Below are 56,362 nucleotides of genomic sequence, written 5' to 3'. Positions count from 1 at the left end.
GCTCAAGATCAGCAAGTTGATCAACAAGGACCCTGTCATCTCCGCCAAGCTGCTGCGTCTGGCCAACTCGGCCAAATTCGGCAGCAGTCGTCAGATCGGCACCGTCAATGAGGCCGCGGTGCGGCTGGGGTTGGCGATGGTGCGCAACATGGTGCTGGCCTGCGGGCTCACCGAATCGGTCACTGCGGTGCCCGGCATTGACCTCAAACATTTCTGGGGCTGCGTTTTCAACGTGGCGGAGCTGGCGCGTCGTCTGGCGGTGAAGAAGGGGATGAAGGGGGATGAGGTCTTTACCTGCGCCCTGCTCTACGATCTCGGCCGCTTGGTGATGCATGTGGGCCTGCCGGAAAACACTGTCCACCACATTCACGATCTGGAGCTGCACAAGGGGCGGGCCAAGGCGGAAGAGCTGGTGGTCGGCTTCAACTATGCCCAGGTCGGGGCGGCTATGGCACGCTACTGGAAGTTCCCCGAGACCATCAGCAATGCGGTGGAGTATCACTACAACCCCATGCTGGCCAAGGAGTTCTCCGCCGAGGCCGGGTTGATCCATCTGGCGATCGTGCTGGCTGCGCAATCCGATGTGGGGGAAGAGGCGCCGCCCGAGTGGCCTCACAAGGTGGCAGATGCGCTGGGGTTGAGCTGGGCCGATTGCGCTGCCCAGTTCACTGCACTGCGTGAGCAGGGTAATGGCTATGCCGGGTTGCTGGCTGCCTGAGCCCGTTTATCTCATCTCATCAGGGGCCAACGCGGCCCCTTTTTCATGGCCGATGGCGCCACAGGCTTGCCAGCCCTGGAGTGACGGGGCACTCTTTGCCCTTCACTTTCCGTTTGAGAGCCCTTGCCATGATTGCCTCCTCCCGCCTGATCCTGCGCGAAATGATCGCCACCGACGCCCCCTTCATCCTTGAGTTGCTCAATGACGGCGATTTTTATCGTTACATAGGTGATCGGGGCATTCGTACCCTCGAGCAGGCGCAGGAGTATATCCAGCAGGGGCCGGCAGTCAGCTATGCCCGCTATGGTCACGGACTCTATCTGGTGGAGCGCAAGGAGGACGGTGCCAGCCTCGGTATCTGCGGTTTGATCAAGCGCGATACCCTGGAGCAGGTCGATATCGGTTACGCCTTCCTGCCGCAATATCGCGGTCAGGGCTACGCCATTGAAGCGGCGCAGGCCGCCCTTGCCGATGGCAAAAGCCGGTTGGGGATCGGGCAGGTGGTCGCCATCGTCACCCCGGGCAACGAGCGATCCATCGGCCTGCTGGCCAAGCTGGGGTTGGTGCGCAGTCGATTGGTCAAATTGAGCGAAGATGCTGACGAATGCCTGCTGCTGGAGCAGTGATCAAGGTCAGAGAGCTGAAAAGCGAATGGCGAGGTGGCTGTCAGGCTGAGTGACAAGCAAGAGCCCGGGTCTGGCTAAAGGCGTGAGAGAGAAGCAAAGAGGCCGCCGTGAGTTGCGGCCTGTCTGCATCGGGCGCTGCCGGAGGGCAGGCAGGATCAGTTGAGGTCTTCGATGGAGAACTCGCCAGCGATACCATCACAGGAGATGGCGAAACCGCCGCTGAAGCGGGTGCTGAACTGGATCAGAAACGCATCATTGTCGTGCTCTTGCACAGGCAGGTTGATGGGCTTGCTGCGACGCAGGGGCTTGTGTGTTTGTACTGCTTTCATCATGGTATTTCTCTATATAAATTAGGTGTTTGCTCCTTGTATTGGCAAATGTCAGGTCAATGGGCGCGGTCGATTGGGTGAACGACAAGCGCGCAGGAAAACCCAGCCCGGTTAAGGGGCGTCTGCACTTTCAAGGAATATGCTGATGCATAAATCAAATTGGGTGGGCAGATCGGGTCTGCACCGTGAGAGCCGGGCAACGCAGGCAGACAGCCTGACGGTTCTCAAGGCGAGTAAATCAGAAGAAGGTTATGCGGGTACTGGCAGGATTCATCGTGAGGTGAAACATTGCAGGGTAAACATAAACAGGGCTGATTAACTAGCCGGCGCGCATTCTCTCCTCGAAATGAATAAAAAGCAAACAATAATTTGCCGATGTTGAAGTCAGTACGCTTTTCCTCTGTGTAATCAAGGTGCTATCAGCAGCAAATATCCGCAGCTATCCGCCATAACAAGAGGGCTCCCGACGGGAGCCCTCTCTCATTCTGCAATCAGTACAGTGGGCCGCCTCAGTAGTCGCCACAGGCCTTCTTGGCAGCCGTGATCATCGGGGTGATGGTCATGCCTTGCACCACGATGGAGAACATCACCACCGAGTAGGTCATCACCAGGATGACCTGACGCAGGTCGACGCCATGTTCCGGGATCATCATGACGCCGGAGGGGAGTGCCAGTGCCATCGCCATGGCCAGACCACCGCGCAGGCCACCCCAGGTGAGGATCCGCACCGAGAAGGTGTTGTAATTGCGGAAGCGGCGGAAAGCCACATAGGGCAGCGACACGCTGATAAAGCGGGCGCCCAGGCAGAGCGGCACCGCAATGACCAGCAGGATCCAGTCACGCCAGGCGAGATCCAGCAGTACCAGCGCCAGACCGATCAGCAGGAACAGCAGAGCGTTGAGGAACTGGTCCATCAACTCCCAGAAGTGATCCAGGTGATGGCTGCTCTGCTCGGAGAAGCCGGAGTGACGGGTCCAGTTGCCGATCATGATGCCGGTCACCACCATGGCCAGTGCGCCGGAGACGCCGATCATGTTGGCAAAGGCGAAGCCGGCGGTCGGGATACAGAGAGTCAGCAGCAGCTCCAATGAACCGTCATCGGTGGCGCTGATCATCACGTGGGCGATAAGGCCCAGCACGGCACCGAACAGGATGCCACCGAGGGCTTCGTGCAGGAACAGACCGGCCACGCTACCGAAGGTGGGCTCGACCCCGCCAAAGGCGACGGCAAACACGGTGGCGAAGATGACGAGGCCAACACCGTCGTTGAACAGGGATTCCCCTTCGATCTGGATGGCGATCTGGGGTGGCGCTTTCATCTTCTTGACGATGGCCAGTACGGCAATCGGGTCAGTGGGGGAGATCAGCGCGCCGAACAGCATGCAGTAGACCAGCGGCAACTCCCAGCCCAGCAGCTTGGCGATAAACCAGAAGCCGTAGCCGATGAGGAAGGTGGAGAGCAGGGTGGCAATGATGGCCAGAATGGTGATCTCCCACTTCTGGCTACGCAGCGCCTTGAGGTTGATGCCAAGGCCACCGGCGAACAGCAGGAAGCCCAGAATCCCCTTCAGCAGGAAGTTCTGGAAGTCGATGCTCTCCATGGTCTTGACGGCAAGAGGTTCCAGGTTGAACCAGCCCAGTTTGCCAAACAGCACCAGCAGTGCGGAGATCAGCATGGAGCCCGCAGTAATGGCGATGGTGGTCTGGATCTTCACAACATACTGGTTGGCAAAGGCGATAAAAATCGCCAACGCTGCCAGAAAACAGAGTGTGTAGTAGACGCTCATAGTTATTTTTTTCTCGTTGGTAGACAGCAAGCACGTATCCCTATGCAGGACGGGCATAGGTTACTCTCGGGCCCTATGTTACTCATTACCCATAAATGAGTATATGGTGGCGCATTTGGACTGATAGACGGCTAGATTTCCATTTTATTTGTTTGCTGTTAGGATGCTGTTTACGCAGTTGCATGGATGTAAGAGGAACACGCGGTGTCGAACGTAATGTCGAGCAGAGAGCCGAGCAAGCAGTCGGACGTAACAAAGAAGCTGGAAGCCTGCCTCAGGGAGCGGATCCTGATCATCGACGGGGCCATGGGCACCATGATCCAGGGCTACAAGCTGGGGGAGGCAGATTATCGGGGTGAGCGGTTTGCCGACTGGCATACCGACATCAAGGGCAACAACGATCTGCTGGTGCTGAGCCGTCCGGCGGTGATCCGCGAGATCCACGAGCAGTATTGCGCTGCCGGGGCCGACATTCTCGAGACCAACACCTTCAACGCCACTCGCATCGCCATGGCCGATTACGAGATGGAAGAGTTTTCCGCCGAGATCAACCGGGAAGCCGCCCGTCTGGCTCGCGCCGTGGCAGACGAGTGGACGGCAAAAGACCCCGCCAAGCCGCGTTTTGTAGCAGGGGTGTTGGGCCCCACCAACCGCACCGCCTCCATCTCGCCGGATGTGAACGATCCCGGCAAGCGCAACGTCACCTATGACCAGCTGGTGGCCGCCTACACCGAATCGACCCATGCCCTGATCGAGGGTGGCGCCGACATCATTCTGATCGAGACCATCTTCGATACCCTCAACGCCAAGGCGGCCGCCTTCGCGGTGGAAGGGGTGTTCGAGGAGCTGGGTTACAGCCTGCCGGTGATGATCTCCGGCACCATTACCGATGCCTCCGGCCGAACCCTCTCCGGCCAGACCACCGAAGCCTTCTACCACTCGCTGCGTCACGTAAAGCCGGTGTCGTTCGGCCTCAACTGTGCGTTGGGGCCCGATGAGCTGCGCCAATATGTGGAGGAGCTGTCGCGCATCAGCGAGACCCATGTCAGCGCCCACCCCAACGCCGGTCTGCCCAATGCGTTCGGCGAGTACGACCTCGATGCCGTCGAGATGGCGGAGCATATCCGCGAGTGGGCTCAAAGCGGCTTTCTCAACCTGGTCGGCGGTTGCTGCGGTACCACCCCGACCCATATCCGCGCCATGGCCGACGCCGTGGCGGGCATCAAGCCGCGTGTGCTGCCCGAGCTGCCGGTGGCCTGCCGTCTGTCGGGTCTTGAGCCGCTCATCATCACCCCCGAATCCATGTTCGTGAACGTGGGGGAGCGCACCAACGTCACCGGTTCGGCCAAGTTCAAGCGGCTGATCAAGGAGGGGCTGTACGACGAGGCGCTCGATGTTGCCAAGCAGCAGGTAGAGAACGGCGCCCAGATCATCGACATCAACATGGACGAGGGGATGCTGGACGCCGAAGCGGCCATGGTGCGCTTCCTGAACCTCATCGCCGGTGAGCCGGATATCGCCCGGGTGCCGGTGATGATCGACTCCTCCAAGTGGGAGGTGTTGGAAGCGGGCCTCAAGTGCGTGCAGGGCAAGCCGGTGGTCAACTCCATCTCCATGAAAGAGGGGGAGGAGAAGTTCATTCAGCAGGCGAAACTGCTGCGCCGCTACGGCGCCGCCGTTATCGTGATGGCGTTCGATGAAGCGGGTCAGGCCGATACCCGCGCCCGCAAGTTCGAGATCTGCCAGCGTGCCTACCGGATCCTGGTGGATCAGGTCGGTTTCCCGCCGGAAGACATCATCTTCGATCCCAATATCTTCGCGGTGGCGACCGGCATCGACGAACACAACAACTACGCGGTGGACTTTATCGAGGCGGTGAAGGACATCAAAACGCACCTGCCCCACGCCATGATCTCCGGCGGCGTCTCCAACGTCTCGTTTTCGTTTCGCGGCAACGAGCCGGTGCGCGAAGCCATTCACGCCGTCTTCCTCTACCACGCCATCAAGAACGGTATGGACATGGGGATCGTCAATGCCGGCCAGCTCGCCATCTATGAAGACATTCCGGCGGAGCTGAAAGAGAAGGTCGAGGCGGTGGTGCTCAACCTCAATGACAATGCCACCGAGGAGCTGCTGGCCATCGCCGAGAAGTATCGCGGTGCCGGTGCCCAGGCAGAGGATCCGCGGGATCAGGAGTGGCGCAGCTGGCCGGTGGGCAAGCGGCTGGAGCACGCGCTGGTCAAGGGGATCACCGACTTTATCGAAGAGGATACCGAAGAGGCACGCGCTGGCGCCGAGAAGCCGCTGCATGTCATCGAAGGGCCGCTGATGGATGGCATGAACGTGGTCGGCGACCTGTTCGGTGCGGGCAAGATGTTCCTGCCGCAGGTGGTGAAATCGGCGCGGGTGATGAAGCGGGCAGTGGCCTATCTGCAGCCCTATATCGAGGCAGAAAAATCGGGCGGCTCCAGCAACGGCAAAATCGTGCTGGCGACCGTGAAAGGGGACGTGCACGACATCGGCAAGAACATCGTCGGGGTAGTGCTGCAGTGCAACAACTTCGAGATTGTCGACCTAGGGGTCATGGTCTCCTGCGAGACGATTCTCAAGACGGCGCGGGAGGTCGGCGCCGATATCATCGGGTTGTCGGGTCTCATCACTCCGTCGCTGGACGAGATGGTGCATGTGGCCAAAGAGATGGAGCGTCAGGGCTTCAAGCTGCCGCTGCTGATCGGCGGTGCCACCACCTCCAAGGCCCACACTGCGGTGAAGATCGAGCAGAACTACTCGGAGCCCGTGGTCTATGTCTCCAACGCCTCCCGCGCGGTGGGGGTGGCCCAGAGCCTGCTTAGTCCGGATCTGAAGGAGGCGTTTGTCGCCCGCATCGACAAGGAGTACGAGATCGCCCGGGATCAGCATGCCCGCAAGCAGCCGCGCTCCCGCCCGGTCAGTCTGGCCCACGCCCGCGCCAACCGGCATCAGCTGGATTGGGTTGGCTACCAGCCACCCAAGCCCCGCGAGCTCGGGGTGCAGAAGTTCGAAGATGTGGCCATTTCGGTACTGCGTCCCTACATCGACTGGACGCCGTTCTTCCTCAGCTGGGAGCTGGCGGGCAAGTATCCGCGCATCCTCGAGGACGAGATCATCGGCGAGGAGGCAACCAAACTGTTTGCCGACGCCAACGCCATGCTGGACCAGCTGGAAAAGGATCAGAGCGTGCGCTGCGCCGGGGTGATCGGCCTGTTCCCGGCCAACGCGGTAGGAGACAGCATCGAAGTTTACAGTGACGAGTCGCGCACCGAGGTCATCAAGGTGCTGCACCACCTGCGCCAGCAGAGCGAGAAGCAGGGCTTCCCCAACTACTGTCTGGCGGACTATGTGGCGCCGAAAGAGAGTGGCAAGCCCGACTGGATCGGCGCCTTCGCGGTGACCGGCGGCATCGGTGAGGAGGCCATCGCCAAGGCCTACAAGGCGCAGCACGATGACTACAACGCCATCCTGATTCAGGCGGTGTGCGACCGTCTGGCCGAGGCCTTTGCCGAGTACCTTCACGAACAGGTGCGCAAGGTGCACTGGGGTTATGCCCCGGACGAGGCCCTCAGCAACGAGGAGCTGATCCGCGAGAACTATCAGGGCATCCGCCCGGCTCCCGGTTATCCGGCCTGCCCGGAGCACACCGAGAAGGGGAGCATCTGGGAGCTGCTGGAGGTGGAGCAGGCTATCGGCATGCAGCTCACCGAATCCTACGCCATGTGGCCGGGGGCGGCGGTGTCGGGCTGGTACTTCTCCCATCCCGAGAGCAAATACTTCGCGGTGGCGCAGATCCAGCAAGATCAGGTGGAAGATTACGCCGTTCGCAAGGGGATGACGCTGGCAGATGCCGAGCGCTGGCTGGGGCCAAACCTGAACTGACTCCCGCGTGACACCGGTTGATCTTTAACGAGAAACGGCGGCATCCTTGCACGGGTTGAACAACCTGCGCAGAGCCGCCGTTTAACCTGTTGGTCACAGTGATGTGGTAGCGTGCGGTTTGGTGTGGTTTGTCTTGTTGTCAGGATAAACAATTGGCGTTGTCTTGGCGCTGTGGCACCTTATACTCTCCCGCCCCATCCTGCCCAGGCACAGCCTTCTAGCGGAATTGTCATGAAGATCGCCATTTTATCCCGTGAGCCGAAAAACTACTCCACCCGCCGTCTGGTCGAGGTGGCACAGGCGCGCGGTCATCAGGTAGAGGTGCTCGACACCCTGCGCTGCTATATGAATATCGCTTCCCACAACCCCTCCATTCACTACGAGGGTGGGGAGCTGGGAAGTTATGACGCCGTGATCCCGCGGATCGGTGCCAGCATTACCGCCTACGGCACCGCCGTGCTGCGCCAGTTCGAGATGATGAACACCATGGCCCTCAACAGCTCGGTGGCCATCAGCCGTTCCCGCGACAAGCTGCGGGCGATGCAGCTGCTCTCCCGCCACGGCATCGGCCTGCCCATCACCGGCTATGCCCACAGCACCCACGACGTGCCCGACCTCATCACCATGGTGGGCGGGGCGCCGCTGGTGGTGAAACTGCTGGAGGGAACCCAGGGGATTGGCGTGGTGCTGTGCGAGACTCAGAAGGCCGCCGAGAGCGTGATCGAGGCCTTTATCCAGACCAACAACAACATTCTGGTGCAGGAGTATATCCGCGAGGCCAATGGCGCCGATATCCGCTGTCTGGTGGTCAACGGCAAGGTGGTTGCCGCCATGCGCCGTCAGGCCCAGCCGGGGGAGTTTCGCTCCAACCTGCACCGTGGCGGCACCGCCGAGGCGATCAAGATCACCCCGGAAGAGCGCGCGACCGCCGTGCAGGCCGCCAAGATCATGGGGCTGGATGTGGCGGGGGTGGATATCCTGCGTAGCGCCCGTGGCCCGCTGGTGCTGGAGGTCAACTCCTCCCCTGGCCTGCAAGGGGTGGAAGCCGCCTCCGGCAAGGATGTAGCCGGCAAGATCATCGAGTTCCTCGAACTCAAGGCGAGCCGCAAGAACAAACCGGCGGAGTGAGCCTCAGGCTTGCATCTGTCAGATAGAAACAGGGCGCCCTCGGGCGCCTTGTTGCTATCTGGCTGGTGGGCTGGCGGTGCCACTGCTCCCTCACCCTAACCCTCTCCCAAAGGGAGAGGGAACTGTTCGGCAGTGATCATCGCCAGCCGGGCGCTGAAAATTCCGTCCTTCAGCCGGGTATCGATCTGCCAGCCCAGCTTCTCGCAGATGCGCTGGATGATGGTGAGGCCACAGCCGTAGCCGAGGATCTGATCCGGTGCCGCCGCCGTCGGGTTGCTGATGGTGAGCACCGGGCCACACAGCTCGATGTCGATATGTCCTTCGGCATAGCTCAGGGCATTTTTCAGCAGGTTGCCGAGGGCAATGGCGAGCAGGGAGAGGGGGGCGTTTACTTCGCTGCTCTCGTCCAGATTAAGCCGGATATCAAGTGCCTCCCGCTGCAACAGCGGAGCGAGGCGGGCCAGCTCCTGACGGATCAGCGGGGTCACCTGCTGCAGCGGCCGCTCCACCGCCTCCTTGCGGCCCAGCAGCAGGAAGGTCTCGGTGAGCAGCGCCATCTCGTCGGCGGCGGCGCGGATGCGGGTGGTGGCGCGGGCGGCTGGCGCGGGCAAGTCCGTCACCTTGCCGAGCAGGGCGGCCGAGCCCTGGATCACCATGTTGGGGGTGCGCAGCTCGTGGCTGGCGAAGCGGCTGAACTCCTGCTCGCGGGCGAACACTGCGCTCACCTCCTGCTTGCCAGCCAGCAGCGCCAGCTCGATATCTCTGAGCTCCTGCCAGGGGGCATCGGGCTCGAAATCCGCCTGATCCGGGGTGAGGTGGGCGACCCTCTGTTGCAGCCGTTGCAGCGGCCCCGTGATATGGCGCACCAGCCAGATGCCGAAGCCGAGGCAGGCGAGCAGCAGCGCCAGCCCGATCAGTCGGGTGGCCAGATGCAGCTTGTCTTCGTAGGGGTCTAGGTAGTCGTCGGCGTCGTCATTGAACACCAGATAGAGCAGTCCCTCGCCGGAGGGGTGACGGGCCACCAGAAAGTGTTTGTCCTCCTTGCCCAGCTGGTGCTCGAAAAAGCCGGGGGTCTGGTAGGGCTTCAGCCACTTGGGCAGGCGGCCCGCCTCGGTCCAGTAGCTGGAGAACTGTCTGGGGCTCGGGGCAGCGGCGGCCGGGCCGAGTCGCAGCCAGTCATCGCTGTAGCGGGTCACTTCCGCCTCCAGCCAGTGGCGCAGGCTCAGCTCTTCCATCTTGTCCTCGGCCATCAGCATCAGGCCGGAGAGCAGGATCAGCAGCACCACCCCAGCGCCGCCGAGCGCCATGATCAGGCGGCGGCGCAGGCTCGGCAGGTTCATGCGCTCACCAGTCGGTAGCCCTGACCGTGCAGGGTCTCCAGCATGGGAGTGGGGAAGGGTTTGTCGAGCGCGTTGCGCAGGGCGTAGATATGGCTGCGCAGGGCATCGGAGTCGGGCTCCTCATCCCCCCAGACGGTGTCGAGCACCTCCTGACGGCTGACGATGGCGGGGGCGCGGCGGGCCAGCAGGGCGAGGATTTGGAACGGGATCTTGCCGAGCTTGAGGGGCTCACCGGCGCGGGTGGCGCGGCCGCTGGCGACATCGACCGTCAGATCGCCAAAGCTGATGGCCCCCACATCGCCGCGCGGGCCGCGCAGACTGAGGGCTTGCAGTCGCACCTCCAGCTCCTCCATGGCGAAGGGCTTGACAAGATAGTCATCCCCTCCCGCCTTGAAGCCTGCCAGCTTGTCTTCCAGGCTGTCGCGGGCGGTGAGAAACAGCACGGGAGTGGCAATCCCCTGCTCGCGCAGGCGCGCTACCGTGCTGAGGCCATCGAGGCGCGGCATCATCACATCCATGATGATGACGTCGAAACGCTGCTCCTCCAGCAGTTGCAGCGCCGCCTGACCGTGATAGGCACAATCGAGGCGGTGACCGGCCAGCTCCAGATAATCCATGATGGTTTCCGCCACCTGAGGATTGTCTTCCACTACCAAAATCTTCATGCTTTGCTCTCCTGGTTGGCGAGCGTTTCACGCTCTTTTCACACCGGATACGGCATCCTGTTTGCCAGTGTAACCCCGAGGATCCCTGATGAAGAAGTCTCTCTGCGCCCTCCTGCTGTTGATCTTGTTGCCACTTGGCACCGCACAGGCGACCGAATTCAAACTGACCGGCCGCACCACCTGGCAGCTTGGCCAGTTGATGGTCAACGGCATGCCGTTCGTGATCGACGACCAGACCTGCTTCAAGGATTGGCTCAACGAGGATGATCTCGGCGGTACCTGGGTCGAGATGAAGGGGGTGGTGAAGAATGGCGTGCGCTATGTGCGCAAGGTCGAAGCCCTCGACGAAGATGACAAGGACGAGATGGATCTGGAAGGGCCGGTCGAAGGGGGGCGGATCTGGGGCTACACCACCTCGGACAATAGTCTGGCGCCATTCGAAGGGCGCTGGCTCGAGTTGGAATGCAAGTTTGACGGCATGCGCCTGAGCCGCTGCCGCGAGGATGACTGATCCGATCTCTGCGTTCCGATTAGAAATGCTCCCGAATGAAGCCCATGCTTGTCCTGCATGGGCTTTTTGTTCAGGGACGAACGAAGATGGAACAATCGAGAAAGTGGTGTGCATGGATGCTGGTTGTACCGCTCTGGGCGGCGCAGGCGGGAGCCGACGAATTGTGGCTGGTGGAGCTGGAGCACAGCGACGGCATCCGCCTGCAATTTCAGGGGGCCGAGGTGGAGCAGGGCAGTGCCGCCATCTGGCGGCAGGGGGAGATTTGGCCGCAGCCACTCAAACCCGGCGACCAGCTCGCCCTGCTGGTGGCCGATGGCGTTGCCACCCGGATTGAGCTGCTGGCCGCCAGAGTCCCGCTGGCCAATCAGCCCTGGCAGCGGGCGCAAGATCGCCTGCAATCCTTCGATGACCGGCAGTTCACGTTGGCCACCCTGGGCACTGTGCCACTCAATCCACAGGTGCGCTGGGTCAACGGTTCGGCCGCCGATCTGCATGCCGGGAGCGAGCTGGTATTGATCCGTTCGGCGGATGGAATATTGCAGGGAATTGAAGTGATCAATCCGGAAGAGTAATTCAGCATCTTCTTATTTAATATAGCTTCACCATATTGTGGCAGCCATTAAATAATGGCTGCCACAATATTTATGATTTATTCCTCAATAAAGTCATCGCTCTAATTATTTTCCTGTATCACCATTATTTTGTTTGTCATGGATGTTTTTTGGTGGTTTATTTTATTTGTGTCAGGTTTTGTCGGAGTCCATACCTGTCAAATGAAAAAGGATATTTCTACACAATAACAATTATCGTATGTCTGAAAGAGGGATAAATGATGAATAGAATAATTACCGCCAATCTGGCGTTTTTGGCGTCTTCATTGATGCTCGCTCAGGTGCAGGCGGCTGAACCTGTCTACCCTGATCAGGTCAAGTGGGCGGGCCTTGGCACGGGCGTCTGTGCCAGTGGCTATCGGCCTCTGACTCGCGATGAAGCCATGAGTATCAAGGGTAATCTGGTCAGCCGCATGGGGCAGTGGCAGATCACCGGGCTGGCGGATCGCTGGGTGATTATGGGGCCGGGATATAATGGCGAAATCAAACAGGGCACTGCCGGAGAAACCTGGTGTTATCCCAACTCACCAGTTTCCGGAGAAATACCAACACTCTCTGACTGGAATATTCCAGCGGGTGATGAGGTCGATGTGCAATGGCGGCTTGTCCACGACAATGATTATTTTATCAAGCCAGTCAGTTATCTCGCTCATTATTTGGGATATGCCTGGGTGGGTGGAAACCATAGCCCCTATGTCGGGGAAGATATGGATGTTACCCGGGTTGGCGATGGCTGGCTGATAAAGGGAAATAATGACGGCGGCTGCTCCGGATATCGTTGCGGGGAGAAGAGTTCCATCAAGGTAAGCAACTTCTCATATACCCTGGAACCCGACTCCTTCAGCCATGGTCAGGTCACCGAGAGTGGCAAGCAGCTGGTCAAGACCATCACGGCCAATGCGACCAACTACACCGACCTGCCCCAGCAGGTGGTGGTGACCCTGAAGTACGACAAGGCCACCAACTGGTCGAAGACCGACACCTACAGCCTGAGCGAGAAGGTGACCACCAAGAACAAGTTTCAGTGGCCGTTGGTGGGGGAAACCGAACTGGCCATCGAGATCGCTGCGAGCCAGAGTTGGGCCTCCCAGAAAGGGGGCTCGACGACCGAGACCGTCTCGGTTGAAGCGCGCCCCACGGTGCCGCCTCACTCCAGCCTGCCGGTGCGGGTTGCCCTCTACAAGTCCAACATCTCCTACCCCTACGAGTTCAAGGCCGAGGTCAATTATGACCTGACCATGAAGGGCTTCCTGCGTTGGGGCGGCAATGCCTGGTATACCCATCCGGAGAATCGTCCCACCTGGGAGCACACCTTTGCCGTCGGCCCGTTCCGCGACAAGGCAAGCAGCATCCGCTACCAGTGGGACAAGCGTTATATCCCGGGTGAAGTGAAGTGGTGGGACTGGAACTGGACCATCAGCGAGTATGGTTTGTCGACCATGCAGAATAACCTGGGTCGTGTGCTGCGCCCGATCCGTTCGGCAGTGACTGGTGACTTCTATGCCGAGAGCCAGTTTGCCGGCGATATCGAGATTGGTCAGCCCCAGACTCGTTCCGCGAAGGCTGCCCAGCTGCGCAGTGCCTCTGCCGATGAGGTGGCGCTTACCGGTGTGGATCTGGACAGCGAGGCCCTTGCCAACGAAGGGTTTGGCAACGTATCCCTGACCATAGTTCCGGTTCAATAACCTCACTCGCAGGCCCCTTTCATAGGGGCCTGTTTCTGTTCTGCGCAAGACGATGCACTTGCCCTGCGCCCCTCGATTTTCCCTCTTTTTCTCCTCTTGTCCCTGAATGATCACTGCGGGAATCTGTGGCTTGCCAAGGTGATGCCTACGCAGGTTTGACCTGTACTTGGGGTGGCCCCGTGAGCGAGGCATCGTTCACTCATTTGTTGAAAGAGGCGTGTTGGCCAGATTGTTAATGGCTTGTGCTTTAGATTTTCCCCCTTATACTGGCGCCATCTTGTCGGAGTGCTGACCGTCGAACGACGCGAAGCTGAGACCGTTAATTCGGGATCCGTGGAACCTGATCAGGTTAAAACCTGCGAAGGGAACAAGGGTAACTTGCGGGTTACCGCGCCGGAGGAGGAACAAGCCTCTTCCGCTCATCGAAGGGCTCACCCTTGATGGGTCAGGGCGCACAGGAGGGAGTCTGTCCCGTCCGGTTGTCGAGCACGTGGGGCGCCTTGCCCACAGCGTGCAGAGAGCGGGAAGGGGCAGTACAGCAGAGCGGAGATCCATCCCGCACGCACTCCCTCCCGACATAAACACCCCGCCGCAAGTTCATCTTCTCCTCGAACTCCAGACAAGCAAACACCCATAACTTCAACCAGTTAATGTGAGTTTTGCTATGTCTACTTCTGTATCTGATACCGCCAAATCCAGCCGCCGCGAGCAGCGCTCCAGTGCTCAGGCCTTTATCGACAGCCTCAAAGGGATGGCTCATCCCAACTCCCGTCGCATTTTTATCGAAGGCTCCCGCCCCGATATTCGTGTCCCGCTGCGGGAGATCCAGCTGGCCGACACCTTCGTCGGCGGCACCAAAGAGGACCCCAAGTTCGAACCCAACGAGCCGGTGCCGGTCTACGACACCTCTGGCCGTTACGGGGAGGAGGGGGTCGCCATCGACGTGCGCCGTGGCCTGCCGCGCCTGCGGGAGAACTGGGTGCTGGAGCGGGATGACACCGACGAACTGCCGGGGCTCAGCTCCACCTTCACTCAGGAGCGGCTGGCCGATGAGGGGCTGGATCACCTGCGCTTCGAGCATCTGCCGAAACCGCGCCGCGCCAAGCCGGGCCGCCGGGTCACCCAGCTCCACTACGCCCGCGCCGGCATCGTCACTCCCGAGATGGAATTTATCGCCATTCGCGAGAACATGGGGCGCGAGCGGGTGCGCTCTGAACTGTTGCGCACCCAGCATCCGGGCCGCGATTTTGGTGCCCGTTTGCCCCAGAACATCACCCCCGAATTTGTGCGCGATGAGGTGGCCGCCGGTCGCGCCATTATCCCCAGCAACATCAACCACCCGGAAGCGGAGCCGATGATCATCGGCCGCAATTTTCTGGTGAAGATCAACGCCAACATCGGCAACTCGGCGGTCACCTCCAGCATCGAAGAGGAAGTCGAAAAGCTGGTCTGGTCGACCCGCTGGGGCGCCGACACCGTCATGGATCTCTCCACCGGCCGCTACATCCACGAGACCCGCGAGTGGATCCTGCGCAACAGTCCGGTGCCCATCGGTACCGTGCCCATCTATCAGGCGCTGGAGAAGACCAACGGCATCGCCGAAGACCTCACCTGGGAGCTGTTCCGTGACACCCTGCTGGAGCAGGCCGAGCAGGGGGTGGACTACTTCACCATCCACGCCGGCGTCTTGCTGCGCTTCGTACCGATGACCGCCAAGCGCCTCACCGGCATCGTGTCGCGCGGTGGCAGCATCATGGCCAAGTGGTGCCTCTCCCACCACAAGGAGAACTTCCTCTATCAGCACTTCCGCGAAATCTGCGAGATCTGCGCCGCTTATGACGTGGCCCTGTCGCTGGGCGACGGTCTGCGTCCGGGCTCCGTCTATGACGCCAACGACGAGGCCCAGTTCGCAGAGCTGCGCACCCTGGGTGAGCTGACCAAGATCGCGTGGGAGTACGACGTGCAGGTGATGATCGAGGGCCCCGGCCACGTGCCCATGCACATGATCGAGCGCAACATGACCGAGCAGCTGGAGCACTGCCACGAGGCGCCGTTCTATACGCTGGGCCCGCTCACCACCGATATCGCGCCGGGTTACGATCACTTCACCTCCGGCATCGGCGCCGCGCTTATCGGCTGGTACGGCTGCGCCATGCTCTGCTACGTAACCCCCAAGGAGCATCTGGGGCTGCCCAACAAGGAGGATGTGAAGCAGGGGCTGATTACCTACAAGATCGCCGCCCACGCCGCCGATCTGGCCAAGGGTCACCCGGGGGCCCAGATCCGCGATAACGCCATGTCCAAGGCGCGTTTCGAGTTCCGCTGGGAGGATCAGTTCAATCTGGCGCTGGATCCCGACACCGCCCGCGCCTACCACGACGAAACCCTGCCGCAGGAGTCAGGCAAGGTGGCTCACTTTTGCTCCATGTGCGGGCCCAAGTTCTGCTCCATGAAGATCACTCAGGATGTGCGCGACTACGCGGCCAAGCTGGAAGCGGTAGAGATCAAGCTGGTCGGTATGGACGGTCAGCAGGAGCAGGTAGTGGCTCAGGTGGAGAGCGGCATGGCCCGCATGGCAGAGACCTTCAAGGAGACCGGTGGCGAGATCTACCATCAGGCTGCGGCGCTGAAACAGGCCGCAGGGGAGGAGGCGTGAGCAGCGCAAGCGGGGCTGTCAGCCCCGCCGACCTGTCGCCCGTGACGGAGTCTCGACCTGTGGTCTGGACCATCGCCGGTTCAGACTCCGGCGGTGGCGCCGGTATTCAGGCCGACTTGCACACATTGCACGACCTCGGCGTGCACGGCTGCTCGGTCATCTCCGCCATCACAGCCCAGAACTCGGTGGCGGTGAAGATGGTCGACCCCGTGCTGATGCAGACCTTCACCGCCCAGATCGACGCCCTCGGCGTCGATCTGCCACCTGCCGCCATCAAGATCGGCCTGCTGCCGACCCGGCTTCACGTTGAGGTGCTGGCCCGCCGACTGGCTGCCATCGAGGCTCCCTTCGTGGTCTACGACCCGGTGGCCATCGCCAGCACCGGCACCCCGATGGCGGAGCCCAATATGCTGGAGGCGGTGCGCGAGCATCTGTTGCCGCGCCTCTCCTTGATCACCCCCAACGGCCCCGAGCTGGAAGCCCTGACCGGCATTCCCGCGACCAGCCCTGTGTTGGTGCGCTTCGCCGCCCAGCGGCTGCGCGAACTCGGCGCCCGCGCCGTGCTGGTCAAGGGCGGCCATCTGGGCTGGAGCGGTGAGCTCTGCCTCGACTACTACCAGGACGAGACCCGCGAATTCTGGCTCGCCGCGCCGCGCCTCGATACCCGCCACGGCCACGGCACCGGCTGCTGCTACGCCAGCGCCATCGCCGCCGTGGTGGCGCAGGATTATCCGGTGGAGGATGCCATCACCCTGGCGCGTGCCTACCTGCAACAGGGCTTGACGGCGGCGCAGGGGGTGGGGGCAGGCCCGGGCCCCATCGCCCATCTTGGCTGGCCAGCTGATCTTGCCCACTTCCCCCGCGCCGTCTTGGCGGGATCAACCCTCGATCGCCGCTTCGGACTTTATCAGACAAGCAGCGCCCGCCTGCCGGAGGGCCCTTTTGCCGCCACCGAGCACAATCTCGGTCTCTATCCGGTGGTGGATTCGGTCAAGTGGCTGCGCCGCCTGCTGGGGCAGGGGGTCAAGACCATCCAGCTGCGCATCAAGAGTCTGCCCGCCGCAGAGGTGGCACCGGCCATTCGTGATGCTGTGGCGCTTGGTCGCCGCCATGGGGCGCGGCTCTTTATCAACGACTACTGGCAACAGGCCATCGAGGCGGGTGCCTGGGGCGTGCATCTGGGGCAGGAGGACATGGAGACCGCCGATCTCGCCGCCATTCAAGCGGCCGGGCTGCGCCTTGGCATCTCCACCCACGGCTACTTCGAGCTGATGCGGGCCCGCGAGCTGGCCCCCTCCTATATCGCGCTGGGCCATATCTTCCCGACCAATACCAAGGCGATGCCTTCGCGCCCGCAGGGGCTGGTGCGGCTGCACCGCTACCGCGCCCTGATGTGCGACTGGCCGACGGTCGCCATCGGCGGCATCAGCGAGGAGCGGGTGGCGGCGGTCAAGGGGAGTGGGGTCGGTAGCATTGCGCTGGTCTCGGCCATCACTGCCAGCGACGACTGGCAGGGGGCGACCGAGCGGCTGCTCGCGGCCGTGGGAGCGGGGGATGAGCCGCGCTCGGCCAGCGTGATACGGGAGGCAGAACATGCTCTCTGATGCGGAATACCTCAGATATGGCCGCCAGCTGATGCTGGCGGAAGTGGGGGAGGTGGGTCAGGCACGGCTGAAAGATAAGTCTGTGCTGATCGTCGGCCTGGGCGGGCTCGGCTCGCCGCTCGCCCTCTATCTGGCTGGGGCCGGGGTGGGCACCTTGTGGCTGGCCGATGGCGATACGGTCGATTCCAGCAACTTGCCGCGCCAGATCCTGTTCGATGTTGATGCGGTCAACCACTCCAAGGCGGAGCTGGCCCGCGAGCGGTTGGCTGCCCACAACCCGCTGGTGGAGCTGATTGCCATCAACCAGCGCCTCGATGCTACCAGCCTGCCGGAGTTTGTGGCCGAGGTCGATCTGGTGATCGACTGCTGCGACAACCTCGCCACCCGCCAGGCCATTAACGTTGCCTGCGTGGCTCAGGGCAAGCCCTGGATCTCCGCCGCCGCAGTGGGGTGGCAGGGGCAGTTGATGGCGCGCACAGGTACGGATCACGCCTGCTACGCCTGCCTCTATCCGCTGGATACCCAAATCGCCGAGCGCTGCGAGACCAGCGGCGTCACCGGTCCGCTGGTCGGGGTGATGGGCTCTTTGCAGGCGCTGGAGGCACTGAAACTGCTGCTCGGGATGCCAAGCCCGGTCGCTGGCACATTGCGCCGTTTCGATGCCCTGAGCCATCAGTGGCAAACCCTCACTCTGGCCCCCGATCCCGATTGCCCGGTTTGCGGGCAGCGCCGATGCCCGACAGACGATAAGGAGATCACCCCATGACCCTCACCATTCGACTCAACGATAAAGCCCAGCCGCTGGCGGCAGGGCAGAGTGTCGCCGACCTGCTGGCGGCGCAAGAAGTTAATCCACAGGGAGTGGCGGTGGCTCTTAACGGCGCCGTGCTGCCCCGTGGCCGCTGGGCCGAGACCCGTCTCAATGACGGGGACGAACTTCACCTATTCACCGCCATTGCGGGAGGCTGACCCATGATGCTCACAGTCCCATTTTCGAGCGCTCTGCCCTGCGGCGGGGCCTCATATCTTCTTATCGCAGTGGCCGGAGGCTGACATGCTGACAATTGCCGATCACACCTTCTCCTCACGCCTCTTTACCGGCACCGGCAAGTTTGCCCGCCCGGATCTGATGGCCGCCGCCATCGAGGCGAGTGGCTCCCAACTGGTCACCATGGCCATCAAGCGGCTCGAACCGGGCAAGGCCCACGACGATATTCTCACGCCCCTTCGGCAACTCGGGGTCAAGCTGCTGCCCAACACCTCCGGCGCCAAGACCGCCGCCGAGGCGGTGTTTGCCGCCCATCTGGCCCGGGAGGCGCTGGGCACAAACTGGCTGAAGCTGGAGATCCACCCCGACCCGCGCTACCTGTTGCCCGATCCCATCGAGACGCTGAAAGCCGCCGAGCAATTGGTGAAAGAGGGCTTTGTGGTGCTGCCCTACTGCGGCGCCGACCCCGTGCTCTGCAAGCGGCTCGAAGAGGTGGGCTGCGCCGCCGTGATGCCGCTCGGCGCCCCCATCGGCTCCAATCAGGGGCTGGTGACCCGGGAGTTTCTCTCCATCATCGTCGAGCAGGCCAATGTGCCTGTGGTAGTGGATGCGGGCATAGGTGCGCCGAGCCACGCGGCCGCCGCCTTTGAACTGGGCGCCGATGCCGTGCTGGTCAACACCGCCATCGCGGTGAGCGGCGATCCGGTCGTCATGGGGCGCGCCTTTGCACTGGCCTGCTCTGCCGGTCGCAGCGCCTATGAGGCTGGCCTTGGCGCCCGCGCCCTGCAGGCCCAAGCCTCCAGCCCGCTCACCGATTTTCTGGGGGCGTTATGAGTCATGATGCTGGCTCGGAGCAAGAGCCAATCGCCATGTCCTCTTTCTCGGTTTCTCACGAGGCCGATGTGTTTAGCCCCCCTCTCGACTCTTCACAAAATAAGGGAGAGGGGCTGGGGGTGAGGGCTAAGGAGCCTTCCTTTATCGACCGCTGGCAGGAGCTGGAGTGGGACGATATCGGTATGCAGATCCGCGCCAAAACCACCGCCGATGTAGCGCGGGCGTTGAGTACACCGCGCCGCACCCTGGCCGATTTTATGGCGCTGATCTCCCCAGCCGCCGAAGCGTATCTGCCGCAGATGGCAGCCGAGGCCGAGCGCCTGACCCGCCAGCGTTTTGGCAACACCATCGGCTTCTATGTGCCGCTCTATTTGTCGAACCTCTGCGCCAACGACTGCACCTACTGCGGCTTCTCCATGAGCAACCGCCTCAAGCGCAAGACCTTGAATAGCGAGGAGATTGAACGCGAGTGTCTGGCCATCAAGGCACGTGGTTTTGACAGCGTGCTGTTGGTGACCGGCGAGCACGAGCACAAGGTGGGGCTCGCCTATTTTCGCGAGGTGATGCCCATCATCCGCCGCCACTTCAGCACGGTGGGGATGGAGGTGCAGCCCCTCTCGCAGGCCGACTATGCCGAGCTGAAGAGCCTCGGCCTCGACGCCGTTATGGTCTATCAGGAGACCTACCACGCCCCCACCTACGCCCGCCACCACCAGCGCGGCAACAAGCGGGACATCGCATGGCGCCTCGCCACGCCGGATCGGCTGGGTCGTGCCGGTATCGACAAAATCGGGTTGGGGGCGCTAATCGGCCTCTCCTCGGACTGGCGCGCCGACAGCTACTTTGTCGCCGAGCATCTGAGCTGGCTGGAGCGCCACCACTGGCAGAGCCGTTACTCGCTCTCCTTCCCGCGCCTGCGCCCCTGCACCGGTGGGCTGGAGCCTGCCGTGGTCATGTCGGATCGCCAGCTGGCCCAGCTTATCTGCGCCTGGCGCCTCTTCTCGCCGACGCTGGACTTGTCGCTCTCCACCCGCGAGTCCGCCACCTTTCGCAACGGCGCGGTGCGCCTTGGCATCACCCAGATTTCGGCCGAGTCGCGCACCCAGCCGGGAGGCTATGCCGAAGGGGATGCCGAGGAGCTGGAGCAGTTCGCCATCCACGACGACCGCCCGGTGGGGGAAGTGGCCGCCGCGGTGCGGCAGGCAGGGTTGCAGCCGGTGTTTAAAGATTGGGAGCCGTTTTTGGGCCGATAGGGGCGGCCATGCCCCCTTTGCCGGTGGCATCCAGCGTCCAGCCAGACTCCGTGCCTGTGGCAAGCAGGCACGGCTTCGCCGCGCAGGATGCGAGGCCGCCGGCCTCGACGGGGTTTCGCCCGCCCTTCGGGCCGGGGCGAGTGACTTTGGAAAGACCCACTCTTTTCAAAAAATGCACCAAAGGTCTTCTCCCCCGCTTATTCGCCCGACTTCGTCGGGTTCCTTAGGCTCACCCGCTTGTCCGACGGCACGCGCCGACGGGCCTTTGGCCTTCACCATCCATGGCTTCGGCCAAAGCCCGTTTCGAACATCCCTGTTCTCGCGCCAAATCGGGTCGAGCTGCGCTCGCCTCAGCGAATAAGAGGGGGAGCCAATACCGTCGTTGCCTCAGAGTCAGCCGTAGGGTGCAATAAGCGGAGCGCATTGCACTGCCAATAAACAGGCTGGTGACGGCAACTTGTCAACTGCATCTGCACCATGATTTTGGTCATGCGCCTAACTTTGCCTTTTCCTCTGCGGGGATTGGAGGAGGCTCGTACAGCTGTAAAATTGGCAGGGCTATTTCCGCATTTTCCAAAGCGTCCCCGAAGCTGTTGAGGGAGAGAGTAAATATAATAAATCACTATTTATTTTAGGTGGATTTCAGTATAGAGTTTCAGCAGGAAAGTAAAGCCTCACTGGGACTTTTTATGAATGTTGAAAAAGCTCTAGACGTTATGCACTACTTTGTTAACAAACTCGGGGGGGTGACTACCGATGTCAAATTAATGAAGTTGATGTACTTCGCAGATCGAAAAGCTTTATTGGATACAGGCTTTCCAATAACAGATGATAGTTATTACATTATGAACAGAGGGCCTATCCTTTCATCTAGTCTAGATCTTATTAATCATTGTCCAGAAGAATTCTTATCGGTTTTCGAAAATCCAACCAATAAGAATGAAGGTGGCTATCCAGTTAAAGAAATCAATCTAAGGCGAGATTCTGTGCGTCAACATGATTATCTTGCTGAAATTGAGATGGAAATACTAGATGAAATTTTCAATGAGTTAGGGGGGATGACTACTAATGAAATAGTTAGGTATGCTCATAATAATAACTTCTGCCCCGAGTGGAATTTTCCAGAAGGTCGAGCTAAGCCACTCCCAATTGATGTTATTCTTCATGCTCATGGTGTTGATAGGGAAGAAGCAATAAATATTGTTCAAGACATTAATTATTATCGATAAATGGATTTTCTATGTATAGCAGAGGCTTTTCATTTCAGTGGGATAAAGGTTTGAATGGTGAACATTCTTGGTTTGTTTTGACAGATGCAAAGGATTCGAAGGTAATAATTGCGAATATTACTACATATGATACTAAGAAAGCTAGCTTTGATTCTACATGTGTGATTAAACCAGCTGATCTTAAAAACTTACATAATAGGTTTAGAAATCAATCCTATGTTGTGTATAGAAAATGTGAGTTGATTGATGAGTCAGAGTTAGAAGTGATCGTTTCCAATAAATCCAATGTTAATAGTCGTATACCGGCATGGTTAGTAGATAAAATGGCATCAGGCATTAACGATTCTAAGTGCACTCCAATGCGAGTTAAGAATTTCTACAAAGAAATAAAAACCCCAACCAAAAAGAATGGTTAAAAATTAAGTTCATAAATTTAAAAGTATTCACAATAATATGTTCGCACGAAATATTTTGGTGCCTACTATATTGACTGTTACATGGAGGGCTAACTGGCTGAGGGGAGGACGGAGATTGTGATGAACCTCAATGCATCCTGTCACAGAAGCAAGTCAGCTGGAATAAGAGCATAGATATGTGCATCAAGAGGCTGGCCATGAAGAAAGATACGGTTCCTTGCCCGGCATTCAAAGGCGGCCCCTGCAGCGATGGCAACAGCTTCGCTGGCGTTGTTGCCAACCCCCATCACGATCTCCAGTCGAAATAGTCCCAACTGCTGAAAGCCAAAGTCACGGAGCAGGGCGACCGCCTGTCGGGCGATACCGCATCCTTGGCGGGATTGGCGTACCCAATAGCCGATATTGCCGTAACGATGATGGGGCGACAGCTGGTTGATACCTGCGCCACCCAACAGCTGGCCGGTGGTGGCGCAGAAGATACCCATGTCAAAGGCGCGTCCTGCCGTGCGATCCTGCTCGCAGCTGGCAAACCACTCCAGCGCGCTTTCCCGAGTAAATGACTGGGAGCACCAGCTCATCCATTTACCGACCGTCTCGATGGATTCGTGGGCCGCGCGGACAAACTCGTCGGCATCGCTCGGCTCGAATGGGCGGATTACGATCTGGGTGTTGGCAAGGCGCTGGAATGTCATCACTTGCCCTGCTTTTTCAGAAAGTAACTGATATGCCCCGGCGGCATATCGGGCAGCTGGCCAAAGACTTCGTAACCCTGCTTCTGGTAGAAGGGGAGGGCCTGAAAACTGGTGGTTTCCAGATGGTAGTTGCTGATGCCCTTGCTTTGGGCGTACTGCTCCATGGCGTCGAGCAGGCGGCCGCCCCAGCCAGCTTGGCGGATGGCATCATCGACCCAAAGACCCTCGATATGGAGCCAGCCCCATTTTATCTCCCCCAGAATACCGCCTCGCACACCCCCTTCGGCATCCTTGATAAAGCTGGCGATCCGCTCGCGATAGTGGTGGCCGGCAGCGGCCTCGTTGAAACCGTTCAGTCCATTGCGAAGGGCTGCGAACTCATCCTCTTGCGGCGGTTGGGGTAGGGTTAGTTGCATATGGGCTCCTGCGGTATGGGTTGTGGCGGCGTCAAAGGGTTAAAGCAATACCCGTTTGGACTCTGTCTGGTCAAGTGTTCTGGTCGCTCGCCACCAAGCGTGCATGGTATGGCGGCCAGTCAATGGCCCTTGCAACTTCCATCCCCCTTGCATCACCCCAGAGTGAGGCGCAGACTGTTTGGCCTTGTTTTTATGCGATTCGATTCAAGGCATCCATCATGACTCCTGCCATCAACCTGCTGAAGAAGCTAAAAATTCCCCACAAGCTCTACCCCTACGAGTGCGAAGCCCACGACGATTTCGGCAAGCATGCCGCGACCCAGCTCGGGCTGCCGGAGGCGCAGGTGTTCAAGACCCTGGTCGCCCATCACGACAAGCAGGCGGTGGTGGCCATCGTTCCCTCATCCGGCATGTGCAGTCTGAAACAGCTGGCCAAGGCGACCGGCCTCAAGAAGGTGGAGATGATGAAACCGGCGGAAGCGGAGAAGCTGACCGGTTACAAGGTGGGCGGCATCAGCCCGCTGGCCCAGAAGAAACTGCTGCCCACCGTGCTCGACGAGTCGGCGTTGCAGTTTGACGAGATCCTGGTGAGCGGCGGCAAGCGCGGGCTCTCGGTGGGGGTGGCGCCGCAGGATATGCTGACGCTGATGAAGTGGATCGCCGCACCTATCGGCGAAGAGTAGTACCGGGCACGGTGTGAACCTGCTCTCCGGGCCGGTGGTGGCCCGGATGTATCCTTGTTGGCTCACTCCTGGCTGATATAGTGGAGATGGAATAATTGCCGCCAAGGATATGGCCCATGCGCGCATCTGCCCGCTCCCTGCTCTTTATCGCGTTGCTGCTGCCTGCCACCGGTGGTGCGGCTCCTGCCTTTACGCTGCGTACCTGCTTTGAAAACAGTGACTCCTACCCCTGGCTGCTGCAATCGGGGGAGGGGGTTGTGCAATATCACCTCAAGGCGGTTGCTACCGCTCTTGATGCCGAGATCGTGCTGACACCGCTGCCGTGGAAGCGCTGCCTCTCTCAGGTGAGCCGTGGCCAGATGGATGCGGCCATCAAGATGAGCTATAGCGTCGAGCGGGCGACCACAGTGGGGGTCTATCCAATGCGTGAGGGCAAACCCGACCCTGCCAAGCGGCTGCTGACAGAGAGTTACAGTCTCTACCAGCTCAAGGGGGGTAAGAGCCAGTGGGATGGCACCACCCTCAGGGTCAATGGCGTGGTGGCTGCTCAGTCAGGATTTTCCATCGTCGACTTGTTGCAGGCTGCGGGAGCCGAGGTGGATGACTCCAGCCGTGACCCGCTGATCATTTTGAAAAAGCTGGTGATGGATCGGGCGCAGGCGACCGCCATCCAGACCGAGGTGGCTGACAGTATTCTGGCGGCCCATCCCGCGTTGCAGACTCGCATCGAGCGGTTGTCGCCGGTGCTGGTGGAGAAGCCCTACTATCTGGTCTTCTCTCACCGCTTCTATCAGGCCCATCCCCGACAAAGCCGGCAGGTGTGGGATGCTATCGAGCAGGTGCGCGACTCTGCTGCCTATCAGCGTTATGCAACATCGCTCAGAAGCACACCTCCGGTGGGGGAGTAGGCTGATGGATGCGACTGGCCGAAAAGGGGAGGAGAGCGTGGGGTGGTGGCAGGGCCGAGTGCCCACGCTCAGGGCTACACTGAAAGTACCCCCTTCAGCCAAGGCGTGGTTTATGTCACCCCTGCATCTGCTGGCTGCCGCTCTGCTCTGCGTGTTGTCGCTGACCGGACAGGCGGCCACCCGGTTTACCTATATCAGCCCGGAGAGCGAGCGAGATCCGCGTACCACCTATGATCGGGAGCTGCTGCGGCTCGCCCTCGACAAGACCCGCGACCAGTTTGGCGACTATTTGCTGGAGCCTGCGCCGCCCATGACCAAGGCGCGCGAGCGGGTCAGCATGCAGCTCGACAGCTATCCCAACCTCTTTGTAATGGACAGCTACAGCAGCACCCGCGAGGATCTGGGGCTCGCCTATGTCCGTTTTCCCATCCATCTGGGCATCGTCAGCTACCGCATCTGTTTTGTCAGCCCGCAGCAAAAGGCGGCGGTGAGCAAAGTGACCGACCTCAAGGGGCTGCGCCAGTTTACCTTCGGTCAGGGCAAGGGGTGGCTGGATGTGGATATCCTGCGCTACGCCGGGATGGAGGTGGTGGAGGTGGAGGGGTACGAAAAGCTGTTCAAAATGGTGGCGCGGGGTCGCTTCGATCTCTTCTGCCGCGGGGTGAGCGAGCTGCGCAGCGAGCAGCTGACCCACAAGGAGATGACGGATCTGCTGGTGGATGATGCGCTGTTGATCTACTACCCGCTGCCTCGGGTCTTCTACACCAATCCCAACAATCGCGAGGCGCTCAAGCGGGTCGAACGGGGGTTGCAGCTGGCGTGGCAGGATGGCTCACTACAGGCGCTGTGGCGCAAGAGCTTTGGCCCGGCCATCGCCTTTGCCAAGCTCTCCCAACGCCGACTGTTGCGACTGGATAACCCCTTCCTCGACGGGATCAGCTTCGATTACCGGCCCTACTTCTACAATCCGCAGACCGATCGCTTCGGCGATTACTGAGGTGCCTGCCGCTGGCGGCAGAGGGCCAGCCAGGCCTCGGCAGTGCGGGAGAGATAGCGCTCGCTCGGCCAGATCACCCCGAGTCGCCAGCTCAATTCGGGCTCCAGTGGTCGCAGCACCAGACCATCCGGGGTCAGCCGGTGGCAGACCGGCTCCGGCAAGAAGGCGACCCCCATGCCGCTGCGTACCATGGCGGTGAGAAAATCCCACTGGCTGCTGCGCGCCGCCACCTGCGGCACAAAGCCCGCCTCCTGACATGCCTGTTCCAACCGCTCGCTCAGGGTAAATGCCTGGGTATAGAGCAGGAAGGGCTCCTCCTGCAGGGACTCCAGCCGCAGCGGTGCCTCGCCATGCCAGCGCGGTTGATCCGGCAGCACCACCCGGATCGGGTATTGATCCAGTTCCAGCGCGCTGAGGGCGCCCCCCTCTTTGGTCGGCAGCATGGTGATGGCGAGATCCAGCTCCCCCTCCAGCACCGCCTGTTCGATGCGGCGACCGCCGTATTCCACCAGGGTCAGCTCCACCTTGGGATAGCGGGTGCGGTAGGCGCGGATCAGATCCGCATAGACGTGACCCACCATGGGGGGAATGCCGAGGGTGAGGCGACCATGTTGCAGGCTCTGCAGATCCGCCAGTTCGGCCTCCAGCTGCTGCATCTCAGCCAAGATGGTCTGGGCACGGTTGAACAGCACCTGGCCGCTGTCGGTCAGGGTGAAGCGGCGCCCTTCCCGGTTGAGCAGGGGTTGGCCCAGCTCCTCTTCGATATTGCGGATCATCTTGCTGATGGTGGGCTGGGTGACGAACAGCTTTTCAGAGGCGCGGGTGAAGCTTTTTTCCCGCACCAGTTCGACAAAATAGCGCAGGGCGCGAATATCCATGGACTCTCTCGACTCGTGTTGGCGGGTACGGGATGAAGTATGCCTATGTGGCATGAATTCGATAATTTTAATTCATTTCTGGCAGGTTTTGCTCAACTCTATACTGTGAGCCGGTTCACAGAAAGACGATGATCATGAAAGCCCTCTGTTTGCGCTGGTTACAGACACCCTTCCAGATTGTGTTGCTGGCAGCCATCTGGCTGCTGGCCGATACCGCGGTGCGTACCCTCCATCTGCCGCTACCCGCCAACCTCACCGGCATGCTGTTGCTGCTGGCCTGTATCCTGCTCGGGGTGGTCAAGGCGCAGTGGTTTGAGGCGGGTGCTCGCTGGCTGCTGGCCGAGATGCTGCTCTTCTTCGTGCCCGCAGTAGTCGCGGTGGTCAACTATCAGGATCTGCTGCTGCAGGAGGGGTGGCGCATCATGGTGGTGCTGCTGGTGAGCACCACGCTGGTGCTCGGCACTACTGCGCTGGTAGTGGACCGGGTCTACCGCCTCGAACTGAAACTGGCCCGCCGGAGTCGCCGTCATGTCTGATACCCTGCTCGGGCTGATCTGCTTCGCCCTCACCCTGCTCTTCTACTACGCCAGCAAATGGCTCTATGGCAAGAAACGCATTCTGCCGCTGATGCCGCTGCTGCTGGCGCCGACCCTGCTGGTGGCGGTAGTGCTGCTGTTCCACATCCCCTATCAGGATTACATGGCGGAATCCCACTGGCTGCTCTGGCTGCTGGGCCCCGCCACCGTCGCCTTCGCGGTGCCGGTCTACGAGAACCGCCAGCTCATACGTCGCCACTGGTTGTCGCTGTCGGTGGGGGTGGTCGCCTCGGTCATCATGGCGGTGGGGAGTACCGTGCTGCTGGCCCGCTGGCTGGATCTCTCCGACATGTTGCAACGCAGTCTGGCGATGCGCTCCATCACCACGCCGTTTGCGGTGGAGGCGACACGCGCCATCGGCGGTCAGAGCGATCTTACCGCGCTGTTTGTGGTGCTCACCGGTGTCATCGGCATGGCGGTGGGGGAGAGCGTGCTGACCGTGCTGGCCATTCGCAGTCGCCTCGGCAAGGGTGCCGGTTTTGGTGCCTCGGCCCACGGCGCCGGCACCGCCAGGGCCTATCAGATGGGGAATGAGGAGGGGGTGGTCTCCAGCATGGTGATGATGATCGCCGGTATGGTGACCGTGCTGCTGGCGCCCCTGCTGGGCCGGATGTTCTGGTAGGCCTGGCTTCCCTTTAGAAGGCTGCTCGCCCCGGCGCTACACTCTAGTGAGCCTGTATTTCCGGGATGAGCAGTATGACCTTTCATCGCCTCGCTTCCTGCTTGCTGCTGTGCAGTCTTTCCCTCCTTGCCACTCCCCTACGGGCGAGCGACGTCATCACTCATATCAGCCCCGAGAGCGATCGGGACTTGCGTACCCTCTATTTTCGCGATCTGTTGCAGCTGGCGCTGGAGAAGACCCGCGATAGCTTCGGTGACTACGAGCTGCGGACCGCGCCGCCGATGAACCGTATCCGGATGCGACAGATTGTGCAGACTCAGCAATACCCCAATCTGTTTGTGGCCGACAGTCTGCGTCCGGCCGCAGAGAGCGGAGCGCTGGATTACGTCCGTTTTCCGGTGGAGCTGGGCATCCTCGGTTATCGCATCTGCTTCGTCAGCCCGCAGCAGGCCGACGCGTTGGCAAGGGTCAATACCCTGGCCGAGCTGCAGCAATTTCTGCACGGGCAGGGGCGTGGCTGGCAGGATGCTGAGATCCTGCGTCATGGGGGTTTCAAGGTGCAGGAGATCGACGGTTACGAGCGGCTGTTCAAGCTGGTGGCGCGCGGTCGCATCGATCTGTTTTGCCGCGGGGCCAACGAGCTCTTTATCGAGCAGGAGCAGCACAGTGATCTGCCCGGTCTCACCGTGGATCGGCGAGTGGCGCTGCACTATCCCTTCCTCCACCTCTTCTACACCCACAAGGATAATCAGGCCGCCATCCGCCGCCTCTCGGTCGGGCTCAAGCTGGCGTGGCGGGATGGCTCGTTGCAACAGCTCTGGCTGCGCCACTTCAAACCTTCCCTCGATCAGGCGCAGCTCCCCAGACGCCTGTTGTTCGAGTTGGCCAATCCGCGCCTTGATAAGGTGGACTTTGATTATCGTGCCTACCACTACAACCCCGTTGACGGGACGTTCGGGCCCGGGCTGCCTTGATCCTGATGGTGCTGTTAGCGGATAAAGGGCCGTCTCTGCTGATGTGCTTAATCATGCCAATAAGGCATGTTTTTTATTATTTAAATTCATTTTTTGAAGGTTGGTGCGCTGCATATACTGGGGGTCGCTTCACGGTTCAGGTTTGCTCCTGCCCGCTTCTGGCTTGTGCGAGTGAGCCTGAATCGTCCTGCTGCGGCGTCTTGATGTTCTGCATGAAGGCGTCCATCACTGGGCCGGGATCGATCCCGGCAGGTATTACAGCTGACGGAGCCTTGTTATGTTTAATCCCCACCCTTGCGCCCTGATTGTCGAAGGGGGCGCGATGCGCGGCATCTTTGCCAGCGGCGTGCTCGATGCGTTTGTCGAAAGTCACCACTACCCGTTCGATTTCGTCATGGGCGTCTCGGCCGGTGCCACCAATCTGGTCTCTTATCTGAGCGAGCAGCCGCGCCGCAGTCACCACATCATCACCGAGCTGGCTTGCAGCTCCCGGTTTCTCGATCCCCTGCGTTTCGTCAAAGGGGGCGATCTGGTGGACATCGGCTGGCTGTGGCAGGCCAGTCGCCATCGCTTCCCGCTCGATCTCGAGACCTTCTGTGCCCGCGACATTCCCTTTTACGCGGTGGCGACCGATGTGGCGAGCGGCAAGGCCATCTATCTGCCGGTGCGGCCCGACAACATGGATGAGGTGCTGACTGCCACCTGCGCTCTGCCGGTGGTGCAGCACGAAACCCCCTGCGTCGATGGCCGCCCGATGGCCGATGGCGGGATCAGCGACTCCATTCCGGTGATCGAGGCCTATCGGCGCGGGGCGCGGCGGATGACAGTGGTGCTGTCGGAACCCTGGGGATATCGCAAGAAGCCGGCCCGTTTCTGCTGGATGGTCAAAGCCTTGCTGAAAACCCAGCCTGCGCTGGCGCAAGCCATGCTGGAGCGGGATCGCGCCTACAACCGAGCACTCGATTTCATCGCCAATCCCCCTGCCGATTGCGACATCGAGGTGATCGCGCCACCGGCCGATTTCATGGTTTCCCGTTTTACCCAGGATCCGGTCAAGCTGGAGTCTGGCTATCTGCAGGGTTACTGGCAGGGGCGCCAGAGTCTGTTGCGGGCCCGTGGAGAGGCGCGAGCGGTGGCCTGACTGGTTTGCCGGGTGCTGAATATAAAAAGGGGAACCTCGCGGTTCCCCTTTTGCATGCTTGTGCGGTAGTCGCTGCTTACAGCATCTGCTTGAGCCGATAGAGCAGGTCCAGTGCCTGACGGGGAGTGAGCTCGTCCGGGCGCACCGCTTCCAGCTCTTCCACCACCGGATGAGGCTGCGGGGCGAGGGTCACCGGAGCCGGGCGGCTTTCACCGGCGGCGACCGGAGTGGCGCTCTCCAGCTCATGCAGTTTGTGACGGGCCTGCTGGATCACCGATTTCGGCACCCCAGCCAACGCCGCCACTTGCAGGCCGTAGGAGCGGCTGGCCGCCCCTTCCTGTACCGCGTGCATAAAGGCGATGGTGTCGCCGTGCTCCACCGCATCCAGGTGGACGTTGGCCAGCCCGCTCATCAGCTCCGGCAAGCGGGTCAGCTCGAAGTAGTGGGTGGCGAACAGGGTGTAGGCGCCAATCTTGCTCGCCAGCTGTTCGGCACAGGCCCACGCCAGCGAGAGGCCGTCGTAGGTGCTGGTACCGCGGCCAATTTCGTCCATCAGCACCAGACTGCGGGCGGTGGCGTTGTTGAGGATGTTGGCGGTCTCGGTCATCTCCACCATAAAGGTGGAGCGGCCGGAGGCGAGATCATCCGACGCCCCGATGCGGGTGAAGATGCGGTCGATGGGGCCGATGCGGGCGCTGTCGGCGGGCACGAAGGCGCCGATATGGGCCAGCAGCACGATCAGCGCGGTCTGGCGCATGTAGGTGGATTTACCGCCCATGTTGGGGCCAGTGATGATCAGCATCCGCCGCTCCCGCTCCAGCCGGATAGGGTTGGCGATAAAGGGATCTGTCATCACCTGCTCCACCACCGGATGGCGGCCCGCCTCGATGATGATCTGATCCTCATCGATGAGGGTCGGGCAGCGGTAGTCGAGGGTCTCGGCCCGCTCGGCCAGGTTGGCCAGCACGTCCAGCTCCGCCAGTGCGGCGGCGGAATCCTGCAGATCGCCGAGATGGGGCAGCAGGGCATCGAGCAGCTCTTCGTAGAGCCGTTTCTCCAGCGCCAGCGCCTGGGACTGGGCGGTGAGTACCTTGTCCTCGTACTTCTTCAGCTCATCGATGATGTAGCGTTCGTTGTTCTTGAGGGTTTGACGGCGGATGTAGTGGGCCGGCACCAGATGGCTGTTGGCGCGGCTCACCTCTATATAGAAGCCGTGCACCTTGTTGTAACCCACCTTGAGGGTGTTGATGCCGGTCAGCAGTTTTTCCCGCTCCTCGATGCGGGCGAGGCTGGCGGTGGCGCCGTTGGCGAGATCCCGCAGCTCGTCCAGCTCCTGATTGAAGCCGTCACGGATCACGCCACCATCGCGGATCAGCACCGGCGGTACTTCCATCACGGCGCGCTCCAGCAGGTCGAGCAGCTCGGGGAAGGTGCTGGCCCGCTCGGCCAGCTGTTGCACCGCTTCGTGCTCGTTGTCCGCCAGCAGGCGCTGCAACTCAGGTAACTGGGCGAAGGCCTGACGCAGGCGGGTGAGATCGCGCGGGCGGGCCGAGCGCAGGGCGAGACGCGCCAGCACCCGCTCCACATCACCGACCTGACGCAGCAGGTTGCCCAACTCGTCGTAGAGGTTCTGCTCGATGAGCTCCTTGATGGTGCTCTGGCGGCCTTTCAGGATCACCCGATCGCGGATCGGCTGGTGGATCCAGCGCTTGAGCAGGCGGCTGCCCATGGGGGTGGCGGTGCGATCCAGCACCTCGGCCAGGGTATTTTCATAGCCACCGGCCAGATTCTGGGTCAGCTCCAGATTGCGGCGGGTGGCGGCATCCATGATGACCGCGTGATCCGGCTGCTCGAGGCGCACGTTGCGGATGTGGGGCAGTGCGGTGCGCTGGGTGTCCTTGACGTACTGCATCAGGCAGCCTGCGGCGCACAGGGCGGTCTCGCTCTTGTCGACGCCAAAGCCCACCAGATCCTGGGTGCCGAACTGCTGGCAGAGCAGCTTGCGAGCGGTGCCCAGTTCAAACTCCCACTCTGGGCGGCGACGCAGGCCGCGGCGACCCTCGATATGGTGCAGGAATTCGAACGATTCCGGGTAGAGCAGTTCGGCCGGATTGGTGCGCTGCAGCTCAGCCAGTAAGGTCTCTTCTTTCTCGAACTGGTTGATGAAGAAGCGGCCGGAGCCGATGTCCATGGTGCCGTAGCCGAAGCGGCGGCCATCGTGATAGACGGCGGCGATCAGGTTGTCCTGTCGCTCGCTGAGCAGCGCCTCGTCGGAGACGGTACCCGGGGTGATGATGCGAATGACCTTGCGCTCCACCGGCCCCTTGCTGGTGGCGGGATCCCCCACCTGTTCGCAGATGGCGGCGGATTCGCCGAGCTGCACCAGCTTGGCCAGATACCCTTCGATAGCGTGATAGGGCACCCCCGCCATCGGGATGGGGCTGCCCGCCGACTGGCCGCGCTTGGTCAGGGAGATATCGAGCAGCTGGGAGGCCTTGCGGGCATCGTCATAGAACAACTCGTAGAAGTCGCCCATCCGGTAGAACAGCAGGATCTCCGGGTTCTCGGCCTTGAGGCCAAGGTACTGCTGCATCATGGGCGTGTGGGCGCTCAGATTGGCGCTGGGAGCGGAGCTTGTGGCGCCGCTGGCTTGGTGTTGTGCGGTCATGTTCTGTTCCAGAAGGGGCCTCTGCGGGCCAATGTCTGCGGTGATGAGCCTTGAGCTTGATGGCGCCATTCTACACATAAGCGCCGCGGCGGGGGAGCGGGTGTTCCGGGCGCAGCTGCTCTGCGCTATTGAAGGCATGACTCCGGTGCAGCACCTCACATTGCGGCAGGCAAGGGCGGTCTGCCGTGGTTGCGGGCGGCGCTAGCGGGATCGCATAATGTGCCCCTTGAGCGGATCAGAAGGAGTCGTGATGAAACTGGATGCAGAGATAGAGCACCTTGCCATCGAGCTGGGACGGGCCCTTGGCCAGCGGGGCTGGCTGGCGGCGACCGCCGAATCCTGTACCGGCGGTGGGGTGGCCTGCGCTATCACCGACATAGCGGGCAGCTCCGGCTGGTTCGATCGCGGATTTGTCACCTACACCAACGAGGCCAAGCAGCAGATGTTGGGGGTGAGCAGCGAGAGCCTTGAACAGCACGGTGCAGTGAGCGAAGCGGTGGTGCTGGAGATGGCCCGCGGCGCGCTGGCGCACTCGTCTGCCTCCATCAGCGTTGCCATCAGTGGCATCGCCGGCCCCGGTGGCGCCACCGAGGGCAAGCCGGTCGGCACCGTCTGGTTCGCCTGGGCCGACCGCAACGGCCGTCACCACTCCCTGCTCGCCCGCTTCGACGGGGATCGCCGACAGGTGCGCCAGCAGGCGGTGAGACAGGCCTTGTCGGGTCTGTTGGCCCTGCTCAGATAAATTGGGCTTGATACTGTATGAATAGACAGTATACTTAGCCCAACTTCACTTCTTACTCACGATTTCCAGCGGAGATTGGCATGGATCAGAACAAACAGAAGGCACTGGCGGCTGCGCTGGGTCAGATTGAAAAGCAGTTCGGCAAAGGTTCCATCATGCGTCTGGGCGACAGCAAGACCATGGATATCGAAGCCATCTCTACCGGTTCCCTCTCGCTGGACGTGGCGCTGGGGATCGGCGGTCTGCCGTGTGGCCGTATCGTCGAGATCTACGGCCCGGAATCTTCCGGTAAAACCACCCTCACCCTGCAGGTGATCGCCGAAGCCCAGAAGAAGGGCAAGACCTGTGCCTTCGTCGATGCGGAACACGCTCTCGACCCTATCTATGCTGCCAAGCTGGGCGTCAACGTCGACGACCTGCTCATCTCTCAGCCGGATACCGGTGAACAGGCGCTGGAGATCTGCGACATGCTGGTTCGCTCCAACGCGGTTGACGTCATCATCGTCGACTCCGTGGCGGCCCTGACGCCGAAAGCGGAAATCGAAGGGGAGATGGGTGATTCCCACGTTGGTCTGCAGGCTCGTCTGATGTCCCAGGCGCTGCGCAAGCTGACTGCCAACATCAAGAACGCCAACTGCCTGTGCATCTTCATCAACCAGATCCGGATGAAGATCGGCGTCATGTTCGGTAGCCCGGAGACCACTACCGGTGGTAACGCGCTCAAGTTCTACGCCTCCGTGCGTCTGGATATCCGTCGTATCGGCGCCATCAAGGAAGGCGACGAAGTGGTCGGTAACGAGACCCGCGTCAAAGTGGTCAAGAACAAGGTGGCCCCGCCCTTCAAGCAGGCTGAATTCCAGATCTTCTACGGCGCCGGTATCTCCAAAGAGGGCGAGCTGGTGGATCTCGGTGTCAAGCACAAGCTGATCGACAAGGCCGGTGCCTGGTACAGCTACAACGGCGAGAAGATCGGTCAGGGCAAGGCCAACGTCATGAAGCTGTTCGCCGAGAACAAGGTGATGGCTGGCGAAGTGGAAGCCCGCCTGCGCGAGCTGCTGCTCTCCGGTGCCGTGCCAGTCGATGACAAGGCTGCACCGGTTGAGGCAGACGAGTTCGATGCCGAAAGTGAACAAGAGTTCGAATAAGGAACAAAGGAAGGCCGGGTAGATACCCGGCCTTGTTATTTATGATGGTTGATGAATCCGTTACCGAACCGGTCGAGCCTGCCGAACCGACCTTTGCAGAGCAGCTTGCCGCCGCCCGCGCCTTTGCCATGCGCAGTCTGGCCCGTCGCGAGAGCGCCGAGTCGGAGCTGGCCAACCGGCTGCGCCAGCAGGGTTTCAATGAAGAGGTGATCGAGGCGGTGGTCGACTACTGCCGCGGTTACAACTGGGTCAATGACGAACGTTACGGCGGTATGGCTGTACGTGCCGGTGCCGCCAAGGGCCATGGCCCCATCAAGATCCGCTTCGATCTGCGCCGCAAGGGGCTCGACGATATGCAGATTGATGCCGCATTCGATCAGCCGGAGCTGGACTGGTTCGAACTGGCGTTTGCCCTGCTCGAACGGCGCGCCCGGGTGGCCGATCTGGCGGATTTCAAGCTGCGGATGAAGTGGCTCAAGTATCTGCTGGGGCGCGGCTTTACCCAGGATCAGGCCCGTTATGCCATCTCTGCCCTGCAGGAGCGGGAGGAGTAACGCCACTGCGTGGCAAACGTCGTTTCACCTCTCCTTGTGGCAGGTTTTTCCTGTCCGTACAGTAGCTTGCGCGCACAATCCCGAAAAAGCGGCCTTTTGTTCATCTCATCTCTCTTTATGCGCTGCTTTTTTGCCTCTCGACAGTGGAAAAAGCCACTGTAGGCGGTGCCGCTCTTTTCTGGCCCATTTATGTGCGCTTTTTCGCCCGTGGCGGCCCTGTCCGTTTTACTTTACCCCGCAGAAAACTTACATTAATGCGGTTAAAAGTCCGTATTCGAATCAAGCAGGATTTTCCATGTATATGTCCACGTCAGAGATTCGCGCTGCGTTTCTCGAGTATTTCCGTTCCCAGGGGCACCAGGTTGTCTCCTCCAGCTCGCTGGTACCGCATAACGACCCGACCCTGTTGTTTACCAACGCGGGTATGAACCAGTTCAAGGACGTGTTCCTTGGCGCAGACAAGCGTGCCTACAATCGCGCGACGACTTCCCAGCGTTGCGTGCGTGCCGGTGGTAAGCACAACGATCTGGAAAACGTCGGCTATACCGCTCGTCACCACACCTTCTTCGAAATGCTGGGCAACTTCAGCTTCGGTGACTACTTCAAACAGGATGCCATCAAGTTTGCATGGGGCTTCCTGACCGAGGTGCTGCAGCTGCCGAAAGATCGCCTGCTGGTGACCGTCTACGCGACTGACGATGAAGCTTTCGATATCTGGGAAAAAGAGGTCGGTGTGCCGGCCGATCGCATCGTCCGCATCGGTGACAACAAGGGTGCCCCTTACGCTTCCGACAACTTCTGGGCGATGGGCGATACCGGCCCGTGCGGTCCCTGCACCGAGATCTTCTATGACCACGGCGATCACATCTGGGGTGGCCGTCCCGGCTCGCCGGAAGAGGATGGTGACCGTTTCATCGAGATCTGGAACGTGGTGTTCATGCAGTTCAACCGTCAGGCTGACGGCACCATGGAGCCGCTGCCCCGTCCGTCCGTGGATACCGGCATGGGTCTGGAGCGTATCTCCGCCATCATGCAGGGTGTCCACTCCAACTACGAAATCGACATCTTCCAGGCGCTGATCAAGAAAGCGGCCGAGATTGTCGGCACCACCGATCTGAGCAACCAGTCCCTGCGCGTCATCGCTGACCACATCCGCTCCTGCGCCTTCCTGGTGGCAGATGGCGTGATGCCGTCCAACGAAGGTCGTGGCTATGTGTTGCGTCGCATCATCCGCCGCGCCGTGCGTCATGGTCGCAAGCTGGGTGCGACCGATGTCTTCTTCTACAAACTGGCTGCCGAGCTGGCAGTGCAGATGAAGGATGTCGCTGCCGAGCTGATCGCCCAGCTGCCGCTGGTCGAGCGCGTGCTGCGTATCGAGGAAGAGCAGTTTGTCCGCACGCTGGATCGCGGTCTGCTGCTGCTGGAAGATGCTCTGGCCAACCTGGGCGATGCCAAGGTTATTCCGGGTGAGGTGGTGTTCAAGCTCTATGACACTTACGGCTTCCCGGCCGACCTGACTGCCGACGTGGTGCGCGAGCGCGAGATCGGCATCGACGAAGAGGGCTTCAAGGCCGAGATGGAGAAGCAGCGTGCTCGTGCCAAAGAGGCCTCCAGCTTCGGCGTGAACTACAACGAGATGCTCAAGCTCGACTTCGAGACCCCCTTCACCGGTTACAAGACTCTGACCGAGCGTACCCGCGTGGTCGGTATCTACAAGGGTGTGGAAGAGGTGAGCGGTCTTATCGCCGGTGACGAAGCGGTCATCGTGCTGGAGGAGACCCCCTTCTACGCCGAGTCCGGCGGCCAGATTGGCGACAGCGGTACCCTGAAAGTGGACGACGGCATCTTTGCCGTGACCGACACCCTGAAAGCGGGCAAGGCGATCATCCACAAGGGTTACATGGAGCTGGGCACCCTGGAGAAGGGCGCCGAAGTGGAAGCCGTGGTTGACGCTGACCGTCGTCAGGCCATCGCTCTGAACCACTCCGTGACTCACCTGCTGCACGCTGCCCTGCGTCAGGCTCTGGGCGAGCATGTCACCCAGAAAGGTTCTCTGGTTGGGGCCGAGCGCATGCGCTTTGACTTCTCCCACTTCGAGGGGCTGACCATGGCGACCATTCGCCGGGTCGAGGAGCTGGTCAACAACCAGATCCGCGCCAACCACGAAATCACCACCCAGCTGATGGATCTGGAAGCGGCCAAGTCCGCCGGTGCCATGGCGCTGTTTGGTGAAAAATATGAAGACGACGTGCGCGTGGTGCGCATGGGCGACTACTCCACCGAGCTGTGCGGCGGTACTCACGCCAAGCGCACCGGCGATATCGGCTTCTTCAAGATCATCGCCGAGAGCGGTATCGCAGCTGGCGTGCGCCGTATCGAAGCGGTGACCGGCAAAGCGGCCATCGACTTCATGCATCAGGTTGGCGAGCAGATCGAAGAGGCTGCTGCACTGGTGAAAGGTGATCAGTTCTGCATCGCCGACAAGGTTCGCCAGATGCTGGACAAGGCCAAGATGATGGAGCGCGAGCTGGAGCAGCTCAAGGCCAAGCTGGCCGCTCAGGCGGGTAACGACCTGCTGGGTCAGGTGATCGAGATCAACGGTCAGAAGGTGCTGGTTGCAGCGCTGGAAGGGGCCGATCCGAAATCCCTGCGCGGCATGCTGGACGAGCTGAAGAACCAGATGAAGTCCGGTGTCGTACTGCTGGCCACCTGTGCCGATGGCAAGGTCAACCTGATCGCCGGCGTCACCAACGACCTGACCGGCAAGGTCAAGGCCGGTGAACTGGTCAATCTGGTTGCCCAGCAGGTGGGTGGCAAGGGCGGTGGCCGTCCGGACATGGCACAGGCGGGTGGTACCCAGCCTGAGGCGGTGCCGGCAGCGCTGCAATCCGTTCATTCCTGGCTGGAAGAGCGCCTGTAATCGGGCGAGGTGATCTGTGGCACTCTATGTACAGAAGTACGGCGGCACCTCGGTCGGCACACTGGAGCGGATCGAGGCGGTAGCTGAGCGGGTCGAGCAGACCCGCGCCCAGGGACACGACGTGGTGGTGGTTGTCTCCGCCATGTCGGGCGAAACCAACCGGTTGCTGGGCATGGCCCAGCAACTGGATCCTGATGCCAACCGGCGGGAGATGGATGTACTGGTCTCCACCGGTGAGCAGGTCACCATAGCGCTGCTGGCGATCGCGTTGAACAAACGCGGTTGTCCTGCGGTCTCAATGACCGGTGATCAGGTTCGGATTCACACCGATTCCGCCTATGGCAAGGCGCGCATCACCCACATCGACACCGAGCTGGTTCATGCCGAACTGGCTGCGGGCAAGGTGGTGGTGATCGCCGGTTTCCAGGGCCGTGACGAGCATAACGCCATCACGACGCTGGGCCGCGGCGGTTCGGATACCACGGCGGTTGCCGTGGCGGCGGCCATCAAGGCCGATGAGTGCCAGATCTTTACCGATGTGGATGGGGTATACACCACGGATCCGCGCATCGAGCCCAAGGCGCGTCGTCTCGACACCATCACCTTCGAGGAGATGCTGGAGATGGCCAGTCTCGGCGCCAAGGTGTTGCAGATCCGCTCGGTGGAGTTTGCGGGCAAGTACCGCGTCCCGCTGCGGGTGCTGTCGAGCTTTATCGATGGAGAGGGAACCTTAATCACATATGGAGGTGATAGGATGGAAGCTCCCCTGGTATCCGGGATCGCTTTTAACCGCAACGAGGCCAGCCTGACCATTCTGGGCGTGCCGGACAGACCAACCGTTGCCGCGCAGATCCTGAATCCGATCAGCGATGCCAACATTGATGTCGACATGATTGTGCAGAACACCCTGGGAGATGGCACCGCCGACTTCACCTTCACGGTGAATCGTGACGATTATCGCCGTGCCCGGGCGCTGTTGGAGGAGACCGCCACCGAACTTGGCGCCTCCTGCGTGCAGGGAAATGGCGAAATTGCCAAGGTTTCCATTGTCGGTGTCGGCATGTGGAACCATCCCGGTGTTGCGCGCACCATGTTCAAGGTATTGGGCGAGGAGGGGATCAACATGCAGTTGATCTCGACCTCTGAAATCAAAATCTCTGTGGTGATTGACGAGAAGTATCTGGAGCTGGCGGTGCGAGCCCTGCACGCGGCTTTCGGGTTGGATCAGGCACCGCAAGAGCAGCCCTTGGGCTAACAATCTCTGATTGATTTAGTTTCAACCATTTACCATATCGGTATCTTTGTTAGATAATGTCGCATATCGATATAAAAACAAAACAGGATACAGGAGCAAGCGAATGCTTATTTTGACTCGTCGTGTTGGGGAAACCCTGATGATTGGTGATGAAGTGACTGTCACCGTACTGGGCGTTAAAGGCAACCAGGTTCGTATCGGTGTTAACGCGCCGAAAGAGGTCTCCGTTCACCGCGAAGAGATCTACCAGCGCATCCAGGCCGAGAAAGTTCCGGGCCAACCGGGCTTCTAAGCCACTTTCATGGCTGTGACAAGGCGACACCTCATGTGTCGCCTTTTGTTTTTCCGGCCCCCTGAAATTGCCCTGCAGGGCGCGAAACTGCGGGATAAGTGCCGATATTGTTTGAATATTCCACGCTTTGACCAAATGCTGAGCGAACGCACTTTTTTCTCCAAAAAAGTGTTTGACTAAAAATCCCTGTGAAGTATTATCAGCCCCGCAAACGGAGAGGTGGCCGAGAGGCTGAAGGCGCTCCCCTGCTAAGGGAGTATGCGGCTTATACCCGCATCGGGGGTTCGAATCCCCCCTTCTCCGCCATTTGCGCCCGTAGCTCAGCTGGATAGAGTACCTGGCTACGAACCAGGTGGTCAGAGGTTCGAATCCTCTCGGGCGCACCATATTACGACTCAAGCAAGAGTCATGTGTTGACCATCAGCAAGTCGACACTTTGGAAAAGGCTTACTGATAAGTAAGCTTTTTTTATCGTTTTAAAACAGGGCGCCCGTAGCTCAGCTGGATAGAGTACCTGGCTACGAACCAGGTGGTCAGAGGTTCGAATCCTCTCGGGCGCACCATTTAAAACGACACAACGATTTATGAGCGCCCGTAGCTCAGCTGGATAGAGTACCTGGCTACGAACCAGGTGGTCAGAGGTTCGAATCCTCTCGGGCGCACCATTTTTCAAGCAGTACACAAAAGTTTGTGAGCGCCCGTAGCTCAGCTGGATAGAGTACCTGGCTACGAACCAGGTGGTCAGAGGTTCGAATCCTCTCGGGCGCACCATATTTCAAGCAGTACCAAAAGTTTATGAGCGCCCGTAGCTCAGCTGGATAGAGTACCTGGCTACGAACCAGGTGGTCAGAGGTTCGAATCCTCTCGGGCGCACCATACAGACAGCCTCGACTTCGGTCGGGGCTGTTTTTTTTATGGGCGACATTTACCCCTGTCGTGTGGATCCGCGTTCGCTGTGGCGGCCGGGTCACCCTCCTGCCTGTCTGTTCTTGTCCTCTTTTATACCTCTTCTGTTATTGAGCTGCGTTCTTCTGAACGGTACAACCCTTTGCCTCATCTATAGGCGCCCTGTATGCCTGCTGTTGCAACGGCAGATGCCGCGCAGCTTATCACTCAAGGTTCGCTCATCAACATCCTGCAAGGCCTGCCGAGGCGTTCTGCTGGCAATAAAAAAGGATGCCGCAGCATCCTTTTGTGTCGAGATATTTACTCAGCTTTTCAACCATTTGCGAATGCGGTTGGCATCGCCGATGGGGGTGCGTTTGCCCACCGAGTTGAGCAGCACGATGGCGAGCTCGCGGCTGTCCGGTTTGGCGCGCATTACCAGACAGCGCCCCGCTTCGTCAGTGAAGCCGGTCTTGGAGAGGCGCACGTCCCAATCCGGGTTTTTCACCAGCGGGTTGGTGTTGTTGAACATCAGGCTATAGGAGGGGGCGCTGAAGCGCATCTCCCGGTTCTCATCCTGAGTGAACTGACGGATCAGCGGCTGACGATAGGCGGCGGCGGCCAGCTTGCCGAGATCCTGGGCGGTAGAGACGTTGCGGGTGGAGAGGCCGGTGGAGTCGTAGAAGTGGGTATTACGCATACCCAGCTGTCTGGCCTTGTTGTTCATGGCCCGCACGAAGGCGCTGCGACCGCCCGGATAGTGACGCGCCAGTGCCGAGGCCATCCGGTTTTCGGAGGACATCAGCGCCAGATGCAGGGCATCGCGGCGGGTCACCTTGGTGCCCATGCGGATGCGGGAGTGGGTGTGTTTGACCCGATCCAGATCGTTCTTGTCGACCGTGATGGTCTGGTTGAGATTCTGCTTGGCATCCAGCACCACCAGCGCTGTCATCAGCTTGGTGAGGGAGGCGATGGGACGCACCTTGGTGGCATTCTTCTGGTAGAGCGTCTTGCCCGTTTTTACATCCACGACCAGGGCGCTGCTCGAGCGTACTTCCAGTTTGGCAGGGTTGGGTGCCGCGCTGACCGCAGGCAATCCCAACATTCCCATCAACCCGACAACCAGCGCTGCTGCGCGAATCCGACACCACATACAACCGACTCCATTCCCATCCAAAAAAAGGCGCTAGATTCACTCATTTTTACCCCGGCTTTACAAGGGCCGAGCGGGACTATTTCTTCTATTTGCGCAAAATTGGCGATCAAAAAAGCCCTCTGGCGAGGGCTTTCGGGTCGGGCGTTGGGCGAGGGGTCAATCCCGCGGCTGCGCGGCCCTGCGTTTGCTGATCCAGCGCCAGACCAGCGCCACCATGCCACCCACCAGCAGGGCCACCGGCAGATAGATGATGATGTTGAAGAACTGGGTCTGGTATTCGGCTGCCAGCTTGGTGTGGCTCAGGTAGTAGCCAAACCCGACCAACGGGCAGATCCACATGATGGAGCTGATCAGATTGACGATGAGAAAGCGCCCCTGGGGCAGTTCGGTGGCACCCACGATATAGGGGTAGGCGGTGCGCACGAAGGCGATATAGCGCGCGGTGATCAGGGTGATGATCCCGTACTTGTCCAGCAGGTGGTAGACCTTCTGCTGGTGTCGCTCTTCCACGTGGGACATCAGCCGATGGTAGAGCTGGGTGTGGCCAAGGAAGCGCCCCTGCATGTAACCGAGCCAGGTGCCGACAAAGGTTGCCATGATCAATAGCGGGATCACCCCGAGAGACAACACATCCTGATAGATGAGTACGCCGGTGAGGATCAGCAGGCTGTCACCGGGCAGAAAGGCGGTAGGGATGAATCCGTTTTCCAGTACCAGAAACGTCAGAATCACACCACAGATCATGAAGGCCATCTTGGGATCGGAAAGTGTGTTCAGATCGTGATTCATAAAGGCGTGAGCCAGTTGGTAAAACTGCTCCATACTTGCAAACTCCGCAGGTTAGCTGGGTTGATCGGTCAAGGGCATGGCGAGCACCTTGTCGATGCGCAGGCCATCCATGTCAACAATTTCCAGTTGCCACTGTTCCAGTGTCACCAGGTCTCCGGTTTGTGGAACACGACCAAGGAGCAGCATGATAAGCCCTCCGAGGGTGTGATAGTGATGTTTTTCTTCTTCTGGCAGACGAACCAGCTCCAGACAGTCCTTCAACTCCGGCAACGGGATCAGGCCATCGAGCAGCCAGCTGCCGTCGGCGCGCCGGAATGCCCAGTTGTCCTCGCCATCCTCCTGCTGGAAATCCCCCGCCAGCGCCTCCAGCAGATCCTGCTGGGTGACCAGTCCCTGCAGCTCGCCATATTCGTCCACCACCAGCGCCATCTGTTCGCTGTGGGTGCGGAAGTGGTTGAGCAGCTCTACGCCGTTGAGGGTCTCGGGCAGCAGGCTGCCCTCCTGGGTCAGGGCAGCCAGATCGATGGGCTCCCCCTTGATATAGGCGTGCAGCACCTTGCTGACATTGATGATACCCACCAATTCTGACAGGTTGCCGTCGCAGACCGGAAAATAGCTGTGGCGATACTCCACCAGTCGCTGCAGGTTGGTCTCCAGCGGCAGAGCCAGATCCAGATAGCGGATATCGCTGCGTGGCACCATCAGGGAGGAGAGGCTGCGCTCGTCGAGACGGAAGACGTTGCGCAGCATGGTGTGCTCATGATCCTCGATCACCCCGGCTTCAGAGCCCTCCACCAGCATGGCGTGGATCTCCTCCTCGGTGACGTTGGCGCTGCCGTTCTGGTTGACCCGCAGCAGCCGCAGGCTGGCATTGGTAGAGGCCGACAGCAGCCAGACGAAGGGGCGTGTCAGGGTGGCGAGCCAGTGCATGGGGCGGGCCACCAGACAGGCGATGCGCTCGGCATTGAGCTGGCCAAGCCGCTTGGGCACCAGCTCCCCCACCACGATGGAGAGATAAGTAACCACCACCACCACTATGATTGTGGCGATCAGGCCACTGCTCTTGGCCGGGAGTCCCCACTCCTGCAACCAGAGGGAGAAGGGCTGGGCCAGCAGGGATTCGCCATAGATACCGTTGAGCAGACCTATGCTGGTAATGCCGATTTGGACGGCAGAGAGAAAATGGGTCGGGTCTTCGCCCAGTTTGAGGGCGATGGCGGCGGAACGGTTGCCTTCAGAGGCAAGCTTGCCGAGGCGAGCCTTGCGTGCGGTGACGATGGCGATTTCTGACATGGCGAAGACGCCATTAAGCAAAATCAATCCCAGCAGGATCAATATTTCCATACAGCAACAGCACTCCTTGAGTGGATAAGATCGCTGGCAGTGTAATGAATTTGGTGGCGATGCGCTTGTGAAAGCGGGTGATCCGGCTCGCTAATTTGATGACAGCGCTCTGCGGTGGCCGAAAAAGATGGCCGGAAAAGGGAAGGATGACCACGCCAAACGGCGTAATGGGCGAGGCAGCATTGCAGGAGGGAAAAGGGCGGGAAGTCCCGCCCTTGCTTGTCATGGTTCAGACAACCGTTATCAGAACTGTTGGAACCAGCGCTGGATCTGGGCCGGATCCTTGCTCTGGGTCAGGGAGAGCATCAGCAGCACCCGCGCCTTCTGCGGGTTGAGAGTGCCGGAGGCCACGAAGCCGTACTTGGCATCATCGATCTCGGCATCTAGGGTGGTGGCGCCGGTCGGCACGCGGGCGGAGCGTACGACGCGGATGCCATCCTTGCTCGCTTTGGCCAGGGTGTCGAACAGGGAGTGATAGAGGTTGCCGTTGCCCACCCCGGCGCTGACGATGCCGTCGAACTTGGCATCCACCATCGCCTTGGCCGGCAAGTCGGTGGCGTTGGCGTAGCTGTAGACGATGCCCACTTGCGGCAGCTTGTCGAGCTTGCTCACGTCAAATGGCGTCTTGCTGGTGTGCAGACGGGCCGGGCTGCGCTGATAGTCGATCTTGCCGTTGTGGATGTAACCCAGCGGGCCAAAGTTGGGGGAGGCAAAGGTCTGCACGCCTGTGGTGTTGGTCTTGGTGACATCGCGGGCATCGAGCACTGTGTCGTTCATCGCCACCATGACGCCACGTCCCTTGGAGGCGGGGTCGGAGGCGGTCACCACGGCGTTGTAGAGGTTGAGCGGGCCATCAGCACTCATGGCGGTGGAGGGGCGCATGGCGCCAACCAGTACCACCGGCTTGTCGCTCTTGACGGTCAGATTGAGGAAGTAGGCGGTCTCTTCCATGGTGTCGGTGCCGTGGGTGATGACAATGCCATCCACGTCATCCTTGGCCAGCAGCTCGTTGACCCGTTTGGCCAGCTTGAGCCACACCTCGTCGTTCATGTCCTGGGAGCCGATCTTCACCACCTGCTCACCCTGCACATCGGCCACGTTCTTCATCTCGGGCACGGCGGCGATCAGGGTTTCGATGGCCACCTTGCCAGCCTCGTAGTTGGACTGGGTAGCGGACTGGCCAGCTCCGGCAATGGTGCCGCCGGTTGCCAGAATATGGACGTTGGGCAGGGCCATTGCCATGGGGGAGAGGGTCAGGCCGACGACGGCGGCGAGCAGGGTCTTGCGGATCGGTAGGGTCATGCTGCAAATCCTTGTGGTTGGAATAATCGCAGCAAGTTTGCCCGTTTAATAACCCGGGTCTGTGATAAAACTCACCAAAAGACAGGTGAGTACAGATTTTTAACCTGTTTTATACCTCTATGGAGATAATTTAACTCGCAGAGAAACCCTTGGCTTCGATCAGGGCGATCAGCTCGGCCTTGCTCAGCTCGCTCTCAATGACGGCCTTGCTGCTGGTGAAATCGACGGTTGCGGTGGTGACCGCAGGCTGGGCCAGCAGCGCTTTTTGCAGACTGGCGGCGCAGCCACCACAGGACATGCCGGACACTGTGAGTTCGATGGTCATGGGATATCTCCTTTGTTGATGAGCGCCAGCCTAAAGCTGCCGCCTCCGGCAAGGTCAAGCCGTCAGTACATAAGACCCAGATAGCTCATCAGGATGGCTCCCTGCCGGTGTATGGGAGCCAAGGTTCGTGGTGGCGATGAGGTTGGCAGTTTCCTCGGGCAGGGTCAGTACATCAGACCGAGGTAATTCATCAGGGTCGCTCCCAGACTGGTGGTAACCAGCGAGCCGAGGGTGGTGGTGGCGATGATGTTCGCGGCCAGTACGCTGTCGCCCCCCATGGCGCGGGTCATCACATAGCTGGCGGCGGCGGTTGGAGTGGCGCTGATGAGAAACAGGATGCCCAGCTCCAGATGGCTGAAGCCGAGCAGGGCTGCCCCCAGAGTGAACGCCGCTGGAATGAGGCAGAGCCGCATCACGCTGGCCCAGCCGGTCAGCGCCGCCCCGCCGCGCAGGGCCCCAAGACTGAGGGAGGCGCCGGTGCAGAGCAGCGCCAGCGGCAACGTCATGTTGGCGAAGTAGCCGCCAGTGGTGAGCAGCAGCTGCGGCATCTTGATGCCGAGCAGGCTGAACGGCAGGGCCGCCACGATGGCGATGATGAGCGGATTCTTGATGATGCCGAGCAGGATGGGGCGAATGCCGGTCGCCCCGCCGAGGCTGCGGGTGAGGGTGATGACCGCGAGGATGTTGTAGAGCACGGTGACCGCGCCGACGTAGAGCGCTGCCGCCCCCAGCCCCTCGTGGCCATAGGCGTTCTGCACGTAGGCGAGCCCTATGATGGCGCTGTTGCCGCGAAAACTCCCCTGCACGAAGATGCCGCGCAGTCGCTGCTCGCCGATAAAGCGGCCCGCCAGCAGCTCCAGTACCAGATAGCTGGCGACGGTGGCGAGCAGGCCGTAACCGATAAACCAAGGGCTCGGCATGGTGGCGAAGTTGGTGCCAAGAATGCTGAGAAAGAGCAGGGCGGGCAGGGTGACCTGAAACACCAGCCGGGAGGCGGATTCGGTGAAGGGCTCCGGCAGCAGCCCCAGCCGCTTGAGCCAGATGCCGAGCAGCAGGATCACGCAGATGGGGCCTGTGATGGAGAGGGAGAAGAGCAGACTGGCCAGCAGATCCATGGTGGGCGTCCTCCTGATGCGCCGTCCGAAGCGGGGCAAAAAGGGCATTCTAACGCCATGGGCTTGTATTCACAGGGGTTAATCACAACAATGTGGGCAATTTCCACCGCCTGCGCCAAACCCCAGTGAGTCAATCCATGGACAAGAAACTGACCATCCTCGATATCGCCCGCCTCTCGGGGGTCGGCAAGTCGACTGTCTCCCGGGTGCTCAATCAGGATCCCAAGGTGAAGCAGGAGACCCGCGAGCGGGTGGAGCAGATCATCGCCGAGCATGGCTTCGTGCCGAGCAAGTCGGCGCGGGCCATGCGCAGCCAGAGCCAGCAGGTGGTGGGGATCATCGTCTCGCGGCTCGACTCCAGCTCGGAGAATCAGGCGGTGCGCGGCATGCTGGAGACCCTCTATCAGCGCGGCTACGATGCTGTGCTGATGGAGAGCAAGTTCTCCCCCGCCAAGGTACAGGAGCATCTGGCGGTGCTGGAGCGGCGCGGGGTGGATGGCATTATCCTGTTCGCCTTCAATAACTTGGACTATGCCGCCATGGCGCCGCTGAAAGAGAAGCTGGTGCTGGTCGCTCGTGAATATCCCGGTTTCTCCTCGGTCTGCTTCGACGACGCCGGTGCGGTGCGCACCATGCTGGCGCAGCTGGCAAGCCGTGGCGCCCGCGACATCGCCTATCTGGGGGTGGATACCTCGGATCTCACCACCGGCCAGCGCCGCCTAGATGCTTATCTCGCTTACTGCGCAGAGCAGGGGTTGCGCCCGCGCACCGCCCTCGGCGATCTCAGCCTGCAGAGCGGCTACCGGCTGGCGGCCGAGCTGCTTACCCCCTCCACCCAGGCGTTGGTCTGCGCCAGCGACACCCTCGCCATCGGTGCGGCAAAATACCTGCAAGAACAAGGGCGTAGCGAGGTACTGGTGACCGGCCTTGGCAACAACCCCATGCTCAGTTTCCTCTTCCCCAACGCCCTCAGTCTCGATCTTGGTTACAAAGGGGCGGGGGAGCAGGCGGCGCGTCAGCTGCTCGGCCAGATTGAGCAGGATCGGCCTCCGCTGGTGACAATCGCCCCCTGCCGAACCCTGTGAGCCCCATCACTTCGGACTGAACAAAAAGTGTGCTTTTTGTGACGCTGGCCACGAATTGGGAACGTTCCCATTTCGATCTGGCCAGATTGTCGGCATGCTAAATGGGAACGATACCAAAAACGCTCCGGCTGACAGACTGGCTCAAAAGGGCGATACAGACCACTATTCAATGGCGTCACAGAGGGAAGACCCATGTCCAAGATCAACGCACAGCAGCTTGCCACCCTGATCGACAAGATCGGCGGCAAGGAGAACATCGCCACCGTCAGCCACTGCCTGACCCGGTTGCGCTTCGTCCTGAACGATCCGGCCAAGGCCGACAGCAAGGCCATCGAAACCATTCCGGCAGTGAAGGGAAGCTTCACCCAGGGCGGTCAGTTCCAGGTGGTGATCGGTAATGAGGTAGAGCAGTGGTACAAGGCGCTGACCGAGCAGCTCGGCGTCAGCGGTGGCAGCAAGGAGACCGCCAAGCAGGCGGCTCGCCAGAACATGAATCCGCTGGAGCGGGGCATCTCCCATCTGGCGGAGATCTTCGTTCCGTTGCTGCCCGCCATCATCACCGGCGGTCTGATCCTGGGCTTTCGCAACGTCATCGGCGACATCAAGATGTTTGACGATGGCACTCACACCCTCACCGAGATCAGCCAGTTCTGGGCTCAGGTACACGCCTTCCTCTGGCTGCTGGGCGAGGCGATTTTCCACTTCCTGCCGGTAGGTGTCTGCTGGTCTGCAGTGAAGAAGATGGGCGGCTCCGAGATCTTGGGTATCGTGCTCGGTATCACGCTGGTGTCGCCGCAGTTGATGAACGCCTACGGCATCGGTCAGCAGACCCCGGAGGTGTGGGACTTCGGCCTGTTCGTGATCCAGAAGGTGGGTTATCAGGCCCAGGTCATTCCGGCGCTGCTGGCGGGTGTCTTCCTCGCCTGGGTTGAGACCAACCTCAAGCGGATCATTCCGGCTTACCTCTATCTGGTGATTGTGCCGTTTGTCTCGCTGCTGCTGGCAGTGATCGTGGCCCACGCCTTTATCGGCCCGTTCGGTCGCTGGATTGGTGATGGCGTCGGTTTCGCTGCCAAGGCTGCCATGACCGGCTCCTTCGCTCCCATCGGCGCGGCCCTGTTCGGTTTCCTCTACGCACCGCTGGTTATTACCGGTATTCACCACACCACCAACGCAGTGGATCTGCAGCTAATGCAGAGCATGGGTGGCACCCCGATTTGGCCGCTGATCGCCCTCTCCAACATCGCCCAGGCTTCTGCGGTCGTCGGCATCATTCTGATTAGCCGCAAGGAGAACGAGCGGGAGATCTCGGTACCTGCTGCCATCTCCGCCTACCTCGGGGTGACCGAACCGGCGATGTACGGTGTCAACCTCAAGTACAAGTTCCCCATGCTGTGCGCCATGGTTGGGTCCAGCCTTGCGGCCCTTATCTGCGGTTTCGCCGGAGTGATGGCCAACGGCATCGGGGTGGGCGGCCTGCCGGGCATCCTCTCCATCCAGCCGCAATACTGGGCGGTGTTTGCCATCGCCATGCTGGTCGCCATCGTGGTGCCGGTGGTGCTGACCCTGCTGGTCTACAAGCGCCAGCAAGCCGCTGGCAAGTTGGCCCAAGCCTGCGCCTGACACTGATTATCAGGGCGACCCGTGGGTCGCCCTCTCCATTTTCTATTCGAGACAAGAGAAAGACCCATGAGCCAAACACCCTGGTGGCAGAGTGCCGTGATTTACCAGATTTACCCCAAGAGCTTTCAGGATTCCGCTGCCCGTGGCACCGGCGATCTCAAGGGGATCATGGCCCGCCTCGACTATCTCAAGACCCTGGGCGTTGACGCCCTCTGGCTGACCCCGGTTTACGTCTCCCCGCAAGTGGACAACGGCTACGACATCGCCGATTACTACGCCATCGACCCCGCCTACGGCACCATGGATGATTTCGAGGCGCTGCTGGCCGCCGCCCACGCGCGCGATATCCGCATCGTGATGGATATAGTAGTGAACCACACCTCCACCGAGCACACCTGGTTCAAGTCGGCGCTGGGGGATAAAAACAGCCCCTACCGCGACTACTACATCTGGCGCGATCCGGTGGATGGCGGCGTGCCCAACAACTGGCAATCCAAGTTTGGTGGCAGTGCATGGGAGCTGGATGCAGCCACCGGCCAGTACTACCTGCACCTGTTTGCCCGCGAGCAGGCGGATCTCAACTGGGAAAATCCGGCGGTGCGTGCCGAGGTGAAAAATATCATCCACTTCTGGGCCAAGAAGGGGGTGGACGGTTTCCGCCTCGACGTCATCAACCTTATCTCCAAGGATCAGACGTTCCCGAACGACGAGATTGGCGATGGCCGCCGTTTCTACACCGACGGGCCGCGCATCCACGAATTTTTGCAGGATGTGAGCCGCGACGTTTTTGCTCCGGTTGGTGCCATGACGGTGGGGGAGATGTCCTCTACTTCGCTGGAGCACTGCCAGCGCTATGGCGCCCTCGATGGATCCGAGCTCTCCATGGTGTTCAACTTCCACCATTTGAAGGTGGATTACCCCAACGGCGACAAGTGGACCAAGGCACCGTTCGATTTTCTCGAACTCAAACGCATCTTCAACCACTGGCAGAGCGGTATGCATGGCAAGGGGTGGTCGGCGCTGTTCTGGTGCAACCACGATCAGCCGCGCATCGTCTCCCGCTTCGGCGATGAGGGTGAGCATAGGGTAGTGGCCGCCAAGATGCTGGCCAGCACGCTGCATGGCCTGCAAGGCACCCCCTACATCTATCAGGGGGAGGAGATAGGCATGACCAACCCCGGCTATCAGCACATCAACGACTATCAGGATGTGGAGAGCCGCAACATCTTCGCCATCAAGCAGGCGGAAGGGATGAGCGAGGCCGAGATCCTCGCCATTCTCGGCGCCAAGTCCCGCGACAACTCGCGCACGCCGATGCAGTGGAGCGCAGCGGCCAATGCAGGTTTCACCCAAGGAACGCCCTGGCTCAAGCCTGCCGCCAACTATCCCGAGATCAATGCCGAGGCGGTGCTGGCCGACCAGAACTCGGTGTTCTGGCACTATCGGGATCTCATCGCCCTTCGCAAGGCGCACCCCATCTTCACTCAGGGGGATTATCAGGAGCTGTTGACCGGGCACCCGCAGATCTGGGCCTATGCCCGCCGTGCCAACGGTCAGACCCTGCTGGTGGTGAGCAACTTCTACGGCGAGCCGGTTGAGTTTGCCTTGCCTGCCGAGCTACAAAGCGGGCAAGGTCGGCTGCTGCTCGGCAACTACCCCGATAGCCCGGCCCAACCGCAATCGGGTATGCTGCGCCCTTATGAATCCCTGATCTGGCTGATGGAGTAGGTAATGGAGAAGGTGGTGCGCGGTAGCGAGTGGCAGAAGATGGTGGCGGGGGAGCCCTATGATGCGGGCGACCCCGAGTTCAAAGCGGCGCGCGAGCGCTGCCGCAAGCTCTATCACACCTTCAACACCTGCTGGCAGGAGAAACCGGCGCTGGATGCTTTGCTGCACGAGCTGCTCGGTAGACGCGGCCAGGAGTGCGCCATCAATCCGCCGTTCTTCTGCGACTATGGCACCAATATCTTCGTCGGCGAGAACTTCTACGCCAACGTCAATTGCACCATCCTCGACGTCTGTGAGGTGCACATCGGCGACAACGTGCTGCTGGCGCCCGGGGTGCAGATCTACACCGCCGCTCACCCGGTGGCGGTGACGCCGCGTATCAGGGGTGTCGAGTTCGGCAAGCCGGTACGGATCGGTCACAACGTCTGGATTGGCGGCAGCGTCGTCATCTGCCCCGGCGTCACCATCGGTGACAACAGCGTCATCGGCGCCGGCTCGGTGGTGACCAAAGATGTGCCCGCCAATGTGGTGGCGGCCGGCAACCCCTGTCGGGTATTGCGGGCGATGACGGCGGAGGAGCTTGAAGGCGTCATCCAGCGGTGAACAGGGGCCATGAATGCTATTGCTATCTGATTGATAGAAAAGCGACTTTCAGATTGTTTTGCATTCAGTGCTTATGTTCGGGGCCGCTTGGTCGATACTGTTGAGTGCAGGAGGAACCCTATGGATATATCAAGTTCTGCAAATGCGTCGTTTGGTTCTGCTCTGATGACGGCCAGTCTGGCCAAGAAACAGCAGACCCAAGAGGGCGAAGCTGCGCTGAAGCTGCTGCAAAACGCAGCGCAATCAGCGCCGGTTGCACCGACATCGGCCAGCGCTTCCCTGGGAAGCAAGATCGATATTCGCGTCTGACCCTAATGAAAAAGCCCCCATCTCGCGATGGGGGCTTTTTTATCTCTGCGATTTGCGGGATCAGACCGGGAAAGGAGCCGGCGCCTCGAAGGTCATCCGCTCGCCACTGCGGGGGTGGCTGATGGTCAGGCTGGCCGCATGCAGGTAGAGATGGGGCGCCGCCGCCAGCGCATCCGGATGAGCATAGAGGTTGTCACCCAGGATCGGGTGCCCCAGCTCCAGCATATGGACGCGCAGCTGATGGGAGCGACCGGTGATGGGGGTCAGCTTGATCAGGCTGTTGCCGTTCTCCACCTTCAGTTTCTGCCACAGAGTCAGAGCGTGACGCCCCTCCTCGTGATCCACCTTCTGCTTCGGGCGGTTGGGCCAGTCGACGCAGAGTGGCAGGTCAACCTGACCCGACTCTGCCTCCGGCTCACCCCACACCCAGGCAAGGTAGTGCTTCTCGGTCTCCCGCTCGCGAAATTGCCGACTCAGCTCCCGATGAGCGTTGGGATTGAGGGGAATGACAATGACGCCAGTGGTGGACATGTCGAGGCGATGAGCTGCCGCCGCCTTGGGGTGCTGCTGTTTCACCCGATGCAGGACGCTGTCTTCATTCTCGGGGCCGCGCCCGGGGACGCTTAGCAGGCCAGTGGGCTTGTTGACCACCATGATGTCCTTGTCCTTGAACAGGATATCGAGCCAGGGTTCCAGAGGCGGTGAGTATTCAAACATAAATGTCTCGCATCAGAAGGTGGGGGCAAGCCCCCATCAGTTATGGGTAACCACGACAAAGCGGCCTTGGGTATCCAGTTTGAGCTGGGTCTGGCCGCTGTCGGTCGGTACCTTGTCAGTTATGGGTGACCACGATAAAGCGGATGGCATCCAGCTTGAGTTGGGTCTGATCGATCAGGTGGTGCAATTCTGCCTGCAGATTGCGCAGATAATCCAGTTCGCTGTCGCGCACGTTCGGGTTGACTGCCTTGAGCGCTTCCAGACGATCCAGATCCTGCTGCAGGGTCTGCGCCATCTGGGCGCGGGCCTTGTCGACAATCCCGGCTTTCAGCGCTTCGGCAATTGCCTGACCCTGGCCAATCAGACCGTGGATCACCGGCTGGGATGCAGTCACGAGCTTGCTGCCGAGGTGGCGATTGACCGGCGTCAGCTGGCGGTTGAAGGCATCGAACGCCACTTTCTCACCCAGATTCTGGCCGTTTTTGTCCATCAGCAGACGGATCGGCGTCGGCGGCATGAAGCGGTAGAGCTGGGGATGGGCCGCAGACTCGGCAACGAAGATCAGCTCAAGCAGGATGGAGCCGATGGGCAGCGCCTTGTTCTTGAGCAGGGCGACCGAGGTGGCACCGATCTCGGAGCCCAGGATCAGGTCGATACCGCCGCGCATCATGGGGTGATCCCAGGAGAGCAGCGCCATGTCATCACGCGACAGGGCAGTGTTGCGATCGAAGGTGATGGTCATGCCGTCTTGCGGCAGGCCCGGGAAGCTGGAGACCAGCATGTGATCCCCGGGGGTCAGCACCAGCGCGTTCTCGCCACGGTCATCCTGATTGACGCCGATCTCGTCGAACATCTTGAGGGCGAAGGAGATCATGCCGGTGTCGTCATCTTCGGCGGCCAGCTTGTCGACCAGCTGCTGGGCGGCGGCGCCACCGCTGGAGTGGATCTCCAGCAGGCGATCGCGCCCCTGCTCCAATCGAGCCTTGAGCGGCTCGTGCAGTTCGCGGGTCTTGATCAGCAGGGCGTCGAGAGCTGCCTGATCGCCGGTGTTGGCGGCCAGCAGCTCGAACAGCTCTTCACGTACCGCTTCGAATACCGGGCGGGCAGTCGGGCAGGTCTGCTCGAACGCGTCCAGACCATCGTGATACCAGAGTTGCAGGGCGCGCTGGGCAGTCCCTTCCAGATAGGGAACGTGGATCTCGACGGTGTTCTGCTGACCGATACGATCCAGTCGGCCGATACGCTGTTCCAGCAGATCCGGGTTGAGAGGCAGATCGAACAGCACCAGATGGCTGGCAAACTGGAAGTTGCGCCCTTCTGAGCCGATCTCGGAGCAGAGCAGCACTTGGGCGCCACCCTCTTGCTGGGCAAAATAGGCGGAGGCCTTGTCCCGCTCGAGGATCGACATCCCTTCGTGGAACACGGCTCCACGGATCCCTTCACGGGTGCGCAGCGCCTCTTCCAGCGCGATAGCGGTCGCCGCTTCGGAGCAGATCACCAGCACCTTCTGCTGACGGGCAGAGAGCAGCAGCTCCAGCAACCATTCGACGCGCGGGTCAAACTGGGTCCAGCTGGCGTTGTCACCTTCGAACTGCTGGAAGATCTTCTCGGGATAGAGGTAGCGCAGGGCACGGGTCTGCAGATCGCCACCGTTACCACCCATCATGCCCATTACCTTGATGGCAGTCTTGTACTGCTCCGGCTGCGGCATGGGGTAGACGTTGAGGTGACGCTCGGGGAAGCCCTGAATATTGGCGCGGCTGTTGCGGAACAGCACCCGGCCGGTGCCATGCTGGTCCAGCAGCTTGGCGACCGCCTGCTGGCGGGCGGCGGCATCGCTCAAGTCCAACCCTTCCAGCTGGCTGGCGAGGGTCTGTCTGGCTTCATCGCTCAGGGTCTCGCCATCCAGCAGCTCTTGCGCTGCGCTGGCGACCTGACCATAGGCCTGCTCCTCGGCGAGGAAGGCCTCGTAGTCGTAGAAACGCTCGGGATCGAGCAGGCGCAGACGGGCAAAGTGGCTCTGGTGGCCCAGCTGATCCGGGGTAGCGGTCAGCAGCAGTACGCCCGGCACCTGTTCGGCCAGCGCTTCCACCATTTCGTAGGCGCGGCTCGGCGCCTCTTCACTCCACTCCAGATGGTGGGCTTCGTCGACAACCAGCAGATCCCACTCGGCCTCCAGCACCTGCTCGAAGCGACGACGCTTCTTGCGCAGGAAGTCGAGGCTGCAGATCACCAGCTGTTCGGTCTCGAAGGGGTTCTCCGCATCGGCGAACGCCTCGATGCAGCGCTCCTCGTCAAACAGGGAGAAGTGCAGGTTGAAGCGGCGCAACATCTCGACCAGCCATTGGTGCTGCAAGGTTTCGGGCAGCAGAATAAGCACCCGATGGGCGCGACCGGAGAGCAGTTGCTGATGAATGATCATGCCCGCTTCGATGGTCTTGCCCAGACCCACTTCATCGGCCAGCAGTACGCGTGGGGCGTAGCGGTGACCCACTTCATGAGCGATATAGAGCTGGTGCGGGATCAGGCTGACCCTGCCACCGGCCAGACCGCGAGTTGGGTTGCGACGGCGCTGGTGCTGGTTGACCAGCGCCTCGTAGCGCAGGGTGAAGCGGGACATCCGATCGATCTGACCGGCGAACAGGCGATCCTGCGGCTTGTTGAACTTGATAAAGTTGTTGAGAAACACTTCTTTGAGGGCAACGGGCTCATCATTGTCGGTGCGCACACCTACATATATAAGCAGGCCGTTTTTCTCCTGCACTTCTTCGACCGTCATGGTCCAGTCTTCGTGACTGGTGATCTGATCGCCCACATTGAAGCTGACCCGGGTCACCGGCGCCTCTTCTTTGGCATACATACGGTTTTCACCGGTAGCCGGAAACAACAGGGTAACCATGCGTCCTTCAACAGCAACGACAGTCCCCAACCCCAGATCCGTCTCTGTATCACTAATCCAACGCTGGCCAAGTGCAAAAGGCATTAAACTCTCCAAAGCCCAAGAGTGTGTGAATCGCAAAGGGGCGCTATGTTACCCGAAGGCGTGACCTCGATCACCATGCATATAGATGTAGAGAGACCAAATCGCCACAACCTTGATCTGCTACCATCGCCACGCCATCTAGAGGATAGCGAGCTCGCCAAACGGGTGTGTTATTGCAGGATAAATGCGCTTTTTGGGTGATTAGTGAACGGTTGAACCAAAATTGCGAATTTAATTCGAAAACACCCTTGCAAGCGTGATCCAGATCCCTATAATGCGCCTCCATCGACAGGGCAAGCGGCAACGCAGAAAGCCAAGTCGGTAACCTCGAAAAGCCTTTGAAAATAAGGCTTGACTCGATAAGGCGGTTGAGTAGAATTCCACTCCCGCAGCAACACACTGTTGCGTCGCTCTTTAACAATTTGAATCAAGCAATCTGTGTGGGCACTCACAGCATCGAACATCAAAAACAATTTTTGATTTTCAATGTCTGGTGAAGTGACCAAGACGATTTCTTAGCAATAAGAAGTCGAACAGTTTATTTCAGCAATTCATTGAGCCGCTTTTCGAAGCAACCAAACTTAAATTGAAGAGTTTGATCATGGCTCAGATTGAACGCTGGC

Annotated in this window: 50 protein-coding genes, 6 tRNA genes and 1 riboswitch (1 of these 57 cut by a window edge); of the genes, 39 read left to right on the top strand and 17 right to left on the bottom strand. The window is 60.4% G+C overall.

Going from position 1 to position 56,362, the window contains the following annotated elements; all coding sequences use genetic code 11:
* Positions 1 to 718 carry the 3' portion of an HDOD domain-containing protein gene (locus tag AB5Y76_RS08180; RefSeq protein WP_201905942.1) on the top strand. It extends 104 nt beyond the left edge of the window, so only the last 718 of its 822 coding nucleotides appear in the window; its start codon lies off the left edge, out of view; the stop codon is at positions 716 to 718.
* 128 nt (positions 719 to 846) lie between these two features.
* Positions 847 to 1,344: a GNAT family N-acetyltransferase gene (locus AB5Y76_RS08175; protein WP_069529746.1), complete on the top strand. Its 498-nt coding sequence runs from the start codon at positions 847 to 849 to the stop codon at positions 1,342 to 1,344.
* A 155-nt stretch (positions 1,345 to 1,499) separates the two neighbouring features.
* Here the strand turns inward: AB5Y76_RS08175 and AB5Y76_RS08170 are convergent, their stop codons facing one another.
* Positions 1,500 to 1,676, bottom strand: coding sequence for a hypothetical protein (locus AB5Y76_RS08170; RefSeq protein ID WP_005340085.1), 177 nt, complete (start codon positions 1,674 to 1,676; stop codon positions 1,500 to 1,502).
* Between the two features lie 506 nt (positions 1,677 to 2,182).
* Positions 2,183 to 3,460 (bottom strand): sodium:proton antiporter, encoded by a 1,278-nt coding sequence (locus AB5Y76_RS08165; RefSeq protein WP_021231596.1) that lies wholly within the window; start codon positions 3,458 to 3,460, stop codon positions 2,183 to 2,185.
* 216 nt (positions 3,461 to 3,676) lie between these two features.
* On the opposite strand from AB5Y76_RS08165, the gene metH reads away from it, so the two are divergent.
* Together metH and rimK are read left to right on the top strand one after the other, a co-directional pair.
* The gene (gene metH, locus AB5Y76_RS08160; RefSeq protein WP_263718255.1) at positions 3,677 to 7,372 is read left to right on the top strand and encodes a methionine synthase; all 3,696 of its coding nucleotides are present in this window, start codon (positions 3,677 to 3,679) and stop codon (positions 7,370 to 7,372) included.
* Positions 7,373 to 7,603: 231 nt separating this feature from the next.
* On the top strand, positions 7,604 to 8,500 hold the full coding sequence (rimK, locus tag AB5Y76_RS08155) for a 30S ribosomal protein S6--L-glutamate ligase (RefSeq protein ID WP_005340088.1): 897 nt from the start codon (positions 7,604 to 7,606) through the stop codon (positions 8,498 to 8,500).
* A 95-nt stretch (positions 8,501 to 8,595) separates the two neighbouring features.
* On the opposite strand, the gene AB5Y76_RS08150 is transcribed toward rimK, so the two are convergent.
* Together AB5Y76_RS08150 and AB5Y76_RS08145 are read right to left on the bottom strand one after the other, a co-directional pair.
* Positions 8,596 to 9,840 carry a HAMP domain-containing sensor histidine kinase gene (locus AB5Y76_RS08150; protein WP_263718133.1) on the bottom strand — a complete coding sequence of 415 codons (1,245 nt, stop codon included), beginning with the start codon at positions 9,838 to 9,840 and terminating at the stop codon, positions 8,596 to 8,598.
* Positions 9,837 to 10,505, bottom strand: a complete 669-nt coding sequence (locus AB5Y76_RS08145; RefSeq protein WP_019446511.1) for a response regulator transcription factor — start codon at positions 10,503 to 10,505, stop codon at positions 9,837 to 9,839. Before AB5Y76_RS08145 ends, AB5Y76_RS08150 begins: the two co-directional genes overlap by 4 nt.
* Positions 10,506 to 10,593: 88 nt before the next feature.
* Here AB5Y76_RS08145 and AB5Y76_RS08140 point away from each other — a divergent pair, with 88 nt between their 5' ends.
* The 11 genes from AB5Y76_RS08140 (at position 10,594) to AB5Y76_RS08090 (ending at position 22,292) form a co-directional block, all read left to right on the top strand.
* The gene (locus AB5Y76_RS08140) at positions 10,594 to 11,016 is read left to right on the top strand and encodes a hypothetical protein (protein ID WP_263718129.1); all 423 of its coding nucleotides are present in this window, start codon (positions 10,594 to 10,596) and stop codon (positions 11,014 to 11,016) included.
* A gap of 86 nt (positions 11,017 to 11,102) precedes the next feature.
* Positions 11,103 to 11,588 (top strand): hypothetical protein, encoded by a 486-nt coding sequence (locus tag AB5Y76_RS08135; RefSeq protein WP_263718127.1) that lies wholly within the window; start codon positions 11,103 to 11,105, stop codon positions 11,586 to 11,588.
* Between the two features lie 260 nt (positions 11,589 to 11,848).
* Complete coding sequence (aerA, locus tag AB5Y76_RS08130) at positions 11,849 to 13,312, top strand: aerolysin AerA (RefSeq protein ID WP_162838993.1); 1,464 nt, start codon at positions 11,849 to 11,851, stop codon at positions 13,310 to 13,312.
* A gap of 271 nt (positions 13,313 to 13,583) precedes the next feature.
* A riboswitch (TPP riboswitch) is annotated at positions 13,584 to 13,696 on the top strand.
* 280 nt (positions 13,697 to 13,976) lie between these two features.
* Entirely contained in the window at positions 13,977 to 15,968 is a 1,992-nt protein-coding gene (thiC, locus tag AB5Y76_RS08125; protein WP_318528165.1) for a phosphomethylpyrimidine synthase ThiC, read from the top strand.
* The gene (gene thiE / locus AB5Y76_RS08120) at positions 15,965 to 17,572 is read left to right on the top strand and encodes a thiamine phosphate synthase (protein WP_263718125.1); all 1,608 of its coding nucleotides are present in this window, start codon (positions 15,965 to 15,967) and stop codon (positions 17,570 to 17,572) included. Before thiC ends, thiE begins: the two co-directional genes overlap by 4 nt.
* Positions 17,562 to 18,338: a HesA/MoeB/ThiF family protein gene (locus tag AB5Y76_RS08115; protein ID WP_263718123.1), complete on the top strand. Its 777-nt coding sequence runs from the start codon at positions 17,562 to 17,564 to the stop codon at positions 18,336 to 18,338. Before thiE ends, AB5Y76_RS08115 begins: the two co-directional genes overlap by 11 nt.
* Positions 18,335 to 18,541: a sulfur carrier protein ThiS gene (gene thiS / locus AB5Y76_RS08110; protein WP_040096417.1), complete on the top strand. Its 207-nt coding sequence runs from the start codon at positions 18,335 to 18,337 to the stop codon at positions 18,539 to 18,541. The genes AB5Y76_RS08115 and thiS overlap by 4 nt, the downstream gene beginning before the upstream one ends.
* 85 nt (positions 18,542 to 18,626) lie before the next feature.
* Positions 18,627 to 19,394: a thiazole synthase gene (locus tag AB5Y76_RS08105; protein ID WP_263718119.1), complete on the top strand. Its 768-nt coding sequence runs from the start codon at positions 18,627 to 18,629 to the stop codon at positions 19,392 to 19,394.
* A 35-nt stretch (positions 19,395 to 19,429) separates the two neighbouring features.
* On the top strand, positions 19,430 to 20,647 hold the full coding sequence (gene thiH, locus AB5Y76_RS08100) for a 2-iminoacetate synthase ThiH (RefSeq protein ID WP_263718253.1): 1,218 nt from the start codon (positions 19,430 to 19,432) through the stop codon (positions 20,645 to 20,647).
* 689 nt (positions 20,648 to 21,336) lie between these two features.
* Positions 21,337 to 21,876: a Panacea domain-containing protein gene (locus AB5Y76_RS08095; RefSeq protein ID WP_263718117.1), complete on the top strand. Its 540-nt coding sequence runs from the start codon at positions 21,337 to 21,339 to the stop codon at positions 21,874 to 21,876.
* An 11-nt stretch (positions 21,877 to 21,887) separates the two neighbouring features.
* Complete coding sequence (locus AB5Y76_RS08090; RefSeq protein WP_263718116.1) at positions 21,888 to 22,292, top strand: hypothetical protein; 405 nt, start codon at positions 21,888 to 21,890, stop codon at positions 22,290 to 22,292.
* A 140-nt stretch (positions 22,293 to 22,432) separates the two neighbouring features.
* Here the strand turns inward: AB5Y76_RS08090 and AB5Y76_RS08085 are convergent, their stop codons facing one another.
* Both AB5Y76_RS08085 and AB5Y76_RS08080 read right to left on the bottom strand, forming a co-directional pair.
* Positions 22,433 to 22,984 carry a GNAT family N-acetyltransferase gene (locus AB5Y76_RS08085; protein WP_263718252.1) on the bottom strand — a complete coding sequence of 184 codons (552 nt, stop codon included), beginning with the start codon at positions 22,982 to 22,984 and terminating at the stop codon, positions 22,433 to 22,435.
* Positions 22,984 to 23,400: an N-acetyltransferase gene (locus AB5Y76_RS08080; RefSeq protein ID WP_263718114.1), complete on the bottom strand. Its 417-nt coding sequence runs from the start codon at positions 23,398 to 23,400 to the stop codon at positions 22,984 to 22,986. Before AB5Y76_RS08080 ends, AB5Y76_RS08085 begins: the two co-directional genes overlap by 1 nt.
* Before the next feature lie 218 nt (positions 23,401 to 23,618).
* On the opposite strand from AB5Y76_RS08080, the gene ybaK reads away from it, so the two are divergent.
* The 3 genes from ybaK (at position 23,619) to AB5Y76_RS08065 (ending at position 25,988) form a co-directional block, all read left to right on the top strand.
* Positions 23,619 to 24,083 carry a Cys-tRNA(Pro) deacylase gene (ybaK, locus tag AB5Y76_RS08075; protein ID WP_005336092.1) on the top strand — a complete coding sequence of 155 codons (465 nt, stop codon included), beginning with the start codon at positions 23,619 to 23,621 and terminating at the stop codon, positions 24,081 to 24,083.
* A gap of 116 nt (positions 24,084 to 24,199) precedes the next feature.
* Positions 24,200 to 24,991: a hypothetical protein gene (locus AB5Y76_RS08070; RefSeq protein ID WP_263718109.1), complete on the top strand. Its 792-nt coding sequence runs from the start codon at positions 24,200 to 24,202 to the stop codon at positions 24,989 to 24,991.
* Between the two features lie 112 nt (positions 24,992 to 25,103).
* The gene (locus tag AB5Y76_RS08065) at positions 25,104 to 25,988 is read left to right on the top strand and encodes a transporter substrate-binding domain-containing protein (RefSeq protein ID WP_263718107.1); all 885 of its coding nucleotides are present in this window, start codon (positions 25,104 to 25,106) and stop codon (positions 25,986 to 25,988) included.
* Here the strand turns inward: AB5Y76_RS08065 and AB5Y76_RS08060 are convergent.
* Positions 25,982 to 26,866 carry a LysR family transcriptional regulator gene (locus tag AB5Y76_RS08060; protein ID WP_103252113.1) on the bottom strand — a complete coding sequence of 295 codons (885 nt, stop codon included), beginning with the start codon at positions 26,864 to 26,866 and terminating at the stop codon, positions 25,982 to 25,984. The genes AB5Y76_RS08065 and AB5Y76_RS08060 overlap by 7 nt on opposite strands.
* Positions 26,867 to 27,000: 134 nt before the next feature.
* Here AB5Y76_RS08060 and AB5Y76_RS08055 point away from each other — a divergent pair, with 134 nt between their 5' ends.
* From AB5Y76_RS08055 to AB5Y76_RS08040, 4 genes are all read left to right on the top strand, one after another.
* Positions 27,001 to 27,402, top strand: coding sequence for a CidA/LrgA family protein (locus AB5Y76_RS08055; RefSeq protein WP_088868378.1), 402 nt, complete (start codon positions 27,001 to 27,003; stop codon positions 27,400 to 27,402).
* Entirely contained in the window at positions 27,395 to 28,084 is a 690-nt protein-coding gene (locus AB5Y76_RS08050; RefSeq protein WP_005341581.1) for an LrgB family protein, read from the top strand. Before AB5Y76_RS08055 ends, AB5Y76_RS08050 begins: the two co-directional genes overlap by 8 nt.
* A gap of 74 nt (positions 28,085 to 28,158) precedes the next feature.
* A complete protein-coding gene (locus tag AB5Y76_RS08045; RefSeq protein ID WP_263718103.1) occupies positions 28,159 to 29,058 on the top strand; it encodes a hypothetical protein in 900 nt (299 codons plus the stop codon).
* Between the two features lie 277 nt (positions 29,059 to 29,335).
* A complete protein-coding gene (locus AB5Y76_RS08040) occupies positions 29,336 to 30,199 on the top strand; it encodes a patatin family protein (RefSeq protein ID WP_263718101.1) in 864 nt (287 codons plus the stop codon).
* A gap of 76 nt (positions 30,200 to 30,275) precedes the next feature.
* On the opposite strand, the gene mutS is transcribed toward AB5Y76_RS08040, so the two are convergent.
* Positions 30,276 to 32,795: a DNA mismatch repair protein MutS gene (mutS, locus tag AB5Y76_RS08035; RefSeq protein ID WP_236368273.1), complete on the bottom strand. Its 2,520-nt coding sequence runs from the start codon at positions 32,793 to 32,795 to the stop codon at positions 30,276 to 30,278.
* Between the two features lie 322 nt (positions 32,796 to 33,117).
* Between mutS and pncC the strand changes: the two genes are divergently transcribed.
* The 12 genes from pncC to AB5Y76_RS07975 all read left to right on the top strand — a co-directional run bounded on the left by pncC (position 33,118) and on the right by AB5Y76_RS07975 (position 40,651).
* Complete coding sequence (pncC, locus tag AB5Y76_RS08030; RefSeq protein ID WP_201954125.1) at positions 33,118 to 33,609, top strand: nicotinamide-nucleotide amidase; 492 nt, start codon at positions 33,118 to 33,120, stop codon at positions 33,607 to 33,609.
* Positions 33,610 to 33,689: 80 nt separating this feature from the next.
* The gene (gene recA, locus AB5Y76_RS08025) at positions 33,690 to 34,754 is read left to right on the top strand and encodes a recombinase RecA (protein WP_005348744.1); all 1,065 of its coding nucleotides are present in this window, start codon (positions 33,690 to 33,692) and stop codon (positions 34,752 to 34,754) included.
* Positions 34,755 to 34,798: 44 nt separating this feature from the next.
* Positions 34,799 to 35,308: a regulatory protein RecX gene (locus tag AB5Y76_RS08020; protein WP_101530905.1), complete on the top strand. Its 510-nt coding sequence runs from the start codon at positions 34,799 to 34,801 to the stop codon at positions 35,306 to 35,308.
* A 295-nt stretch (positions 35,309 to 35,603) separates the two neighbouring features.
* Positions 35,604 to 38,228 (top strand): alanine--tRNA ligase, encoded by a 2,625-nt coding sequence (gene alaS, locus AB5Y76_RS08015; RefSeq protein ID WP_005336056.1) that lies wholly within the window; start codon positions 35,604 to 35,606, stop codon positions 38,226 to 38,228.
* A gap of 16 nt (positions 38,229 to 38,244) precedes the next feature.
* On the top strand, positions 38,245 to 39,483 hold the full coding sequence (locus tag AB5Y76_RS08010) for an aspartate kinase (RefSeq protein ID WP_005336054.1): 1,239 nt from the start codon (positions 38,245 to 38,247) through the stop codon (positions 39,481 to 39,483).
* A gap of 103 nt (positions 39,484 to 39,586) precedes the next feature.
* A complete protein-coding gene (gene csrA / locus AB5Y76_RS08005; RefSeq protein ID WP_005336053.1) occupies positions 39,587 to 39,775 on the top strand; it encodes a carbon storage regulator CsrA in 189 nt (62 codons plus the stop codon).
* A 213-nt stretch (positions 39,776 to 39,988) separates the two neighbouring features.
* Positions 39,989 to 40,081: transfer RNA gene (locus AB5Y76_RS08000), tRNA-Ser, on the top strand.
* Positions 40,082 to 40,084: 3 nt separating this feature from the next.
* Positions 40,085 to 40,161: transfer RNA gene (locus AB5Y76_RS07995), tRNA-Arg, on the top strand.
* Positions 40,162 to 40,261: 100 nt separating this feature from the next.
* Positions 40,262 to 40,338: transfer RNA gene (locus AB5Y76_RS07990), tRNA-Arg, on the top strand.
* A gap of 25 nt (positions 40,339 to 40,363) precedes the next feature.
* A tRNA-Arg gene (locus tag AB5Y76_RS07985) sits at positions 40,364 to 40,440 on the top strand.
* A gap of 29 nt (positions 40,441 to 40,469) precedes the next feature.
* Positions 40,470 to 40,546, top strand: a tRNA-Arg gene (locus tag AB5Y76_RS07980).
* 28 nt (positions 40,547 to 40,574) lie between these two features.
* A tRNA-Arg gene (locus AB5Y76_RS07975) sits at positions 40,575 to 40,651 on the top strand.
* A 334-nt stretch (positions 40,652 to 40,985) separates the two neighbouring features.
* On the opposite strand, the gene pbpG is transcribed toward AB5Y76_RS07975, so the two are convergent.
* The 7 genes from pbpG to AB5Y76_RS07940 all read right to left on the bottom strand — a co-directional run bounded on the left by pbpG (position 40,986) and on the right by AB5Y76_RS07940 (position 46,691).
* Entirely contained in the window at positions 40,986 to 41,813 is an 828-nt protein-coding gene (pbpG, locus tag AB5Y76_RS07970) for a D-alanyl-D-alanine endopeptidase (protein ID WP_263718094.1), read from the bottom strand.
* 159 nt (positions 41,814 to 41,972) lie between these two features.
* Entirely contained in the window at positions 41,973 to 42,638 is a 666-nt protein-coding gene (locus AB5Y76_RS07965; RefSeq protein ID WP_005343012.1) for a DedA family protein, read from the bottom strand.
* A gap of 18 nt (positions 42,639 to 42,656) precedes the next feature.
* Entirely contained in the window at positions 42,657 to 43,949 is a 1,293-nt protein-coding gene (locus AB5Y76_RS07960) for a hemolysin family protein (RefSeq protein WP_005336050.1), read from the bottom strand.
* Entirely contained in the window at positions 43,912 to 44,175 is a 264-nt protein-coding gene (locus tag AB5Y76_RS07955) for a hypothetical protein (RefSeq protein WP_263718091.1), read from the bottom strand. The genes AB5Y76_RS07960 and AB5Y76_RS07955 overlap by 38 nt, the downstream gene beginning before the upstream one ends.
* A 17-nt stretch (positions 44,176 to 44,192) precedes the next feature.
* The gene (ansB, locus tag AB5Y76_RS07950) at positions 44,193 to 45,251 is read right to left on the bottom strand and encodes an L-asparaginase 2 (RefSeq protein WP_263718089.1); all 1,059 of its coding nucleotides are present in this window, start codon (positions 45,249 to 45,251) and stop codon (positions 44,193 to 44,195) included.
* A 130-nt stretch (positions 45,252 to 45,381) separates the two neighbouring features.
* A complete protein-coding gene (locus tag AB5Y76_RS07945) occupies positions 45,382 to 45,576 on the bottom strand; it encodes a heavy-metal-associated domain-containing protein (RefSeq protein ID WP_071914838.1) in 195 nt (64 codons plus the stop codon).
* Between the two features lie 164 nt (positions 45,577 to 45,740).
* Positions 45,741 to 46,691: an AEC family transporter gene (locus AB5Y76_RS07940; protein WP_263718084.1), complete on the bottom strand. Its 951-nt coding sequence runs from the start codon at positions 46,689 to 46,691 to the stop codon at positions 45,741 to 45,743.
* 137 nt (positions 46,692 to 46,828) lie between these two features.
* Between AB5Y76_RS07940 and treR the strand changes: the two genes are divergently transcribed.
* From treR to AB5Y76_RS07915, 5 genes are all read left to right on the top strand, one after another.
* Positions 46,829 to 47,776: a trehalose operon repressor TreR gene (gene treR / locus AB5Y76_RS07935; protein ID WP_263718082.1), complete on the top strand. Its 948-nt coding sequence runs from the start codon at positions 46,829 to 46,831 to the stop codon at positions 47,774 to 47,776.
* 192 nt (positions 47,777 to 47,968) lie between these two features.
* Positions 47,969 to 49,399 carry a PTS trehalose transporter subunit IIBC gene (treB, locus tag AB5Y76_RS07930; protein WP_368177708.1) on the top strand — a complete coding sequence of 477 codons (1,431 nt, stop codon included), beginning with the start codon at positions 47,969 to 47,971 and terminating at the stop codon, positions 49,397 to 49,399.
* Between the two features lie 66 nt (positions 49,400 to 49,465).
* Positions 49,466 to 51,127: an alpha,alpha-phosphotrehalase gene (gene treC / locus AB5Y76_RS07925; protein WP_263718077.1), complete on the top strand. Its 1,662-nt coding sequence runs from the start codon at positions 49,466 to 49,468 to the stop codon at positions 51,125 to 51,127.
* A 3-nt stretch (positions 51,128 to 51,130) separates the two neighbouring features.
* Positions 51,131 to 51,730 (top strand): sugar O-acetyltransferase, encoded by a 600-nt coding sequence (locus AB5Y76_RS07920; protein WP_263718075.1) that lies wholly within the window; start codon positions 51,131 to 51,133, stop codon positions 51,728 to 51,730.
* 120 nt (positions 51,731 to 51,850) lie between these two features.
* Positions 51,851 to 52,039, top strand: a complete 189-nt coding sequence (locus AB5Y76_RS07915) for a hypothetical protein (protein ID WP_005336040.1) — start codon at positions 51,851 to 51,853, stop codon at positions 52,037 to 52,039.
* Between the two features lie 60 nt (positions 52,040 to 52,099).
* Here AB5Y76_RS07915 and rluA read toward each other — a convergent pair whose 3' ends face one another.
* Both rluA and rapA read right to left on the bottom strand, forming a co-directional pair.
* Positions 52,100 to 52,756, bottom strand: coding sequence for a bifunctional tRNA pseudouridine(32) synthase/23S rRNA pseudouridine(746) synthase RluA (rluA, locus tag AB5Y76_RS07910; RefSeq protein WP_263718071.1), 657 nt, complete (start codon positions 52,754 to 52,756; stop codon positions 52,100 to 52,102).
* Positions 52,757 to 52,871: 115 nt separating this feature from the next.
* Positions 52,872 to 55,739, bottom strand: a complete 2,868-nt coding sequence (gene rapA, locus AB5Y76_RS07905) for an RNA polymerase-associated protein RapA (RefSeq protein ID WP_263718069.1) — start codon at positions 55,737 to 55,739, stop codon at positions 52,872 to 52,874.
* Positions 55,740 to 56,362: the final 623 nt, after the last annotated feature.

The organism is Aeromonas sp. R1-2, from assembly GCF_040908505.1.
GTDB classification, from domain to species: Bacteria; Pseudomonadota; Gammaproteobacteria; order Enterobacterales; family Aeromonadaceae; genus Aeromonas; species Aeromonas veronii.
This window is presented reverse-complemented; position numbering and strand designations above follow the sequence as displayed.

Bases quoted from the DNA above. Each gene is read 5' to 3' on its own strand.
- AB5Y76_RS07960 (WP_005336050.1), bottom strand. From the start codon at position 43,949: ATGGAAATATTGATCCTGCTGGGATTGATTTTGCTTAATGGCGTCTTC.
- metH (WP_263718255.1), top strand. From the start codon at position 3,677: ATGTCGAGCAGAGAGCCGAGCAAGCAGTCGGACGTAACAAAGAAGCTG.
- treB (WP_368177708.1), top strand. From the start codon at position 47,969: ATGTCCAAGATCAACGCACAGCAGCTTGCCACCCTGATCGACAAGATC.
- AB5Y76_RS08020 (WP_101530905.1), top strand. From the start codon at position 34,799: ATGGTTGATGAATCCGTTACCGAACCGGTCGAGCCTGCCGAACCGACC.
- AB5Y76_RS08140 (WP_263718129.1), top strand. From the start codon at position 10,594: ATGAAGAAGTCTCTCTGCGCCCTCCTGCTGTTGATCTTGTTGCCACTT.
- AB5Y76_RS08055 (WP_088868378.1), top strand. From the start codon at position 27,001: ATGAAAGCCCTCTGTTTGCGCTGGTTACAGACACCCTTCCAGATTGTG.
- AB5Y76_RS07915 (WP_005336040.1), top strand. From the start codon at position 51,851: ATGGATATATCAAGTTCTGCAAATGCGTCGTTTGGTTCTGCTCTGATG.
- AB5Y76_RS08070 (WP_263718109.1), top strand. From the start codon at position 24,200: ATGCGCGCATCTGCCCGCTCCCTGCTCTTTATCGCGTTGCTGCTGCCT.
- rapA (WP_263718069.1), bottom strand. From the start codon at position 55,739: ATGCCTTTTGCACTTGGCCAGCGTTGGATTAGTGATACAGAGACGGAT.
- alaS (WP_005336056.1), top strand. From the start codon at position 35,604: ATGTATATGTCCACGTCAGAGATTCGCGCTGCGTTTCTCGAGTATTTC.
- AB5Y76_RS08095 (WP_263718117.1), top strand. From the start codon at position 21,337: ATGAATGTTGAAAAAGCTCTAGACGTTATGCACTACTTTGTTAACAAA.
- AB5Y76_RS08150 (WP_263718133.1), bottom strand. From the start codon at position 9,840: ATGAACCTGCCGAGCCTGCGCCGCCGCCTGATCATGGCGCTCGGCGGC.
- AB5Y76_RS08065 (WP_263718107.1), top strand. From the start codon at position 25,104: ATGTCACCCCTGCATCTGCTGGCTGCCGCTCTGCTCTGCGTGTTGTCG.
- AB5Y76_RS08090 (WP_263718116.1), top strand. From the start codon at position 21,888: ATGTATAGCAGAGGCTTTTCATTTCAGTGGGATAAAGGTTTGAATGGT.
- csrA (WP_005336053.1), top strand. From the start codon at position 39,587: ATGCTTATTTTGACTCGTCGTGTTGGGGAAACCCTGATGATTGGTGAT.
- aerA (WP_162838993.1), top strand. From the start codon at position 11,849: ATGAATAGAATAATTACCGCCAATCTGGCGTTTTTGGCGTCTTCATTG.
- AB5Y76_RS07965 (WP_005343012.1), bottom strand. From the start codon at position 42,638: ATGGAGCAGTTTTACCAACTGGCTCACGCCTTTATGAATCACGATCTG.
- AB5Y76_RS07920 (WP_263718075.1), top strand. From the start codon at position 51,131: ATGGAGAAGGTGGTGCGCGGTAGCGAGTGGCAGAAGATGGTGGCGGGG.
- treR (WP_263718082.1), top strand. From the start codon at position 46,829: ATGGACAAGAAACTGACCATCCTCGATATCGCCCGCCTCTCGGGGGTC.
- AB5Y76_RS07955 (WP_263718091.1), bottom strand. From the start codon at position 44,175: ATGACAAGCAAGGGCGGGACTTCCCGCCCTTTTCCCTCCTGCAATGCT.
- AB5Y76_RS08045 (WP_263718103.1), top strand. From the start codon at position 28,159: ATGACCTTTCATCGCCTCGCTTCCTGCTTGCTGCTGTGCAGTCTTTCC.
- AB5Y76_RS08175 (WP_069529746.1), top strand. From the start codon at position 847: ATGATTGCCTCCTCCCGCCTGATCCTGCGCGAAATGATCGCCACCGAC.
- AB5Y76_RS08145 (WP_019446511.1), bottom strand. From the start codon at position 10,505: ATGAAGATTTTGGTAGTGGAAGACAATCCTCAGGTGGCGGAAACCATC.
- thiS (WP_040096417.1), top strand. From the start codon at position 18,335: ATGACCCTCACCATTCGACTCAACGATAAAGCCCAGCCGCTGGCGGCA.
- ansB (WP_263718089.1), bottom strand. From the start codon at position 45,251: ATGACCCTACCGATCCGCAAGACCCTGCTCGCCGCCGTCGTCGGCCTG.
- AB5Y76_RS08080 (WP_263718114.1), bottom strand. From the start codon at position 23,400: ATGCAACTAACCCTACCCCAACCGCCGCAAGAGGATGAGTTCGCAGCC.
- ybaK (WP_005336092.1), top strand. From the start codon at position 23,619: ATGACTCCTGCCATCAACCTGCTGAAGAAGCTAAAAATTCCCCACAAG.
- AB5Y76_RS08135 (WP_263718127.1), top strand. From the start codon at position 11,103: ATGGAACAATCGAGAAAGTGGTGTGCATGGATGCTGGTTGTACCGCTC.
- AB5Y76_RS08050 (WP_005341581.1), top strand. From the start codon at position 27,395: ATGTCTGATACCCTGCTCGGGCTGATCTGCTTCGCCCTCACCCTGCTC.
- AB5Y76_RS07945 (WP_071914838.1), bottom strand. From the start codon at position 45,576: ATGACCATCGAACTCACAGTGTCCGGCATGTCCTGTGGTGGCTGCGCC.
- AB5Y76_RS08085 (WP_263718252.1), bottom strand. From the start codon at position 22,984: ATGACATTCCAGCGCCTTGCCAACACCCAGATCGTAATCCGCCCATTC.
- recA (WP_005348744.1), top strand. From the start codon at position 33,690: ATGGATCAGAACAAACAGAAGGCACTGGCGGCTGCGCTGGGTCAGATT.
- AB5Y76_RS08115 (WP_263718123.1), top strand. From the start codon at position 17,562: ATGCTCTCTGATGCGGAATACCTCAGATATGGCCGCCAGCTGATGCTG.
- mutS (WP_236368273.1), bottom strand. From the start codon at position 32,795: ATGATGCAGCAGTACCTTGGCCTCAAGGCCGAGAACCCGGAGATCCTG.
- AB5Y76_RS07940 (WP_263718084.1), bottom strand. From the start codon at position 46,691: ATGGATCTGCTGGCCAGTCTGCTCTTCTCCCTCTCCATCACAGGCCCC.
- pncC (WP_201954125.1), top strand. From the start codon at position 33,118: ATGAAACTGGATGCAGAGATAGAGCACCTTGCCATCGAGCTGGGACGG.
- AB5Y76_RS08165 (WP_021231596.1), bottom strand. From the start codon at position 3,460: ATGAGCGTCTACTACACACTCTGTTTTCTGGCAGCGTTGGCGATTTTT.
- rluA (WP_263718071.1), bottom strand. From the start codon at position 52,756: ATGTTTGAATACTCACCGCCTCTGGAACCCTGGCTCGATATCCTGTTC.
- AB5Y76_RS08040 (WP_263718101.1), top strand. From the start codon at position 29,336: ATGTTTAATCCCCACCCTTGCGCCCTGATTGTCGAAGGGGGCGCGATG.
- AB5Y76_RS08105 (WP_263718119.1), top strand. From the start codon at position 18,627: ATGCTGACAATTGCCGATCACACCTTCTCCTCACGCCTCTTTACCGGC.
- thiC (WP_318528165.1), top strand. From the start codon at position 13,977: ATGTCTACTTCTGTATCTGATACCGCCAAATCCAGCCGCCGCGAGCAG.
- rimK (WP_005340088.1), top strand. From the start codon at position 7,604: ATGAAGATCGCCATTTTATCCCGTGAGCCGAAAAACTACTCCACCCGC.
- thiH (WP_263718253.1), top strand. From the start codon at position 19,430: ATGTCCTCTTTCTCGGTTTCTCACGAGGCCGATGTGTTTAGCCCCCCT.
- treC (WP_263718077.1), top strand. From the start codon at position 49,466: ATGAGCCAAACACCCTGGTGGCAGAGTGCCGTGATTTACCAGATTTAC.
- AB5Y76_RS08060 (WP_103252113.1), bottom strand. From the start codon at position 26,866: ATGGATATTCGCGCCCTGCGCTATTTTGTCGAACTGGTGCGGGAAAAA.
- AB5Y76_RS08170 (WP_005340085.1), bottom strand. From the start codon at position 1,676: ATGATGAAAGCAGTACAAACACACAAGCCCCTGCGTCGCAGCAAGCCC.
- pbpG (WP_263718094.1), bottom strand. From the start codon at position 41,813: ATGTGGTGTCGGATTCGCGCAGCAGCGCTGGTTGTCGGGTTGATGGGA.